Origin of the sequence: Microcoleus sp. (assembly GCF_041354475.1) — a bacterium.
Lineage (GTDB): Bacteria > Cyanobacteriota > Cyanobacteriia > Cyanobacteriales > Microcoleaceae > Microcoleus.
The window spans coordinates 1-41123 of sequence record NZ_JBGJZU010000056.1 but is presented as its reverse complement, the minus strand read 5'-3'; the positions used below and the strand labels follow the sequence as shown (position 1 = coordinate 41123).

Sequence of the window (41123 nt, the reverse complement as noted above, 5' to 3'; positions counted from 1 at the left end):
GATCAACCGACTCAAGCAATTTCGTCGGATCGCAACCCGATATGAGAAGCTGGCTGCAAATTATACAGCCATGATTACGATCGCCTGTATCTGGTTATGGTTGTAGTTTGAAAACACGCCCTAGGGCATTAGTCCTGATGCCACCACCTGCAACCCAAAAATTACAAATAACAAATAACATATAACTAATCAACAGTGATTAACTGTGAACAGTACCATCGGGTAATATAGTTCCCGATAATCGGGCTCCGGTAAGTTTTACCATTACTCGATCGCCATAACCGATTTTAGCTCCTGTTAAATCTGCACCACTCAAGTCAGCGCCACTCAAATCGGCTCCGATTAAGTTAGTTTCTCTCAAGTTGGCATTGATTAAACAAGCTCCTAATAGGTTAGCTCTGAACAAATTGGCTTTATGCAAATTTGCGCCTGTGAGGTTAACGTTATGTAGAAAAGCATCGCTTAAGTCGGCTTGACTCAAGTTAGCATTGCTCAAGTTTCTGCCGGCAAAATCCTTTTCTTTTAAGGAAGCTCCTTTGAAGTTGGAACCGCTCAAATCGGGACTTTGTGGGGTAGCGGGGCGGTAAGATGAAGATGAGGATGAGGATGAGGATGATTGGTAACGGGGCGTAGTTGAATAGGGCCCAGAAGGATTTGCAGAAGAGTTTCCAGCATATTTTCCACGATAAGCCTCTGAAGCATAACGGGTTTCTTTTGAGCTTGCCGGTGGTGGCTGAGTATTTTGGTATGGAGAGTTTTGGTATGGAGAGTTTCGGTACTGAGAGCTTTGGTACTGAGAGCTTTGGTACTGAGAGCTTTGGTACTGAGAGCTTTGGTGCTGGGTGCTTCTGTGCTGGGTGTTTTGGTGGTGCTGGGTGTTTTGGTGGTGCTGGGTGTTTTGGTGCTGGGTGTTTTTGTGTTGACTATGTTGATTCTGATCCCTGGGTTGAATCGATCGCAATTTTTCGCGAGCTTGATTAATTTCCTTAATCTTTGCTTCAGCTTTTTCTAGCAATCTGGGGCGATCTTTGGGAATGCGATCGGGGTGCCAAATGAACGCTAAATCCTTGTAGGCTTGGGTAATTTCTTCAGGAGTTGCTCCCGGCAATATTTCCAGCACTCTATAGTATTGGTCGAGGTCGTTCATGTTACCACCTTTCGCTTTCAGAAATTAGTAATTAAAAACTAAGATCGGAGTAAAGGCTGCTCTCAAAGCTGGCTTCCCCGATCGTACATTGGATGAACATTAACTCAGTTATGCCACTGCTGGCAAAAAATCCCGGATTCGCTGCAAATATGTTGTGGCATCTTCCAGCATCGGAAAGTGAGATGTATTTGGGATTATAACAAATTCTACTTTGTCGCTGAGGGAAGCGGCTTGTTTGCCCATGATTGCCGGAATAATTTGATCGAATTCTCCAGCTACCAGCAGTGTGGGAACACTTAGGCGCGCAAATTCTTGGGGCATTTCCTCCGCAGCTTTTTTGCTGACTGCTGTCACCATTGTACCTATAGCCGCTTCCTCATCTGCCATTAAGAAATCCTTTAGAAATGCCAAACTGACCTCTGTCGGCAGGGAGCGGTGCAAAAACCGTGCCATAAATAGGCGATCGACAAACGGAATAGAAGCCAACCAAGGTGGCCGGAATTTAACCACATAGCCACCAAATTTGTGAAAAGTTGTAAAGGCTTTTTCGTCGTATTCAAAAATTCCACTGCAAGTCAGAATCGCTTTTTCTACTTTTTCGGGATAAAGGTTAAGGAATAAAGTAGCAATTGATGCACCTGTGGAATGAGCATTAATGTACACGCGACTTAAATTCAAAGCTGCTAGTAATTTGGCCAAGTCATGGGCATAGGTTTCGAGTTCGTAGCTAGACTCAGGAGGATTTTTTGGCAGTGGAGAACGTCCAAAACCTCTCATATCATAAAGCAGACAATCAAACTCACCAGCAATAGCGCGCGCGGTACTTTCCCAGTAGCGAGCCGAGCCTGCCCATCCGTGCAAAAATACCATCACAGGTTTGCCGCTGGGTTCGGCGCTTCCGTCTGCTGTTATCCACTCGTAATAGTGTTCTACACCGCCAATTGAAATAAAAGCCATGATCTCGATGTTAGATGTTAGATATTAGATTTTAACTCATAACTGGTTCCCAGGCTCTGCCTGGGAAACAATATCTAGAGGCTCTGCGTGGTTGCCGAAAATCTGAAAAAACTGCCTCGTTTCCGAACAAAAATTGGAGGCAGAGCCGACCGATCGGCGTTTCCAGGCAGAGCATGGAAACGAGTAAAACTGCCTGGTTTCCGAACAAAAATGGAGGCAGAGCCGACCGATCTGCGTTTCCAGGCAGAGCCTGGAAACGAGTAAAACGAGTGGAAAGAAATCATAAGTCTTAAGCAGCGGATGCAGCTAGCCAAAATAAGCCATCTACTAAAAGCGTGCTCAAAACTGCTCCACTGAATGCCCGCCAGTGCAAAGTGCGATCGCGCAAACTCACCAAACCCACACTTAAAAGCACAGCAATTAAAACCAGAGCCCAACCTATGCCCCAAGGAGTTTCAATTTGTCCGATCGCACTTTGAAAAATCGGCATCGCCAATTCCGGTTCCGCGTGCATGACTTGCCGCCAGTAAGGCATCAAACCGGTTAAGTAAAAATATAAATCAGTAATAGCAGTGCCAAATAGCGAACCTAAATAAAAATATGCTCCCACTTTTCCCCAAGATTTGCCCAAGCACCAAATCGCAAACGGCAAGCCAATTGCTTCTATAGGTAGATGTAAAATTGGTTCCCACCTAAACCAGCCCCAATAGATCGAGCCTGCCAGCCAACATCCGGCAAATCCCAACAATAAGTCTCCCCAAAGTTGGGTTTTTGGGCGAAAAATGAAAATCAAACTAAGCACGAACCACGGGATGGTTGAGAGCAAACTGATGGTTGGATACAAACGCACTAATGGTGCTTGGACAAAAACTGGAATTGATACTAAAAAAGCTGAGGCACCAAATATCAACCACTGCTGGAGGCTGTTTTTTCTGTCTGAAGAAGATACAGAATTTTCGAGGGCGGTGAGATTGAAAATAGGCGCGATCGCTGAGGATAATAAATTAAAGTTAAACAACTGATTGGACTCCGTAACGTTTCAATAAGTGAACTACAAATGTTGCTGCGGTGGCGGGTTTAAAAGTTTCGCTACCCTCGGCTGTGTGAATGATTTGCCAGCCTAGGGCGGTTTGGGGTTGGTGCCACAAATCTAAATGGGCGATGGGTGGATCGGCATAAAAACTATCTCCACCGCCACCGAGAATAGCCGAACTCCACTGTGTAAAGCGATCGTGGCTGATGCGGTGGATGGGAAAAGTGCCCCCCAGGGGTACTCCCCAACCGTCTACAGCAATGAAGGCTGCGACTTTGCCGCCGATTTGTTGCCACATCCACGCCCCCCCGATCGCCCCAACTACCCCAGCCGAAAAGCTGACAAATACTAGACTTTCTCCAGCTAACTCCTCCCTGCACAAAAAGTGGAATATGTCAATAGCCGAGAAAGGTGGATGTTTATGAGCCGGAAAAATCTTGACAGGGTAGAATGTTTGGGTATTTTGCCTGGGTTGTGCATCTCCCCAAACCTCTGAAATTCCCGCCAGGAAAGCATCAGTCAGTTTTGGGTCGTGAATTCCGGGGCAAATTACCAGTCTCATCTTGCTTCAAGAAAATTAATTATGAGCTTAACATAACTTTACTTTATTGTATAGCTTAATTAATTATATGCCATGCAGGGGGATAGGATGTTAAACTGATAACAGAGTTTTGTTTGAAGGGTATCCCCCCAAAATAAACGCGGGGAACGCTCCGAGACACCGAAAGCAGAGGCAAAGTCAGGAAGTCTTAAGAAAACATAAAACTTAACGCTTTCTGTCCCCGACCCTGGGAAGCTGTAAAATAGGTTTCTTTGTGGGTGAATCGCTGCTAAGCCCAATATTTTTTATAGAAGCCGGGTTTTTTTCCGTGATTTTTATTCATCCTTCCTGCGACTCTGAAAATCATCTAAATTGAGGAATACAAAGTGGTTGCTTCTCCCGAAAAAATTGAGTTCAAAACATCTGGTGCACCTGAAAACAGCGATCGCGTAGCTGTCTTGCTGATGGGTTACGGCGAAGTCGAAAGCTACGATGATTTTGCCAACTACAACGAGCAAGCTTTAAACTTACTTACGGCAAAGTTTGCACCGGTACCGACTTGGATCTATCCACCGCTGGCGAAGATTTTAGCGATTTTCGACTTGCACGAGTGGAGTCATCAACACGGTCAATTCGTGTCGCCGCACAATGCAATTTTTGAACAGCAGCGCGCTGGGATCGAAAAGAATTTGCAGGAAAAATGGGGCGACAAAGTAAAAGTGTTCAAAGCTTTTAACTTTTGCGCGCCCTTTTTGCCGGAACAAGTAATTCCGCAAATTAAGGCTGAAGGATTTGATAAAATTCTGATTTATCCGCTGTTGGTTGTTGATTCTGTTTTCACTAGCGGGATTGCGGTGGAACAGGTAAACAATGCTTTAGCACAAACCTTTGATGGTAAAGAACATTGGGTAACAGGACAGCGGTACATTCCTTCTTTTTACGATGAACCGGCTTATATTCAGCTAATGGCGGATTTGGTTGAAGAAGAAATTAAAAACGATTTAGCAGTAGCGCATTTGCCTTCTCAGATTGGGATCGTGCTCATGAATCACGGTTGTCCACACAAGGCGAAGGGCTTTACTTCGGGTATTGTGGAAAGTCAAGCTTTGTACGATCGCGTGCGGGAACGTTTGATGTATCGCTATCCTTTGATTTCGGTGGGTTGGCTGAATCACGACACACCCCTGATTGAATGGACTCAGCCCGATGCGACTTTAGCTGCGAAGAATTTGATCGATCTGGGTGCAACTGCGATCGTGTTTATGCCGATCGGATTTGCGACAGAAAATCACGAAACTTTGTTAGATGTAGATCATGTGATTGAGGGTTTGCAGAAGCAACGTCAGGGAGTTACTTATCGGAAATTGCCTTGCGTGAATGACCATCCTGAGTTCCTGAAAATGGCGGCGGAGTGGGCTAATCCGCAGATTGAAGCGTTGTTGAGTGAAAGTGCGATCGCGGTGAATCCGAATTTGGTTGTTCGGGATCACGTACATTCTCATGGGGATCATGGGCATAATCATGGGGATCATGGGCATTCTCACGGCGATCATGGGCACAATCATGGTGGGCACGGGCACAATCATTAATTAGGATCTGAGAAACCGGGTTTTTTGCGAAAATACTGCGTTGAAGACGACAGATTAAGTAAAAAACCCGGTTTTTTTTGTGGGAGTGCGTGAGTCGAGATTGATTTAGGTGAAAAGGGCGATCGGCCTTTGGTTGTTTGGAGAAGGGGCGATCGGCTTTTTGATCGGCAGGTGTGAATTCTTAGGAATCACGCAACATCCCGCAGAGATATTGCGCTAAAATAAAAACTAAAGTTTTTCCAAAATTTGAAAAATTGAGAAACTCTCAAACTCAACTACCGCCCCATCTGCAATTCTCTTAGAAAACGGAAGTTGTATTAATGACATCCCACACCTTAAACCTACCCATTCAACTACAGCAAGAAGCTGAAAAATTGGCGGCACTCCAAGGCATTTCCCTCGATGGGTTTATTCTCTGGGCTGTAGCTGAAAAAGTCGCTACCCTCAACCAGCGGAATGACGATCGCGCTTTTCCTGAAATCACCTATGTGCGAGGCGCTAGCGGCGAACTCATACCCGTTTTGCGAGGTACTCGGTTGCGGGTGCAAACAGTAATCATCGCAGCTCAAAAATGGGGTTTTTCGCCAAACCAAATTGCCGATGAATATGACATTAGTGAAGCTCAAATAAACGAAGTTCTCGCTTTTTATGCAGCCCACTCTCAGGAAATAGACGCATCTATTGCCACCGAGCAAATTATCGAAGCTGCCAATGTCTAAACCGCTATTGCATCTGGATGCTGATACTTCTATTAAAGCTTTGCAAGCTGCCCTTTTATCTCGCAGTCACGATGTCACTCGAACACCGACTGAGTGGATGCCTTTAGATGCTAGCGATGATGTTCAATTACTAGAAGCAACAGCGCGAGGGCGGTGTATTTTCACGTTTAATATCCGCGATTTTCAGGTTTTATCTCAGCGCTACCCAGAACATGGTGGCATCATTTTGGCGGCTCAAAACAGTTGGACATTATCTAGTCTAATTGCTTCGCTCGATCGACTGCTGTCAGAAACACAAGCTGCTGACTGGAAAGGGCAAGTCCGCTGGCTTAATCAGTGGCGTACCTAATTTTATCTTGATATTGAGGCAAAAAGTCGATCGCGGTCAAGGAAGATTGGGAACTTTGCTCATACCACCAATTCTCTCACAATTGCACCTTCGGAAATGCTCAATTCATCTGCCATCGGCTCTAAGTAAAGTTCGATCGCTTCTTGGATATTTGCCAATGCTTCGTCAATCGTTTCCCCTTCACTGATGCAGCCTGACAGTGAGGGAACATAGACGGTATATCCACCTTCGTCACTGGGTTCTAATACGACTTTGATGTTCATAATTTCGGTGTCATGAGCGCTGACTTTTCTATTATAGATGATTTCGGACGATCGCACTATCATAGCAAATAGCTGTAGGGTGCGTCGCCATCAGATATCTTCAAATGCGATCGAACATCTCACAGCGACGCACCTACAAAATGTACCACCATCAGATATCTTCAAAATAGGTAAGTCAGCGGAAAGACTGATGCTTGCTGACAACCTCTCAAATCTTGATGAGTTGCTTGAAGCTATTAGAGAAAAAATATGACTGCAAAAACAATTACTGATACTGCACTAGAGCGAATTTTAGCAATTAAATGGGAGCCTGACGATAGTCGCGTCAACTCTCACATTGCTCTTTTGCGAGAATACTTGAGGCGTGCCGCACTGTGGGCAAAAGCTTTAGATTGTACAGATGAATGGCCGTTTTTTGATGTGGCTGCTCATATCTGCCCTTTAGAATCTGCCGATGATACTAAGGTTAAAGTGCTTAAGACTCATTTCACAGAGACACCGTTTTATGTGGCGGGTATAATTGAGAAAACCTGCGAGTGGTTCCTGCATTGGGATCGGGTGAAAAATTTACCAAAAGTTAGTGAATTTACTTTACCTGAACCCTACGAACCTCTAATCATAATGTATGAACGCGGTGGCATATTCTCTATGGAACATGGATTTTTTGATTTTGCTGTTGGGAGTTTTCCTAGAGGTAAATGGCAGCAATATGACGAAAAAATTGCAGCAGAGTGGGCAAATCCGCAGATTGAAGCGTTGTTGAGTGAAAGTGCTGTGGCGGTGAATCCGAATTTGGTTGTCCGCGATCATGGGCATTATCATGGGGATCACGGGGATTCTCATGGGAATGGGCACAGTCATTAATTAGGATTTGAGAAACCGGGTTTTTGCGATAATACTGCGTTGAAGACGACAGATTAAGTAAAAACCCGGTTTCTTTGGTCGGAGTGCGTGAGTCGAGATTGATTTAGGTGAAAAGGTCGATCGTCCTTTGGTATTTTTAGGGAAAGGGCGATCGGCTTTTTTACAAGCAAGTGTGAATTCTGCTACCGGATCTCTTTAAGCTGGTTGTAATTTTGGGGTACTGGTGCATTCAAACTCGGCTTTTCAAAACGAACAGCTTGACCGAGTATCAAGATGATGATAGTCAAGACAACAAAGAAAGACTGCGAACCTTGGAAGGGAGTGACTAATTCATCAATTTTGTAGAAATTGCCGCAGTCGCACAAGCGGATGTTCGAGTCTTCAGGGTGGGAATGCCAATTGCAGGGCAATTTTTTGAGGCTGGAATTGTCTTTGTAAGGGCAGGTAGTCATCGGATTTTTCCTCGTCAAGTAAAGAGTGTTGGTGTATGATGATTGGCAAAATTTAGCTGTGGGGAGGCGATCGCATTTGAGCGTGAAAAATGCGATCCCATCCCAATCGTTTAAGATTCAGTTCGCTTGGGGAAATGAATATTAAGCGTAATAGTTGGCTCGATGGCAGAGCCAGGACAACAGAGGCTATGAGCCCTATACCGCGTCAATAGAGAAAATTTCCCTTTGGTGATTTTCTCTTCTCGAACGATTTTCGGCTTAGCGCCCCTTATTTTGTACTGGCTGTCAATTACTGTTTCGCCGGCAATGAACAGGTTGATGTTGTACCAAGAATCGTGATCGTGAATGCCGGTGTCAGTTGCGGGTGGTAGGTGGATCAAAAGCATCTCAAACAAGCAGCAGGAAAACAGCCGAATGTAGCTATAGCCTCGCCAATGAGTTTGGATTATTTCTGGACAAAGTTTTTGAAGTTTTGACCACTTTTGGCTGGAAGTGTTGGCTTGCAAGAGAATGAGGAGAATTGCCCAAAGCAGGATGAGGCCGTTAGCCTGTCGGGGTTTTTCCGACGGGCGATCGTCATGTACAGAGAATTGGTCCATGATATCTTGGAGGTATGTTTATTTTGACTAGCGGCGGCTCCTCTGTGGAACGCCGTTTTTTGTGAGCGCTTATCTATTCATTTGCAGATATATCTGCAAATGAATATCTAAATAGTAACCACGTTGCACAGAAGTGTCAAGTGGCTTCAATAAAAAAAGCAAAATGTAAATTAATGCTAATAAAATGCTCGATTCTGCATAAAAATCCAATCAGGTGCAGATTATTATAATAATATGCAGTATCATAGGTTATATGGATATGCAAAACCTTGACAAGTCTAAATTTGAGCAAACTTTCGCGGAACTGCCAGCCAAGCGCATGAAGGTGTTGCGGATGCTATTGGCTGGTCAGACGGATTCGGCGATCGCCCAGTCCTTGAATATTGAGCCCGGAACCGTCAGAACCCAAATTGCACAGATATGCAAAGCTTTCGGGTTAAACGACTCTTCAGGTGAACGTCGCTCTAGGCGGGCTGACTTGATGACCGTTTTTGCCAAATACAAGCCTGAGCTAGTGGGCGAAAAGTCCAAACCCTTTGATTCAGAACCAGAAGCAGAGGAAACAGCAACCAAAGTGATATCAAATTCAGATTCGGATCGCACTGGTGAAAACATTCATTTTCGGACACCCAACTCTCCAAAACCTGAAGACACTCAAGTCAGATTTTTTACGCTAGTGTTAAGCGGTACTGTTAACGAAGTTGACAGGGCACGAGCGGAAGCTATTATTGCTCATTTAAAAAATGTTGTGGGAGATGTCGAGATGACACTAGAGGAAATCAAACCAGGTAGTGTATTGCTAGTTCTCAGCAGTTCCACCGAAGACATTGAGGTGGTTGAATGGATGTTCAAAACTGGGCAACTCCCAGAGTTATTAGGGTTTCCTGTTCTGGATGTGCGTTTAGAAAGTGTCTCAGAAGTTGGGTACGATCGCAACTCTTCAACGCCTCAAAACACTCAGTCTAGATTTACGCTAAAGTTAAGCGGCACTGTTAAGGAAGTTGACAGGGCAGGAGCGGAAGCAATTATTGCTCATTTAAAAAATATTGTGGGAGATATCGAGGCGACATCAGAAGTTGCGATCGCACCCAACTGTATCAACTTAAGCCAATGGTTCCAAAATGTTATTCAACCTGGTTGGCAGACACTTGAAGAATTCTTAAAAACACAGCAATCGGGTTTAGATTTCTGTTTTAGGCCTGCTGATGTCGTTGAATCTACTAGAGTTGCCAAGCTGATTGACTTTGGGGTGCAACTAGCCAAACATCGAGTAGCACTGGTTATTAGCATTACTCCAGAAAGTAATGAAAAAGTGGGAATTAGGTTACAAATTCATCCCGTAGACAGGCAAACTTATCTACCACAAAATATTCAACTGATTGTCCTAGATGAATTCCAAGAAACTTTTATGACAGTACAATCTAGACAAGCTGATAATTGGATTCAGTTAGAGTTCAGTGGCGAAGCGGGTGAGCGCTTTAGTATCAAAGTTGCACTTCACAATACCAGCTTCACCGAAAATTTTGTAATTTGAACCAGTATAAGATATCGAAAAAAACAGCAATGAGTAAGTTAGTTATCTTAAAAATCGGCGCTGGTGAATTGGAACAAGGTTTTCCAGTCACGCTACAGATTGCAGAAGATGGTTATTTTCCATTGACTGAAATCAGAGGTATGTTGCCACCAGCTCCAGAAATTTACCAACACTATAGCAGTTGGCATTTAGCCTACAACACACTAAGATTAGGTATGCGAAGGCTGGAAGTAAGATTTCAACAAGTTACCAACTTTTCGACAGTTGATATTATAGAAAAAGCCCAGATATTAAGCCATAGCCTAAATGCGTGGCTTAACTCAGATCTGTTTCGTCCGATTAAAGAAGAACTACTTGTAAACTTAGCTCCATCTGATGAATTCCGGTTCATCATCCAAACTGGAGATACTCGACTGCGACAACTGCCTTGGTATCTCTGGAATTTTTTTGAAATTTATAATAAAGCTGAAGTTGCTTTCAGTGCAAATCAATATAAACGAGTCGAAAGAGCAACCAAAGCTATCTCTCGAAATAAAGTTAGAATTTTAGCTATTCTTGGTAATAGTACAGGCATTAATATCGAGCAAGAACGAGAACTATTAGAGAAGTTACCAAATTATTGCGAAATCACATTTCTTGTAGAGCCGCAGCGAAGCGAGTTAAACAGATATCTTTGGGATGAAAAGGGATGGGATATCCTATTTTTTGCTGGTCATAGTTCGAGCCATAACAATTTTGAACAAGGTCGAATTTGTATCAATCAGATGGATAGCGTAACTATTGAAGAATTAAAATTTGCTTTAATAAAAGCCATCAAACAGGGGCTTAAATTAGCAATTTTTAACTCCTGTGATGGATTAGGATTGGCTTGCGAATTAGAGGAATTGAACATTCCACAAGTTATAGTCATGCGAGAGTCAGTTCCCGATCTAGTTGCACAAGAATTTTTAAAAGGTTTTCTTGTGGCGTTTTCAAGCGGAAAGTCTTTGTATGTTTCGGTGCGGGAAGCACGGGAAAGGTTGCAAGGTTTAGAGGATCAATTTCCTTGTGCAAGTTGGTTGCCTGTGATTAGCCAGAATCCTGCTGAAGTTCCCGTGACTTGGCAAGAGCTTCAACGCAGCACTAAGGCGATATCCCCAGAAATAAGCACCTTGGCAAAAAATGAGTTACTACTGGCGGGTGCTGTAAGTTTTTTAAATGAATTTCTGCTTGCAGGTACTGTAAGTATTTTACTTGCAGGATCATGTTATTTGTTAAAAATTGACCTCATGTTGTCCGCGATATTGAGTCCCGTAGCTTCACACGTCATTACCGAAGGAGTGAAGCAATCCCAGAAGGTGAAGCTCACTAGGTTGCATAAATCAGAAGGTGAATTTCATGAGGTTTCATAAATGACATGAAAGGCATTTCCCTCGATCGCTTTATTCTCTGGGCTGTAGCCGAAAAAGTTGCTACTCTCAAGCAGCGGAATGACGATGCTGTATTCCCTGAAATCACCTATGTGCGCGGCGCTAGCGGCGAACTCGTACCCGTTTTGCGCGGCACTCGCTTGCGGGTGCAAACAGTAGTCATCGCAGCCCAGAAATGGGGTTTTCCGCCAAACCAAATTGCCGCTGAATATGACTTAAGTGAAGCTCAAGTTAACGAAGTTCTCGCTTTTTATGCAGCCCACTCTCAGGAAATAGATGTATCTATTGCGGCCGAGCAAATTATCGAACCCGTAACTCGTCGGCGATATTCCCTTGAGGAGTTGGTTGAGGCGATCGCGCCAGAGAATCTTTATAATGAGATGGATAGTACAGTTGCTGTGGGTAACGAAGTTTGGTGACACAATCAAATCCTGGTGACGGTGCGAAGATTGGGAAAAAAACCCGGTTTCTTTGATAGTGCGCGGGCGACCAGAATTTGACAATTGACTATCCAGTTGTTACATTACCAACTTTTTCCTTAACTTGCGCTACTTTTGAATGGCTATCTCGCTGCAAAAACTCATCAAGTAACTCATAAAAACGATAAAACGCTCGTTCTTCATTGTTAATATAAAACTCGATTATTCTTGCCCATGAACCTGATGTTGATACTTCATATCGCTTTTGCAACCAGGGTTGAAAGTCGCCATAAAATTCCATTTCCTTTTCTGTGGGTTCAACTCCCAACTCTTCTCTAGCCGTTCTATAACCGACTATAAACATAAAAAGATCGGTTACTGAAGCTCGTCCGATATACATTCCTGGTTTTTTATGAATTTTATTCAACATATCAAAAAGTCCGCTCATCTCAATACTCTCCTTTTTTTTAATTAAAAACATTTTTAGAAACCGTCTAATTCTTCAACGATAAACTCTCCTCTACGACAGGAAAAATCATTCACCCAATCTTCTCTAGACAGTCCATCAGTTGACAAATTATCAAAAACTAGCCCACGTACTTCAACTCCGTAGTGAGTTCCATTCGTTGTAATAGACTCATTTGTACCACCCCACCTTTCTAAGCGTGTACTTAAGATAAATTCTTCTTTATACTTAGTTTTGAGCTTGAGTAACTTACCCGCAATTCCATTTTCTGCCATCCATTTTAACACGGCTTTAGCACACTGGTCACATTGAAGGATATCGTACTGGCTGACGATCGCACCAATCTCTCGGTAAATCTCCTCATCTGAAAAATCGCTCACTTTCCCTCACAGCCTCTAAAATCTTCCATCAAAATCGATCGCATTCTCAGATTGCAAAGGACGCTCAATTTCATTTTTGATCGAGCATCACTTCATCATCCTCATCCAACTCGAAATTCTCTGGAACTAATCCATCGAAGCTATTGCGAGTAGGAAGATCAGGCATATCTCCCAGCATAGCAACTGCTTCAGCAAGTAGATTCAGATTCTCTGGATCGGGGTGTTTTTGTGCTGCACGCACAGCCAAGATGACGATACGCAATCCTCCCCTTAGCCGATCGACATCACGGGCTAGTCCATACATTGCTTGAAAGTCATTTTCCTCAATAATCCGATACTGTCCTGTTTTTGTCTGGAGGGTAGCAATGACACCATTGGCGATCGAACTGAGTGCTTCTGCGCCCTGCAAACGAAACTTCTCAAACGATGTCCAATTTGCACCGCTTCGCAACCTAAATTTTTTATTTGTAATTTGCATAGTTTCACCTCTTTACTATATGCTAACATAAACCCAACGAAAAAACAACGGCTATTAAATCCTAGCTTAAAATAATAGGACAGTCCTGGACACACTCCGACTAAAGAAACCGGGTTTTTTCCTGTTTTTGCGACGGTGAGCAAATATTCTCGCAAAAACCCGGTTTCTGACTACCGGTGCGTAAGTCCCACTTTAGTTAATCAGCGATCTTTTAGCGACACCACTCATACTGCTTGCTCTAAATCCATCGTTTATTTTACTCCGTTATTTATGCTTTCGTTAATATCTACGCAAACAATGCGGCCACAGAAACACTAAAATCTGGTAACAAAACACTGGTTAAATTATCTTCCTTAAACAAAGTCATCGCTAATTTTAAAATCCCATTTTCCCGCAGGTAAACCTCAACTTTTTGCTGTACTCTGTCAAAAATCCAATATTCCCGCACACCCTGAACCGAATATAATTTTAACTTAGATTGCCGATCGCGCCTTTCATTTTCCTCACCCGGAGACATTACCTCAACCACCAACTCCGGCGCACCAGCCAAATGTCCAGACTCATCTAATATTTGTGCTAAACGCTCATAGCTTACCCAAACCACATCAGGGATAACATTGTCACCATCAGTGAAGATCAAACCAGCAGTGGTTGCAGCCTTACCTAAACCCGTCTCTATCGACCAATTATTTAAGGTTCTGCAAACATTGTCAACAATATTTTGATGTTCCCAGTGGGGGGCTCTTGTCACGACTAATTCTCCTTCGATTATCTCATAACGGTTGCCATTATCGGGTAATAATTCTAAATCAGCAGTTGTCCAGCGAACTCTTTCTGTAGTTGACATAGCTTTGACTCCGCTCTGTTCTATTTTGATTATATCTGATATCTTCCAGAAGTTCCTTGGGCGGGGGCGGGTTTATTATATTGTTGGTTTATAACATAAATTGTTGGTAAAACCCGCCCCTACAATGGCCTGTAGATACTGTCTCGATCTGTCAAGGCAGTATCTACAGCTTTTTAAATATTCGGCCGCTGAATGATGGTTTCAACTACTCTGCGCTTGGCTTTTGGATCGATGCCTATTAGTCGCACGTATTCGCCACCGTGCTCCGCCAAACAAGTTTCCAAAGATGCAATCACTTGCTGTTCATCTGCGCTTTGAATGGTGGCGCAACTTTGCCATGAACCTGTTTTAAATCGGCGATTGTCTGCATATTCTATCCCGATTTTGCAGCCTCTTGTTAATAATTGTTGCACTTGTGCCAATACCTCGGAACTGAGCCGCGAAACCTTACTGTTACTAACTTCAGCAACTGGTGCAGCATAGGCTTTATAATATTTAGATGATGGATCGTTTAATTGACTTTGAGTCGGAACTTCGGCGGGTTGTTTTTCCGGTGTTTTCAAATTGAACAACCGCGATTGATTGTATTCATCGACTAAGCGCATTTCCTGAATCCGCTTTTGTTGTCCTACCATCAAACTGCCCATTTCTATTAAATGAGCGAGGCTGAAATTTGGGTTTTGAAAGCCGGGTGGTTCTTCCACACTGTTTACTAAACGCTTGGAAACTTGCTCGATTCCTATTTTGTGAATGAACTCACGAATCTGTTCGTCATAAATGCGCGATCGCAATGCACTGAAAAAGTCGATCGCCTGTTCGGAAAATTTATCCACCAAAGCCACAATATCGGCTTTCGACAAATTGTCAGACTCAAAAATGCCGCCCACAACCCCAATTTTATCATCCCGGCTCGGTTCCCAATAAAACTTCTCCATCCGGCCGTCGCGAATCAGTGGGGCGTACAGCGTGGCAAAGTCGTTTCCAGTCACAATAATCGGCACTCTATGCAAGGGAGTATCGTCATAACTTCCCGGTAACTGCACGTTATGTGGATTGTCAGCAATATTCATCAGAGTGGCATTGACCATCTGAGTATTAACAGTATACTGAGTAGTAGAATCGAATCTGCCAGCACCAGCATCCAAATCATTAATAAACACAGCGCACATTTCCCCGCGCACCCGAATTTGTTCCGCAGCTTCCCGATAGCGCAAGCGAATTAAACGCGAAGGATCTCCGGCATCGGGACTTTCTAATTCGCCTCCAGATATCATCACGGGTTCAAAACCCATGCGCCGGAAAACCAGTTCGCATTGAAATGTTTTGCCTTCTCCTTTGCGGCCGTGAATTCCCAATATTAGGGGAACTCTGACACCTGGTAAATTTAAAAAGTTTTTAGTGACGTGCACTGCAACTTTGTCGAGAAAACTAGGAGAAATATAATAACTCATCAGTAGATTTGTGGAAGATTAATTGCTTTTGCTGTTATGATTTTATGACAAAACTAACAGCCTACATCGTTAAACTGGATTTTTACCGTACAATCGAGACCTGCACATAATTTTTTAAGGAGCAATTCGTGAGTCCACAAACCTTACTAAAAGAACCCTTAGTCCAATCCGAAGCTAGTCCGTTTAGTTCCGAGAGCTTTGATAAATATGTAATGACAACCTACGGGCGCTTTCAAATCGCCCTAGAACGGGGCGAAGGTTGCCGTGTTTGGGATACCCAAGGCCGCGAATATCTGGATTTTGTCGCTGGCATTGCGACTTGTACTCTGGGACACGCTCATCCGGCACTAATTGAGGCTGTAACCAAGCAAATTCAAACGCTACACCACGTTTCTAACCTTTATTATATTCCAGTACAAGGTGAGCTGGCACATTGGCTGGTAGACCATTCTTGTGCCGATCGCGTTTTCTTTTGCAACTCTGGCGCAGAAGCTAATGAAGCAGCGATTAAACTCGCCCGCAAGTATGCTCACGAAAAATTAAATATCTCTAATCCGACTATCATCACCGCCCATGCTAGTTTCCACGGGCGGACGCTGGCGACAATTACTGCAACGGGACAGCCGAAATACCAAAAGGGTTTTAGTCCGTTGATGCCGGGATTTCATTACGTGCCCTACAATGACATTGCTGCCCTGGAACAGGCGATCGCAGAACTGGACAAAGATGAACGCCAAGTCGCTGCCATTATGATGGAAGCGCTGCAAGGAGAAGGTGGAGTTCGCCCCGGTGATGTCGCCTACTTCCAACGAATTCGGGAAATTTGCGACGAAAAAGGTATTTTGCTGATTCTCGATGAAGTGCAAGTCGGGATGGGACGCAGTGGTAAATATTGGGGCTACGAAAATCTTGGTATTGAGCCGGATATCTTTACTTCTGCTAAGGGCTTGGGTGGCGGTATCCCGATCGGCGCTATGCTGTGCAAATCGAGCTGCGATGTATTTGAACCGGGAAGTCATGCTAGCACTTTCGGCGGCAATCCCTTTGCTTGTGCTGTGGCTTTGTGTGTCTGTCAAACTTTAGAACGGGAAAACCTTCTAGAAAATGTACAGCAACGCGGTGAACAGTTGAAAGCAGGACTGAACCAGATGGCGGCCACTTATCCCCATTTAATTGCTGAAGTGCGCGGCTGGGGCTTGATTGTGGGGCTAGAATTGCAAGCTGATATCCCCCTCACATCCGCTGATATCGTGAAATCGGCGATCGCCGCTGGTGTGCTGTTAGTTCCCGCAGGACCGAAAGTGCTGAGGTTTGTGCCACCACTGATTGTCACAGAGGCTGAAGTAGCCCAAGCTTTGGCAGCCGTGGAAAAAGCCCTTGCTTCCCAATCGGTTTAGTAAATCGACTGTTGTTTATGAAAGTCGGGATGGGATATTCCGACGACTATAAACATACATCGAGGGAAGATAAGGCTGCTGGTGGCGCATCTCAATGAAGTGTCAAGAATTCTCGCCCTTGAGTCGAAGGGGAGTATATCAAAATCGCAACACCATTGAGTTGATTCGGAATTTGATAGTTTTGAGGGGCTTCTTCCCAGTCTTGCTAAGCTGGGGGAAGCCTTTGTTTATATTTCCCGATTTCCTGATTTAATTGGCTGCACGGGGGAGTAATCCTATCGTTAATAGTTCGGCGGAATTCACGATGGACGAACAGCGTCGCAAAACTGATCTTAATATGCTCCGAGCGCTGCTGGAAAATCCTGGGGACTCAGGAACAGATTTGATTTTGAAGATTGACTCAAAGTCGATCGACTCTGAGTCTGTGGAAACGCTTTACTTAGAAGTGCCGCCACTGACACCAGAAGGTTTAGTCAAAGCGGCAAAATTTTTTCAGAGGGTGATTGCACCCTTAGAGCAAGCGCGGGAAAATGCTCAATTACCAGCCACCCCCCAAGCCTATCTCACTTTTTTAGCAGAAGTATTGCAGACAGTCAGCCGCAGCCCTGACTTGCACCAAGTCTACCCCCTGCTGAGAAATAATTTAGACAAACTTGACCAGAACTTCGCCCAACTACTGCGCCAGTGGGCAAGTTCGGTACTGCCGGTGGCTACTTCTGTTGAGACAAGACGCCTAGGCGCCCTGATTGGCAATTTGAGCAAGGCCATCGGGCGGTTTCCCCTGGGTAATAAGGCAAATAATTTGGAAATCGAAATAGCAGGTTATGAAACAGTAGCTAAGGTGTTTACTCGCTCTTATTTTCCCCAAGATTGGGCGGTGCTGCAAAATAATCTGGGTAATGCTTACAGCGATCGCCTCAAGGGCGATCGGGCCCAAAATCTGGAACAAGCCATCGCTTGTTTTAAAAATGCTCTACAAGTTCGGACTCCCGAAAAGTACCCCGAACAGTGGGCGATGCTGCAAAACAATCTGGGTAATGCTTACACCGATCGTCTCCGGGGAGATCCCGCAGATAATCAGGAGAAGGCGATCGATTGCTATCAAAATGCCTTGCTAGTCCGCACCCGCGAGATTTTCGGCGGAGAGTGGGCCAGCACTCAAAATAATCTCGGCCGCGCTTACAGTCGCCGACTCCGAGGAGACAGGGCCCAAAATTTGGAACTGGCGATCGCTTGCTACTACAATGCCTTGCAAGTCTACAACCGCAAGTTGTCTCCCCGCCACTGGGCCACAACTCAAAATAATTTGGCCAATGCTTATTGCGCTCGCCTGCGGGGAAATCGAGCCGAAAACCTGGAATACGCTATCAACTGTTATCAAAGAGCTCTGGAAATACGCACTAGGGAAGGTTTTCCCGTTCAGTGGGCGACAACTCAAAGTAATTTGGGCAGGGTTTTGATCGATCGCATCAAAGGTGACAGAATCGAAAATTTGGAAATGGCGATCGCCTGCTATCTTGATGCTTTACAAGTTCATAGTAGGCAAAAATTTCCCGAACGATGGGCGACACTACAAACTTACCTCGGCAAAGCCTACAGCCTACGAGTCAAAGGTGAAAAAGCTGACAATATCGAATTAGTAATTAGTTGCTATCAAAATGCTTTGCTCTTTTGCAATCGCCAAAAGTTTCCTGAACGTTGGGCGATGTTGTGCGCTTACCTTGGCCGCGCTTTGAGCGAACATCTCAAAGGGGAAAGAAACCGCAACCTCAAAAGTGCGATCGCCTGCTATCAAAATGCTTTGAAAGTATACACTCGCAAAAACTCTCCCGATCGTTGGGCGATGCTGCAAAACCATTTGGGTCAAGCTTTTTGTGAATTGACGGATACTGAAAGCTCGTCTCACCTTCAAACGGCGATCGCCTGTTATCACAATGCAGGCCAAGTCTACACTCGCGAAACTTATCCCCACCGCTGGGCTCAAACTTTGTTTTATTTGGGTCAGGCTCACCGACTTAACGGTCAATTGCTCCGAGCTTACAGTGTTTTTGCTGCTGCTGTCGATACTGTGGAATTCTTGCGCTGCGAAGCTACGGTTGATTTGTTTGATGCCGGCGATCGATCGATGTCCCAGAAGCTAAAATTTACTCGCACCTGGACTCGACTCTACAAAGTCCTGGTACAAGTTTGCCTGGAACTGGGCGCAACTAAACCGGGCTATTATGCCAAAGCGCTGGAATACACAGAACGCCACAAAGCTCTGAATTTGGTAGAACTGCTGGTGAAATGCCAACTAACTCCTAAAGGCGACATCCCCCCAATCATTCGAGAGGAGTTGGAGTGCTTGCGACGGGAAATTATGGCCCAACAGCAGCACCAAGAACAGGGAGTTACTGATGGTGTGAGTGTCCTGATTTCCCCTGGGGATGATAGCCAAGGTTTGAACAGTGGTTCGCTGTTGGGGAACTCGGATTGTACGCACCTCAATCAACTCTGGCAGCAGTTGGACGGGTTGATAGCTAGGGAAGTGGAGCCAAAAGACCCTTTCTTGAGTTTAGTTCGTAAAGTTCAACCGATCGGGTTTCACGAAATTCGGGAATTGTTACCGGATGACAATTGTGCTGCGGTGGTGTGGGCTAGTTTGGGGGAGGTATTGGTCGCTTTTGTGGTTCTGAGTGATGCCACATCTCCCGCTGTACACGTATGTTCGACCAAAAATGCTTTGGATCTCGAAAATTGGATATCAGAGTACCATAGCGCTTATTCTGACCAAAAAGGTCGCTGGATCAATCAGCTCCAGGCTAGACTCAACCGCTTGGCCACGTTGCTGGAAATAGACCAAGTAGTTTCCCTGGTACCGGAAAATTGCGATCGGCTAATTTTTGTACCACACCGATTTTTACACGGTTTGCCCCTCCACGCTTTGCCCCTGGGGATGGGAGAGTTATTTTTTGAGGGCGTGACAAATTCTCGGTTTCCCGGAGGCGATCGTACCGGTTCGGATTTGGATACCCTCATCGGTTCAGACTTTTCTCAAGGTTCGGCTTTTAACAACCTACAACCACCTGGTACTTATTTGATCGATCGATTTGCCGGAGGAATTCGTTATGCTCCTACCTGTCAGCTATGGCGGTTGACACAAATTACGCGCAGCGGTGCTATTGGTAGATATCGACCCCGATTGCAGCAACTGGTAGCAGTTCCCAATTTTAATAAAGATGGTCTCTACAGCAATATTGAAGTCGCCCATATTTGCCAATATTTTTCCAGTGCGGAAGTTTTGCGTCCTAAGCAGATCAACAAACAAGCTGTTAAGAGTGCTGTTGCTGCTAATCTGCATGGGGATGTAGCAGTAACAACAGGACAGTTATCCTCGAAAAAAGTCGCTCATTTTGCTTGTTTAGCCTTGCAGAATTTGGCTTCACCTCTGAAATCATGTTTGTCTTTTCAAGATGATTGTTTGACTTTAGAGGAAATCTTTAATTGGGATTTTCGGCAATACTTTTTAGTCACTTTATCGGCTTGCGAAAATGACAAAAGTGTAGTCAGCCATGATGGTGACTGTGTGGGATTTGCGGCGGCATTGCTCTATGCTGGCACATCTACTGTTGTCAGCAGTCTGTGGAAGGTAAATGATGTTTCGACGCTGCTGCTGATGAGCAAATTTTATGAAAATCTGGCCAATTTTCCGAGGTTACAAACGGGAGATGTGGCTAACGCCCTCAATCATGCTCAAAGGTGGCTGCGAGATTTGAATGGCGAGGATTTGGATCTGCTGCTGGCTGATTTTCAACCTCAAATTTCCCAAATGTTCGACAGACTTCCTCAAAGTTCTCGCCTTAGTGCTGAAGCTTCTTTGCAACAAATTCGTAATCGCAAGCCTCATCCTTTTGCTAATCCTTATTACTGGGCTGCATTTACGGCTGCTGGGGTTTAGTTATTGGTTATTGGTTATTGGTTATTGGTTATTGGTTATATCAATTCCTCTATTCATCAGAATTATTCATTTCTCTCTGTGTTCTCTGTGTTCTCTGTGGTTAAATCATTCCGATGCAACCATAAACGATATTATTCGGTATTGATTATTAGTTGGTTCCTATTACTAATATCAAATTTACTTGCCCCAGGCGCTATTCCGATAAAAAATCAATTAAAAACCCGACACCGACAAATTACTTAAAATTGTCAGTATCGGGTACAAATTAAACAATTTACCAGCAAAAGTTTAGGACTTTTTGCCAAAAACTTGTTCTTTTATGGCTTGAATTTCTTGACCTAATTGTTGACGGTTGGAAGAACGCAACAAATACCGATAGACAAACCATACGGTATATCCAATACCTATTAGCTCAAAAGTCGGTGCTAACAGAGGAATGTCATTAAGTTCATTTACTACGCCCAAAAGCACTTTCAAAGAAACAATCGACACTAAAATTAAACCGACGACTGTTAGCGGACTTTTGTACTGCTCGTAAAAAGCGCCGATATAAGCAGGAAGCTCGGACAAAATTGAGATAACTTGTTCTTTTATCTGCTGAGCTTGATTTGGGTTTTCTTCGGTGACAGTAACTTTTGTAGTACCGATCGAACTTTCTGTCTCATTACCCGTTGGAATTTCGGTGATGATCACAGTTGTTTCTGGTTCGTTTGATGAAGTCATTTCTTCACTCGCAATAGTTTTTGGTTGATTAGCGGCAGGTATTTCAACTGCTGCTGCGACTGTTGCAACAGGCGATATTTCGACTGCTGCAACAGACGATTCGACTGTTTCCACTGTTGGTGCTTCGACTACTGTAACTTCTACTGCTGGTTCAACAGTCGGAGGTTCGACTGCTGTAACTTCCACTGCTGGTTCAACCACCGGGGTTTCGACGGTTTCTTGCACCGCAGTTGCGACTCCTGAAACCTCTGGTGCTGATGATGGTTCAACCACCGGAGTTTCGACTGCTGTAACTTCCACTGCTGGTTCTATAACCGGGGTTTCGATAGTTTCAATAGTCGGTGTTGCGACTGTTGAAATCTCCACTGCTTGGTGTTCCAGGGTGGGAGTTTCAGGAGGAGTTTCGGCTTTTGAGGTTTCTGGGGTAGGAGTTTGGGTCACTGCACCAACAACGGGTAAATTCAAGTTATTAATAGCTGTTTGTAAGCGGTCTCGATCCGTTCCTCGCTGGTGAAGGATTACCCAAGATTCTATCAGGTCGGGGCCGTGCATTGCGCCGGTCAAAGCCGCTCGGAGCGATCGCATAATTAGCCCTTTGTTAAGATTTTTCTCTTTACTGAGCTTTTTAGTGATTTTCTGAGCTTCGGCTGATGTCAGGGTTGCATGACTTTCCACAACTTCTAGAACAGCTTGCAAAGCTTCTGCGACTTTTGGCTGCTGCAATTGTGCGATCGCCTCTTCTTCATATTCCACCGCTGTGGAGAAGAACACCTTGCACATATCAACAGCATCAGTGAGGCGCACCAGACTCTGACTGATTAAAGTAGCTATTTGTTCGAGCCAAGGGCGATCGGCTTCTATGTCAAATTCATAACCAGCTTTCTGCCAATAAGGTATCAGTAAATCAGTCAATTGTGGCACCGGCATTTTGTGCAGGTATTGACTATTAAGCCAATTGAGTTTATCCCAATCAAATTTTGCACCAGCTTTGTTAACGCGATCGCAACTAAATACAGCCGCAGCTTCTGACAATGTAAATATTTCTTGGGTAGAATCCGGCGCAGTCCAACCAAGCAAAGTCATGTAATTGACCAAAGCTTCGGGGAGATAACCCATATCTTTAAAATCAGAAATCGAGGTAACGCCATCGCGCTTAGAAAGTTTTTGCCCTTGGGTGTTTAAAATCAGTGGCGTGTGGGCAAATTCTGGGATTGTCGCGCCCAAAGCTTCGTAGAGCAATATTTGTTTGGGAGTATTACCGATGTGATCTTCGCCGCGGATGACGTGGGTAATGCCCATATCGATGTCATCAACGACTACGGCGAGGTTGTAGAGGGGTTGGCCGATGTCAGTGGCGGTGGAAGCCCTAGCAATTACCATATCGCCGCCGAGGTCGCTACCTTTCCAGCTAACAGTATCGCGTACTGTGTCGTTCCAGGAAATTGTGCGATCGTCCTCAATGATAAAGCGAATCACAGCTTGTCGCCCTTCAGCTTCAAAAGCTTCGCGCTGTTCGGGAGTCAGATTGCGGTGGCGGTTATCATAGCGAGGAGCTTGTTTATTGGCTTTTTGTGCTTCCCGCATTTCGTCAAGTTCGGCTGACGTGGTGTAGCAGCGGTAGGCGAGTCCTTTGTCTAGGAGAGTTTGGACGGTTTGGCGGTATGCTTCCAAACGCTGGGACTGGAAAATTGGGCCTTCATCCCACTTCATCCCCAACCAAGTTAGTCCTTCGAGGATATTGTCGGTGTATTCGCTCTTGGAACGTTCTAAGTCTGTGTCTTCTACCCGCAGGATGAATTGGCCGCCTTGATTGCGAGCAAATAGCCAGTTGAATACGGCGGTTCTGGCTGTACCGATGTGGAGGTTTCCGGTGGGGCTGGGGGCTAGACGGACTCTGACGTTCATGTAGATTTTTGCTTTTAGATTGGGTGCGATTTACTGGCGCTTGACTTTGCTGTTGCTCAGAATACAAATTTTAGTATATGTGGCATCTTGTTGATAGTAGCATTGGGGGCGATCGATCCTAAATAGTCCTAGAGACAGAAACCCGGTTTTTTACCTCTTTGCTTCTCTTCCTCTGCGTCAAGAGCGTCCTCTGTGGTTCAATCCTCAAAAACCATTTTTTCGGTAAAATACTAATGCGCGTCTGTTTCTGCTCCCAGCGATCGCCTTTTACCCATGCCTACTGCCCAAACTGAATTCCCCGAATCTGTCGAAATTAAACCTGTACCATCCTGGCAAATAAAGCTTCTATACGACGGTGAATGCCCTCTGTGCGTGCGAGAAGTCAATTTTTTGCAGAAACGGGATGGCGGCCGAGGTTTGGTGGCATTTGTGGATATCACGGAGGATGACTACAACCCGCAAGCCCACGGCGGCATCGACTACGAAACGGCGATGGGGCGGATTCACGCGGTGTTACCCGACGGTACAACCATTAAAAATGTAGAAGTATTTCGCCGGATCTATGAGATTTTAGGGATGGGCTGGATTTATGCTGTGACTAAGTTGCCGATGGTTGGGGCGATCGCCAATTGGCTGTACGGAATTTGGGCCCATTGGCGGCTACCTTTGACAGGAAGGCCGAATTTAGCGACTGTGATGGGCGATCGGGCTAAACGCCTTGAGTGCGATAATCCGAGTCGTTGTCGGGTGAATGACGAGGTTTAGAAGAGAGGGAATTGGAAAAGGCGATCGGCGCGAGTGTCAACTGAAAAAACAGCCAGCTAATCTCAAGATCAACCAATCAATCAAGCAAGGTAAAAAATATGGAAGATGCAAGGATATAAAGTATTTATTGGCTTCGGATTGCTTTGGGTACTGATGGGAATTACGGCTGTGATTGTCCTCTTCAAGTCCGACGGTCAAAAGATTCGGTTTGGCAAATGGGGACTGCTAGTTGCTATTCCGATAATTGTGCCGATCGTCCTGGTTTTGACCTATCAGATAGTCAGACCATTTATTATCCAACACCTTTGAGCGCTACTGGGAGTCGATATTTAAATTTAATTATAGGCAAAGAGTTTGCGGAACTTGTGAGGAGAGTTCTAGAAAATGGCAATGAATATTAGGAGTCGTTTATGGGGGTGGAGTCGGTGCCACAAATTATCGCTGGACTAGGCGGAAACTAGAGACCACCCAAAAATTTGCTAACAAGCACTGTCCATGTAGGCAGATCGCGTATGTCCGTCAATGCTAAATCCCTCAACACATCTTTAGCTTGTTCATGGTAGCTCCTAAATTTTGAACGTAGAAGCTCTTCTTGCTCAAGCTTAGCATCACTAGAAAGGATATAATTAACGGTTGCCAATATTGCAAGAGTGAGAATAACTGCAACCCCAGCCGCCGCCACATCAAAAATACCTGTAGGTGGAAAAAAGGATTTAACAAACAAAAAGAGGCTGGAACTCACTGTTTCATCTAAAAATGTTGGCAAAATAGCAAGCGCAGCTTGAGGAGACAAAAGTTTGCCAGTGTATAAGTAATGTAAAGACCCTATGGCAACTGCCTGTGTTGCGGTAATAAATACTGCGCTGCCCGGAATAAATGCTTCACCTGCCACTGCTATCAAAGCTACCGCAATTATTTTGACTGCATAAGACTGCTTTTCAGCCATGTGTCTTGCTAGCAGCAGGTCTTTTCCCTTTTTTTCGAGAAATTCCTCAATCTTACTGCGTAGCGGAAAAACTCCTCTAATATCCATCTTGGGATTACGGCTTTTAGGATCGTAACCCTTCGTACAAGTTGGATAAATCTTGTCTACCTTTAAATCGTTTTTCCACTGATTGACTACATCATCTACAACCGTTGGATCGAGATCATCCCACTCATCAATTTTGTTAAGAACGACAAAAAATGAATCACAATGCTGCCTCAAGTCATCTAGGCTTTTCTTTTGTGAAGCATCTGATGAACCAGTTACTACAAATATGCCAACATCAATATGCCTCAAAAAATTCTTGGTGACTTCACTATTCTCTGCACGCACATCGTCAAGACCTGGTGAGTCAATTAAATAAACCTTTTCATCAAGTTTTAAAATTGTTAAATCTTTAGTAACGCCCGAAACTGCTCCTACCTTGGCAATTTCTAAAGCTTTTCTTCTGCTCAGTTTCAACAAAGCATTAATGAGTGAACTTTTGCCCGCACTTACCTTGCCGATAATCGCAATGTTGAGGGATTGGGATAAATCAGGTGCTTGTTCAACAAATTTCACTTGTACCCGGTCAAAAAAGCTCTTTTCGTCTAACCCGTCGAAGGCTGAGTCATCCATGTTCCTTACTCCTCTAATATCGTTTACGCAAATGATTGCTATAAATGGGTTTAGTAAACATTCTCCTAATCAACCCGTTATGTAGCTAAAATTTAGGTAATCCATATACCAACAACTAAAATATAACATCAAGTTTCCGCAAATCTTTCTTAATCGTGGACTCCCGGGTGGCCCGAAACCGGGTTTTTTTGCGAGAATAATTCGTTACAGCCCGCCTCAACGGCCAAAAACCCCGTTGCTTTAGTTTTGATGCGTCCAAGGCTGTTTCTGTAAGAGGAACAAATCATTTTTTCCCAACCCGATCGTGATTATAGCAGAGCCATCAGGCCGGTTGCGGTTGTCAACAAAAATTTAATAAGCTGTGGAGCATTTAAACCACTAACTAGACCTGTAGGGTGCGTCAGCTAGAACACTGACTATACATGGGAAACGCCTTAAAACTGACGCACCCTACAATACCTGTACGGAATTTGGGCCGAATGGCGGCTACCTTTGACGGGAAGGCCCCCTTTAGCTACTGTGATGGGCGATCGGGCTAAACGCATTGAGTGCGATCGATTGAATTAACCTCAATCATCAGGCTGAACATCGATCCACAATCGCGAATATTCTTCTTGTACAGAGCGATCGAGTTCCTGTGCTAATTCCGCAGGCAAACTTAGAGCTTTGATCAATTCTTGTACATCGGCCAAATCTTTCAATCGACCGCGACCGCTCAAACCCGATGACAATTTGAGTTCAATTAGTGTAGCCAACCGAACGACCTTAATGCCGTCTTTTTCAACAGCTACGGCGGCCGGGTTAGGGAAACTAACTGATTTAGGTTTCCCATCTCCTGGGAACTCTCCGGTTGTGATAATCTCAACAGACACTCCTGTCTTCACATCCTTGAACATTTTGGTAGCACCAGCAAAGGCAGGCACGAATCCGCGACCGAGCAAAATCGATCGAAAGGAATCCAATCCTTCTGGTGTCAGCAGCAAATCTACATCTTGAGTAGTTCTGATATAGCCATGAATCACAAGGGCCATACCACCAATTACTGCATAGTCAATCCCTGCTTTCGACAAACTTTGAGTAATGTTTTGGAGTGCTTCATACACCTTGCCTTGCTGCATAAAGAAAAGTTCAACTTCCTGTAAAACAATTATTGTATCTAACATCTAGCAGATTCCTTAATTAAATTTAGTTAAATTAATTTAACTACTCTTGCTGATTTTCGGGTGATCGCAACTGCTCGCTCACCCATTGACGCAAAGCTCGAATTATGGCATTATCATCTTGAGTTTCTGCCATCTGCAAAAGTTGATTGAGCATTGCTACAGAAAGAATCGGAAATGTCGGACTGCGATCGCAGCTAATATATTCCCGGTTTTGCAATTGATAAATTTGTACAGTTTGCGATCGATACCGCCAAACTTCAGGAATTCCTAGCTGTGTATAAACTACAAATCGATTAGAAGAGGGACTGGTAATATCAACTTCAATCACCAAGTCTGGGGGAGGATCTGTTGAGATGTCAAGTCTTTTCCCTAGAATGCGATCGACATTTTGAATATAAAAACATGAATCTGGTTCTGCACCTTGTTTTAAATCTTCACGGTTGAGAGTCGTCGAACCAAATCCCTTAATCTTCAAGTCCAACTCCTCTGTTAAAGCTGTAACAATCCGTTTCAGCAAACAGTTAATAGTTTCATGCAAGTCTGATGGCATGATAATTTCTAAGACTCCTTGAGAATATGAAAATCGCGAGGATCTCTTGTCTCCTGCTTCTGCTAATAAGCTTTTGTAAGTCTGCCAACTGATATTAGATAATACTACCAGTTGTGTAGTTTTTTCCGCTGAGGGGTTAATGGTCGTAACGGTCATATTTTCCCGCTCCTTAATCCATAAAATAGACGTTCAAAAGCTGAAAACTTATATTTTAAACTTTCGATTTACGAGAGAACGGGACAGACGGGGCTCGAACCCGCAACTTCCGCCGTGACAGGGCGGTGCTCTAACCAATTGAACTACTGTCCCTCGTTTTTGCCTTTCTTTCAGGCACAATTTCTATTATGCTTATAACCGTACCGTTTGTCAAGAGGTTTTTTGAACTTTTATTTTGAAGCCCAAAATCTGAGTCTCCTGCAACGGACTGAAGTTGTTGTCACTCACCAAAACCAGACCAATGCTACCATCGCCTAATACCGGGCCCAATGTCAAGCCCTCAATATTGTCTAGGGGGACTTTCAGGGTGTCCAAGTCCAGCAGCAGCCGTTTTTGAGCCGGAGAAACCTCACTGAGACGGCTTTTGAGGCTTTCGAGTCCTTCGATGCGATCGCTCTTTTCCAGAGAAATCTCAAAAAGCTTAATAGTAGTTCCAGTTTCCAGAGAGAAAGCACGCTCTAAACTCAGCAAGCGATTTTCGTCGATCGCCAGTAAATCCACTAAACCGTTGGTAGTTAATTTTCCCGCAGGATTAGCGCCCGCTGGTAGCGGTTCGGTGATGTAAAGGAATTCTCGCTCCACATTCCCACTCACCGCATCGTACCGCAAAATCCGGCACGGACTGCCACTTTCTAACGAAGCCACCCCACCATCTTGAACCAAAGCATTTTCCGTGGCTGTAAATAGATATTTGCGATCGCTTGTCAAAGTCAAACTTTCAAATGCTAGATTGTTGCGGATACCTTTAGTCCCTTTGTCATCTGGCAAAAACAGCTCAGGAATTGGCAGAGTTTTCAGCAGTTTACCATCGAGGGAGAATTCTTTGATAAAAGGACTGATGTGGCGATCGACATCTCCCTCAGAAGAAACAAACACACTGTTACCAGTAAAAGCAATCCCTTCAGGATCTAAACTTAACTCTGGAAAACTCTTACCGTTTTCATCAAGTAAAGTTGTAACACCAGTAAAAGCAACTTGCTCTTTTTCCAGCTTACCAGATTGCAAGTTTATTTTGAGAGAATAGAAACGTGCCGGAGCCAGGGTGCTGCGGTCATCAGAAATGGCATAATAAACTTGTTTATCAGCATCATAAGTAATTCCCGAAAGTCCACCAATTTCCGTCCCCCCAAACAGAGAACCCGTCGGAAATATCACCCTACCGATAAAATCTATTTGAGTTACAGCAAAAGATTGAGCTGACAGATTGAGCAAAATAACAGCAGCCGCTGCTACCAAAAAACAGACAATAAATATAGTTACTTTTGCTAGGTTTCGCATTCTCCGAATAAATACATTATTACCTATCTTCTTCCCTTTCTTCCTTCGCGCCCTTCGCGTCTTCGCGGTTCGTTAAATCATAAATTCAAGGTTCATGATTTAGCAAAAAATTGGTCAACCAATCCTTAACCACATAAGTAGCACGACAATCATCCTCATTGTAGCGGACGATCGCCTCCAAGAGAGAGCGATCGCCAGTTTGCAACCATTCCTCGTACCAACAGACACACTGAGCACCATTAGCCTTAGCATCTCGCCACTCAAAACCCAGCCAACGGGCGATGGGTTTAAGCGCATAACTTTCCACCGGCATAATCGCCTTTTGGGTTACATATTTATGGATATCCACAAAGCGTTTCAGCACAGGTTTCCATAGATAAACTGGCGTGTTGTAAAGTTTAGCTAATCGCTTAAAAGTCTTAATTTCGTAGTCGCAGAAGTGAAAAATTGGCGCTATGGGATAACTCCACATTAATTCTAAAAATTGTTCCCAGGCTAATCTTTCTTCTGCCGCACTTTCCGCCAAAAACGGGTAGTATTTTTCGGTTTTATTGTACCTATCAAGGACTAAAACTCCGTGGAGGTAATCTAGATTTAATTCTGGTTCTGCTTCAATATCGAAATAGAGTTCTATCGGTGCGATCGGCAAAAACACCGATTGGGAATAAGGAATTGGTTTTTTGCGGAGAATCGGCGCAGGTACAGAAAGTTTAGCCTGTTTATTTTGCCTAGATGATTTATCGACTTCGAGCAAAGAAACCGGGTTTTTTACCGAATTTGCGGGCTGCAACGAATTATTTTGGTAAAAAAAACCAGTTTCTAGACTTCCACTATTTTTGAGTTGCTCAATGGCGAGGTTATTCAAAATATTGTCTGCAATATCGGGTACTATTTCAGATTGGCTATCTGCGGCATAATTCTCACTTCCTTCTTCCCCCCAAGGGGAGGCTTCTTTTGCCCCCCAAGGGGAGGCTTCTTTTGCCCCCCAAGGGGAGGCTTCTTTTGCCCCCCAAGGGGAGGCTTCTTTTGCCCCCCAAGGGGAGGCTTCTTTTGCCCCCCAAGGGGAGGCTTCTTTTGCCCCCCAAGGGGGGGCTTCTTTTGCCCCCCAAGGGGGGGCTTCTTTTGCCCCCCAAGGGGGGGCTTCTTTTGCCCCCCAAGGGGGGGCTTCTTTTGCCCCCCAAGGGGGGGCTTCTTCTTCCCCCCTGGGGGGGGCTTCTTCTTCCCCCCTTGGGGGGGGTAGGGGGGGGTTCTTCTTCCCCTCTTGGGTGGAATAGGGGGAGGTTATTCTTATTTCCTTGAGGGGTGTAGGGGGCGGTTCATCTCGCACAAATGGCTGATTCAAAAAAGTCGATCGCGCTTGCTGCACCACATCGACAGCTACTCCCGCGACAAACTCAGGATAACTCGCCAATAAATCGGAATTAGCATTAGCCAAAGATTCTAAATCTGTCAATCCGAGAACTTTTAGGGTAGCATATCGCTTAGCCGTAACTCCCGGCAATAGCGACAGGTGTTTAATAGATGTGGCTTCCTCATGACAAGTGCTATACCAAGTGCAAAGAGTGCACTTTTGGCGGGAAATAAAAACTTCTGGTTTCGCCTTACTTTCTAACATTTTAATGCACTCATCCAACATCTCAAACATCTGAGGCATTCGCTGGTGGAGATTCACCGCCCAAAGTCCTTTTGTTCGCAGCATTAACCACGCCTTTTCTGGCATAGTTCCCTGGACAGAAGCTAACACTTGTGCGTGAAAAGCGGCAATAATTTGATAGTCTAGTTTTGGTCGCTTGCTGAGCCAAATATCTGCCGTCGCATAACTCCAATCGCCAAATTTGGAAGTACCCGGCTGTTTGATTAATAAATGCGGGCGGCTGACGAGGTTGATTTCGGAAGAGTGCAGGATTGAGGAGGAAAGATGAACTGGAGTTTCGGGAATTTCGCCGATGTCTGGCAAATATTGACGCTCAATTTCTAAGAGAGAATCTGTTTCACCGTTGGTTTTGCCTAGTTCACCTTGGTACAGGACCCCTCGATAAATGCGATCGACTCCTTGCTGCATTAAACTTAAAGTAGCCGCCGCCCCAGCCGCCCAATCCCCTCTAGGATAAGATGGTTGTTGGTAACTCTCAGATTCTAAAGTTTCCTGCTGGTATGTGGCGCTGTCACGCATCAATTTTAGCAGAAAATCGCTTGGTGGATCTTGTTGTTTCCAGTCTCCGCAAGTGTCTAAAAATGCTCGGAGATTGCATCGCTGATAGGAAAGTAGCAGTTTGTCAGTTATTAACATTTATTAGTGTTAGCAGAAGGAAGAGGGAAGAGGGAAGAAGCTTTTTTGAGAGAGATTTTTGACGATCGACATTTATGTAATATTAACGCTATCAATTAATTCCGCAGCAAAAATGACAAAAAACAAACACCGACAACAGTTTCCAGCTTTGGCCAATAAAGCTTATTTTAACTACGGCGGACAAGGACCGTTGCCTGAGCCTGCTTTAGAGGCGATTTATGGGGCATACAAACGGGTGCAGGTTGGGGGGCCGTTTTCGGGGGAAATCGGTGCTTGGGTGGTTCAGGAGGCGATGCTGACGCGGCGGGCGATCGCCTCGGAGTTAGGTGTCCCTCCTGAAACGATCGCCCTGACTGAAGATGTCACCGTCGGCTGCAATATTGCTCTATGGGGCATTGATTGGCATCCGGGCGACCATTTATTGCTCTCTGACTGCGAACATCCGGGCATTGTAGCTAGTGTAATGGAATTGCAGCGCCGTTTCAACATAGAGGTTTCGGTTTGTCCCTTGGCGGCTACTTTGAATGAGGGGGATGCGGTGGCGGTAATTGCTAATTATTTGCAGCCGAATACTCGTTTGTTGGTAATCAGTCATATTTTGTGGAATACTGGCCAAGTTTTGCCTCTGACTGAGATTGTGAAAGTGTGTCATCAAGGTTATGAACCCCCCCTAGCCCCCCCTTGTCAAGGGGGGGAACAAGTATTGAATGAACCCCCCCTAACCCCCCCTTGGCAAGGGGGGGGACAAGTATTGAATGAACCCCCCCTAACCCCCCCTTGGCAAGGGGGGGGACAAGAAGATTTGTCTGTGGAGAATCACAAAGTTAGAGTGTTAGTTGATGCGGCTCAATCTGTGGGGGTTTTACCTTTGAATTTGATTGATTCGGGGGTTGATTTTTATGCTTTTACTGGTCATAAATGGTGGTGCGGCCCGGAAGGTTTGGGAGGACTTTATGTGAGTGCGGATGCTTTGGCAGATTTGCATCCGGTGTTTATCGGTTGGCGGGGAATTGTCACGGATGCTAATGCTAAGCCTATTGGCTTAAAACCGGGGGCTCAACGTTACGAAATTGCGACTTCGGCTTATCCTTTATATGCGGGATTGCGAAGTGCGATCGCCCTGCAAGACGAATGGGGTACAGTTGAAGAAAGGTATGCAGAAATCTGCCGTTTGAGTAAGTATCTCTGGGAGGGTTTATCAGAGTTGAGTCATGTAGAATGTTTGCGAACATCTGCACCAGAAGCGGGTTTAGTTTCGTTTCGATTAACTAATGGGATGCCGCACAAAAAGCTTGTTGATTTGTTGGAAAAACAGGGAATTATGGTGCGGACAATTCTGAATCCCGATTGCGTGCGGGCTTGCGTTCACTATTTTACCACTGAGGCGGAGATTGATAAGTTGGTTGGGGAAATAGCCATTCAATTAGGATAGTCGGAGCGGGTTGATTAAGATTATTTATTAGCCTCAAATAATATCTGTAAAACCAGCCCCCCCCAACGACAAATCAATGATAAAAATCGACCAACCTCAAAAACCCGCCCCCCCAACGACAAATCGCTGTAGGGGCGGGTTTATCTAGATTGTTTGTCCGACTCAAATATTATCTGTAAAACCCGCCCCTACAGGTAATATCTATTCGATGGTGCGACATCGCTCTCTGCGTTCTCTGCGCCCTCTGTGGTTAAAAAAAATCCGGTTATATAGACATAGAGATAACATACTGTTTCAACACAGGATTCAAACTAAACAAAATTATCTTTTCCTCTTCTACAACATCCAATAAAAACCGACTTCCAAGCGATCGCACTGCATTAACTATTTCAGACGGCGAAAACGGTATTTGGTTAAAAAAATGAGACACAGCAACAGGTTCAGCTTGATTAGCCAGGTGAACCATCACCGCCAACTCTGCCGCAGTCAAACGCCCAAAAGGTTGAGATAATTGAAATTGCAACCCTTCATCTAAAATCGGCATTTCGCACTGCAAAAACTCCGAAACTCTCCCCCCAAATAACTCTCGAATCAGCGTTGCAGTCAACTCCAACCATAGGGGATTGCCTTGATAAATGTCAATCAAAGTTGACCATGTTTCCTCATCGGCTAACTTGTGCGATTTCAGAATCTCTTTAGCAGCTTCTCCCAAACTTCCCAATTCAAAACATCGCACGGGACGATCCTCTTTTGATAATCTGGCAATTTCTCTGGGTTTTTCCCAACTATTCAATATCAAACAACTTTGATGACAAACTTCGGCAATTAGTTTAAAAAATAACTGATAATCTTCATATCCAGTTTTATATTGTCCTGCGAGTTGTCGGCTGCTAAAAAGCATTTGCACGTCATCGAGGACAATCAGACATCGGTATTTTCGCAGGTAATCGAGGATTTGGGAAATTTTGGTTTCGATGTTTTGGGGAGTTTCTGATGTTTGGGAGAAGATTTGCAGCAGGTTGGTGAGGGTTGCGTCTAGGGTTGGGGAAAAGCGGAGGCTGCGATAGATGACGTAATCGAATTGGGTTTTGATGCGATCGATCAGGCCCAGGGAGAGGGTTGTTTTGCCGATGCCGCTGATTCCGAGGAGTGCGATTAAGCGTGTGCGATCGCGCGTTATCCAGTTTTCGAGGGTGGAGAGTTCGGAAGTGCGATCGAAAAAGGTGAATATTTCGGGTGCGTCGCCTAAGTCTATGTGGAGTTGTTTGGGAGTTTGTTGGGGGTTTTGGGGTTCTGTTGGACTTCTCGCCCTTTCTTGACAAATATTGAGGTTGTTAATCGCTACATAATCTCTACCTACTCTACCGATGGCTGATGAAAAGTTATCAAATTTCGCTTTTTCTAATATTGCTCTAAAATTTCTTTTAGTAATATCTTCTCCCAATCCCTCTGAAAATATTTGCCATAATTCCGAACCGATATCTCTGGTATGGCCTTCACTGGAATGAGTCGCTTCAGCAATTTCTGGGTATGTCCGACCTTGGAATGTCCCTTCCAGGATAGCTTTTTGCAGATAGTCTATATGTTCTCCCGTCTTCGCGAAGATTAGTTCGTCCGCGAGTTTTAAGACTTCTGCGATTTCCATAGGTCAGTCGTGTGGTGCGATTTGTCGTATTATATCCGATCTTTCCGACATTTCCGACAAGGTTCCGACATTTCCGACATGATTCCGACATTTGCGATCGGGTGGTCTGGGAAAAGTCCCGATGTTGCCAACTGACTGCGCTTAGGTTTGGTTATAAAATATACCTTAATGACCGCAGTTGCTCTACGCCACGTAATCCTTAACTTTCCTAATAAATTAAAAAAGTATCATGACTGACACAATAGGCATAAATTTCATTCAAGCTCTTGAAAGAATGTTGGCGAATACTAAAAAGAAACCATTGGTATTTTTTGTAGTGGGTCGTACAGGATGGGGGAAATCTAGCACTGTCAACTCATTGGTGGGCAAAGAAGTATCTAAAGTTAATCGCTATAAGGCGGAAACAGCAGATGTTGTTGGATTTGATTTTGAGATAAATGGGGTTAAAGCTACTGTCTTTGACACTCCGGGTCTGTGTGATGGAAGTGGAAATGATGAAGCATACATAGACCTAATCCGTTCCAAAGTTCGTACTCCTGACTCTATGTTGTATGTTAGCAGACTAGATGAAACAAGATCGGAAAACGATCTACGAGCAATCAAAATTATTTCATACGCTTTGGGACCTATAGTTTGGCAATATGCTGTTATTGTTTTTACTTTTGCAAATAACATTGAACCCTGGGAATACCAAGAGCAATTGCGAATAAAAAAACAAATCATTCTACAAACCATAGCAGACGTAATAGGTGATGGTAATATGCCCGGTCAGATTCCAGTAGTTGCAATAGACAATAAACGCAAAACTACACCTGACGGTAAAGAATGGCTGGGAAATCTTTTTACAGCTATAGTAGATCGAGTATCTAAAGAAGGGACTGTTGCTCTCCTAGCTATGTTAACCGAACATATAACAAATCGAGTTAATCTTAATAAAAATCAAAAACAAATTATTAGAAGAAAATTTGTAGATGCAGTTCTTCAGTCTGGAGGAGCTGCTGCGGGAATTGGAATTACTGTTGCCGGACTTTTAAACGCTCCACTAACCATAGGTTTTTCAGTAGGTGGAATAGCAGGAACGCTCATAGCAGCATGGCTATGTAAGTATGATGCTGATTAAATTAGGATAAGATAGTTAAAAACCGATCGCCCTTATCTTCCCCAAAGTACGATCGCCCTTATCTTCCCCAAAGTACGATCGCCCTTCTTTTCCCATCCAAAAATACTCCCTCAACTTCTCAAATTCTCCAACACTAAAACCGTTAACCCCGGCAAAGAAGGCAACCGCGCATCATTTGTCAAGAAAAATGAAGCACCCTCACGGATAGCTGTAGCCATTTGAATAGAATCGGGCGATCGCAAATTGTAAGTTGCTCTCAGTTGTGCCGCTGTTTCAGCAATATCTGGAGTTAATTCAACAACAGTTAAACTTTCTTGATTCATCAATATTTCACGATATTCTTGAGCCAAGATTGTGTTTCCCTGTCGCAGGGGATGAACTAGCACTTCTACCAGCGTTACTGTTGATGTCACTATCCTAAAATCACCGCGATTAAACGATCTAAAGAAAAGCAGCATCATCTCTAGATATTTTGGATTTTGCTCCATAAAGTAAATCAAAGGCGCGGTGTCTAATCCGACGACTTTTCCCTGTAACTGAGCTATCCATTCCATGAATTTCGTTCCCGATCCACATATTCTTGAGCATCAATCCCATGCCAAATTTCCTTACCCAACCCTTCTAATTCTAAAATACTGCGCTTGGGCTTAGGAATCACTCGTTGACGAATATGTGCAAACAATTCAGAGATGAGTCGCATTTGCTCATCTGGTGCAAGTTTTAAAACCTGAGTCAGTACCGTGCTGTAAGTAGACATAGACTCTGCATTAAGATTTTTGGGCTGATTGTCATTATAGCAATTTAGGAGCGATGGAAATGCCTGAAGCGCAGCTATCGCGCAGGGAATCGCCCTTATCTTCCCAAAGTGCGATCGCCCATCTTTCTTAAGCCTCAAACGGGTTAATCAGTGTGAGTTCAGCAATCCACCGAAAATCCCCTATATTTCTTGTCACTAAAGTTTTGCCATACACCAAAGCTGTTGCCACAATAATAGCATCCCCTAGTGTCATTCTCCTCATCTGTCGTAACAGCACTGCGCGATCGAGTACAGCGTTAGAAATCGGTAGAACCTCCACCACTCCAAAAAATTCCTCAAAGTACAATCTATTTTCTTCAGTCAGTCTATGATAACCCAGCACTTCAACGTAACTTATTGCCGATACAACTATGTCATGTTCGCGAATAAACTGCCTAATCTGCCCGTGTTCTGGTTGAGAAGCGTAGATAATAATATTACTGTCAAGCAGCATTATTCATCCCTACCTGGAAGTGGACGATCTTGACGTAACTCTCGCTGCCATTCCACCGGATCGCTAATCTCAGCAAAGACATTACTTGCTGCAATCTTTTCCAATATTTCAACTATTCTCTGACGGCGGAACTCCGCACTTAAGGTCGATCGCTCTTCTTGTAAAGTAACGTAAACTCTGACAGGGCGATCGCCCTGTTTTGGAACCTCATTAGCCCATTCTAAAAGGTTTCCCTTCAATATAGCCTCAAATATTTGCTGCATAGCTAATATCCACTATTCTCTATTTTTATTATTATAGCTCTTGATGACTGCCTCGCCCCTTTTCTTCCCAAAGTGCGATCGCCCTTATCTTCCCAAAGCGCGATCGCCCCTTTTTTACCTAATCAAATGGATTCAATATAGTTAACCCATTAACGCGCTTAAAATCCTTAGCATTCCGAGTCACCAAAACACATCCCTCAACTAAAGCACAGGCTGCAATTACACCATCACCTAATTTTAAGCGATAATCTCGGCGAATTTGGGCTGCACTATCTAAAACTGATTCTGTCAATGATACGCACTTAAGAAGCCTCAAAAATTCTCGCATCTCATTCGCTTGTTCTTCTGTCAATGCCGGGTAACAAAGTAACTCCACCCAACTAATTGGACAATAAAATGCCTCTGCATCTCCAGCTTCAATCTCATCAAATATAGACTGAACTTCTGGCCCATCATTGAAGTAGTAAATCAGGATGTTGGTATCGAGAAGATATTTATTAATCATCCCATTCTGCTCTAAGTTGCAACTGGAATTCCAAAGCATCCACACGTTTAGGCAAAAAACCTCGCCATCTCTTTAGATTTTTCCTCGGCAATCTTTCACTGCTACCCTGAGTTTGGGTTGTTAGGCGATCACGCATCAATGCTGACAATACCTCTAAAAGCTGCTGTTGCTCGTCAGGAGTGAGACTTTGAGCCTGACTCAGTACCTCGCTATAAGTAGACATAGGTTTTATGTTGAGATTTTTTGGCTAATTGTCATTATAGCAATTTAGGAGCTAGGGAAGTACGATCGCCCTTATCTTCCTAAAGTGCGATCGCCCCTACTTTCTTATTTAGTTAAGCCGTTGGATTATCTCCCCGATCGGGCTGATTGAGGAGGATGTCCAGAATGCGACGATTCTCAGTTTGGAGTCCGCGAATCTCTTCTTGTTGTTGGACAATAATTGTTTGTTGCTGTGCCATATTTGCTTGCTGTTGATCCATCCTTTGAAATAACTGCTGCCGTTCTTCCCTTGCTTCGGCTGCCACATTAGCTAAAGCTTGAATGACGCGGGCGTTACTTTCTACCATGCTAGCCAGACGATCTAGCTTATCATCATCCCAACGCTCTGTACTCATGGATTTTTTCCTTTACTCTACTTTTTAGGATAACTTCAATTTTAGTTATTTAGCTTCTGCTGTCAACTCAACCGAATAACTCATTACGATTTTAGACCAATTTTTTGATAGACTTCCCCAGGTTCGATGCTATTTTCTCCTGCTTGTTTCCGCTTCATTGACGCTAACAATTTCAGCTTGACTTCTTCCTTAACTTCTAAACCTGCATCAGGATCGCCAAAATATTCTTCTAAGCACTGTTCAACGGTATGCCGAATCAAGTCCCGCAGTTGCTCAACTGTCATATCAAGGATGAGACGGATCTGCCTTCAGCAACTCATAACATTGATCTGCTGTAGCTTGTACATTTGATGACAAAGCATTGTAACAATCCCAAAACTTTCGAGTAGTATAGTGCATTAAATTGCTCGATAATTACCACTCTCAAAATCTGCGATCGCCTCTGCTGCTAAAGCATCCAGTTTACCCTCAGCAATATCTCGATCTAACTGAACATCCCATCGTTGGTAATCCAAATTTAGAAACCACTCTAACAACTCTCCAATCTTGTTGGGCGGAAGTTGGAGAATCGCATTTTCTATCTGTTCAATAGTCAACATAGGCTATCTTAACTTACACTTTTACTTAGTTGATTATTGTAACACTACTTTGAGCCTCATCATCAGTATTTTCGTTTGAGTTGCTCAACGGTCGTTACCTTACTTGCTGCTACATCAGTTCGGGCTTTATTAAATGCTTGTAGAAAACCGGGAATTTTCAATAATTCGTTCGTAGCTTCATTGCTTTCACGTTCTGCTGCTTTCAGGAGAATATAGTCAGTCAATTTTTTTCTCCAAATAGCTTAAATTTGATTTCTTGGGAGGATATCCCCCGATCGCGACCAGCTTGGTAATCTTGCCAACCAGCCTCGCTCTCTGCTATTTCTTCTGCTGAAATTACTTCATCATCTTCGGCAACTTCTTCCCGTAACTGAATCATCTTTTTCAAGTCTTCTAATAACCGCAGTTGGTCTGCAATCGTGAGGCTTTTAACTTGATTCAATACATTGCTATAAGTAAACATAGACTTGGTTGTAAGAGTTTTTGCTTGTTCTCTATTATATCTAAATTTAAAGTTCTGGAAAAGCGATCGCCCTGATTTTCCCTGCATTGCGATCGCCCTTATCTTCCCAAAGTGCGATCGCCCTTTCCTTTCCAACACCCAACTAATTAACTCACTATATAAGCGGTTTTCTGAACCGATATCCATCAGGTTCTACAACCACAAATGCCCCTTTCAGTTCTACTTCAGAGTAATTTTCTATAACTTTCGCAAGTTCTTTGTGAACTTCATTCACCATTTTAGGTAAGACTCGAAGGTAAATCACACCTGTTCCGATCGCCCTCACAAAAACAAGATTTCCGTAATCTCTGTCTCGCGTAACCAGGATGCGATTCTCTGCTTGGGCTACTCTCAGTATTTCTTCATCAATTGCTTGCGCTAAACCCATTTCAGCGACAACAATTACATCATGTCCTGTGTCAATCAAAAACTTTATAGTAACAGCATACACATCTTGGTCTATCAGAAACTTCATAATTTAAGCTAATGCCAAATACACATCTTCCGCCGCCACCAGTGCGATCGCATAACGCAAGCACGCCCGAATATCATCCATTTCCAAATCGGGATAGTAATCTTGGATAATCTCTGCAAAAGAAAGCCCTTCATTTAGTAATTCGAGAACGCTCTGTACAGTAATGCGCGTACCCACTATGCAAGGCTTACCGAAGTGAATTTGAGGGTTGACGGAGATTCTGTCCATTTTGACCACGCAGCTCTATGTCTCTTCTATTTTAAGTCATCAGTTAGGCGATCGCAACTTGTCTTTTTTCAGCAGTGAGCCGATCGCCCTTATCTTCCCAAAGTACCTGAAGCACAGCGGGTGCATCTGTGTTTTGCAAATATACTCGTAGGGGCGAAGCATGACCGCTGTAAATCTCTGTCTATCGCTAATAAATTGTCTGCGGTCATGCTTCGCCTATGCAAAATCGGGATGCTCCCAGCACAGCTATCCTAAAGTGCGATCGACCTAAATCTAACTCCCCGAAAATAAAAACTCAGTAGCAACATTCCACTGACTACCATCATGAACTAATAAAATCAACTCCGAAGCAGTAAACTCAAACAAGATCGATCGCCCTTTGAACTCCAACCAAGCAGCATCAAAATTTGGCTTAGTTAAATCGCTAAACGCCACAGTCATATGCGGTACAAAAGAGCGAGTCTGAGAAACGCGATCGACAATTCCCAAATTTTCCCCAACATAACTCATCAAATCTGTTTGAAGTTCCAGCAATGCCGGCGACTTGACAACATCAACATAAATGACGCGGGGCGCAAAAGCAGCAAAACCGGAGAGAGTAATCGGAATTGGTAAGCGCCCAGCAGCAAACCCCTTCAAACATTCCTCCAATTTGGGAACATCCGCCACAGCCCATTCAAAAGGAGGTTGCAGCGTGATGTGCGGTGGCGACTGCAAAGCGTGGCGGCTGTTGTAGTTTTCCGCAAAATACTCTTTAATCTGAGTAATCTGCTGTTGAATCTCCAGAGGTGGCACCAAAGCAATGAAAAATCGCTGTTTTAATGGATTCATAGGATAGTATCGCAGTCAAGAAAGGATGCTAGAACATGGAACATAGAGCATTGGCGTGATGGCCCACTTGCCCGCTGACTCATTCCCAATCATAAGATCGAAAATAAAAAATCCCAAATAAAAAAATGCCTTGGTTTGTCAAAATTGAGCAAGGAATTGTCGAAAAGCCTGTATTTGACAAGTACGTGCCAGCTCACAGAGCTTATGTGGTACATTTACGCGATACATTTCAAATATCTTGGACAAGTCAGACACATGAAAATACCTCGATAGCATCGCCCGCAAGGGTGAAGGGCGTACCCGCCAAAGCTTTTAGCATAATGCCAAAAGCA

At 44.2% G+C, this 41123-nt stretch carries 47 protein-coding genes, 1 tRNA gene and 3 pseudogenes; 16 read left to right on the top strand and 35 right to left on the bottom strand.

Going from position 1 to position 41123, the window contains the following annotated elements; genetic code table 11:
* Positions 1 to 106 (top strand): annotated as a pseudogene (locus ACBR23_RS19640) (IS5/IS1182 family transposase); the annotation flags it as partial.
* 93 nt (positions 107 to 199) lie between these two features.
* Here ACBR23_RS19640 and ACBR23_RS19635 read toward each other — a convergent pair.
* From ACBR23_RS19635 to ACBR23_RS19620, 4 genes are all read right to left on the bottom strand, one after another.
* Positions 200 to 1147 carry a pentapeptide repeat-containing protein gene (locus ACBR23_RS19635; RefSeq protein ID WP_371116369.1) on the bottom strand — a complete coding sequence of 316 codons (948 nt, stop codon included), beginning with the start codon at positions 1145 to 1147 and terminating at the stop codon, positions 200 to 202.
* Positions 1148 to 1255: 108 nt separating this feature from the next.
* Positions 1256 to 2104, bottom strand: a complete 849-nt coding sequence (locus ACBR23_RS19630; protein ID WP_371116368.1) for an alpha/beta fold hydrolase — start codon at positions 2102 to 2104, stop codon at positions 1256 to 1258.
* A 289-nt stretch (positions 2105 to 2393) separates the two neighbouring features.
* A complete protein-coding gene (locus tag ACBR23_RS19625) occupies positions 2394 to 3122 on the bottom strand; it encodes a DUF3120 domain-containing protein (protein ID WP_340551159.1) in 729 nt (242 codons plus the stop codon).
* Entirely contained in the window at positions 3115 to 3699 is a 585-nt protein-coding gene (locus tag ACBR23_RS19620) for a hypothetical protein (RefSeq protein WP_371120477.1), read from the bottom strand. The genes ACBR23_RS19625 and ACBR23_RS19620 overlap by 8 nt, the downstream gene beginning before the upstream one ends.
* Positions 3700 to 4064: 365 nt before the next feature.
* Here ACBR23_RS19620 and ACBR23_RS19615 point away from each other — a divergent pair, with 365 nt between their 5' ends.
* From ACBR23_RS19615 to ACBR23_RS19605, 3 genes are all read left to right on the top strand, one after another.
* Positions 4065 to 5267, top strand: a complete 1203-nt coding sequence (locus ACBR23_RS19615) for a ferrochelatase (RefSeq protein ID WP_371120476.1) — start codon at positions 4065 to 4067, stop codon at positions 5265 to 5267.
* 320 nt (positions 5268 to 5587) lie between these two features.
* Positions 5588 to 5986: a DUF433 domain-containing protein gene (locus ACBR23_RS19610; protein WP_341738695.1), complete on the top strand. Its 399-nt coding sequence runs from the start codon at positions 5588 to 5590 to the stop codon at positions 5984 to 5986.
* Positions 5979 to 6335 carry a DUF5615 family PIN-like protein gene (locus ACBR23_RS19605; protein ID WP_341738696.1) on the top strand — a complete coding sequence of 119 codons (357 nt, stop codon included), beginning with the start codon at positions 5979 to 5981 and terminating at the stop codon, positions 6333 to 6335. The genes ACBR23_RS19610 and ACBR23_RS19605 overlap by 8 nt, the downstream gene beginning before the upstream one ends.
* Positions 6336 to 6394: 59 nt before the next feature.
* On the opposite strand, the gene ACBR23_RS19600 is transcribed toward ACBR23_RS19605, so the two are convergent.
* Entirely contained in the window at positions 6395 to 6598 is a 204-nt protein-coding gene (locus tag ACBR23_RS19600; protein ID WP_293212897.1) for a type II toxin-antitoxin system HicB family antitoxin, read from the bottom strand.
* 37 nt (positions 6599 to 6635) lie between these two features.
* Here ACBR23_RS19600 and ACBR23_RS19595 point away from each other — a divergent pair, with 37 nt between their 5' ends.
* Both ACBR23_RS19595 and ACBR23_RS19590 read left to right on the top strand, forming a co-directional pair.
* Positions 6636 to 6851 (top strand): hypothetical protein, encoded by a 216-nt coding sequence (locus ACBR23_RS19595; RefSeq protein ID WP_371120475.1) that lies wholly within the window; start codon positions 6636 to 6638, stop codon positions 6849 to 6851.
* A complete protein-coding gene (locus tag ACBR23_RS19590; RefSeq protein ID WP_371120474.1) occupies positions 6848 to 7462 on the top strand; it encodes a hypothetical protein in 615 nt (204 codons plus the stop codon). Before ACBR23_RS19595 ends, ACBR23_RS19590 begins: the two co-directional genes overlap by 4 nt.
* 182 nt (positions 7463 to 7644) lie before the next feature.
* Here the strand turns inward: ACBR23_RS19590 and ACBR23_RS19585 are convergent, their stop codons facing one another.
* A complete protein-coding gene (locus ACBR23_RS19585) occupies positions 7645 to 7914 on the bottom strand; it encodes a hypothetical protein (RefSeq protein ID WP_371120473.1) in 270 nt (89 codons plus the stop codon).
* A 110-nt stretch (positions 7915 to 8024) separates the two neighbouring features.
* On the bottom strand, positions 8025 to 8513 hold the full coding sequence (locus tag ACBR23_RS19580) for a hypothetical protein (protein ID WP_371120472.1): 489 nt from the start codon (positions 8511 to 8513) through the stop codon (positions 8025 to 8027).
* Between the two features lie 259 nt (positions 8514 to 8772).
* On the opposite strand from ACBR23_RS19580, the gene ACBR23_RS19575 reads away from it, so the two are divergent.
* Genes ACBR23_RS19575 through ACBR23_RS19565 form a run of 3 tightly spaced genes read left to right on the top strand, consistent with a single transcriptional unit; the run spans position 8773 to position 11875 of the window.
* Entirely contained in the window at positions 8773 to 10047 is a 1275-nt protein-coding gene (locus ACBR23_RS19575; protein ID WP_371120471.1) for a DUF1822 family protein, read from the top strand.
* Positions 10048 to 10076: 29 nt separating this feature from the next.
* Entirely contained in the window at positions 10077 to 11438 is a 1362-nt protein-coding gene (locus ACBR23_RS19570; protein WP_371120470.1) for a CHAT domain-containing protein, read from the top strand.
* Positions 11439 to 11443: 5 nt separating this feature from the next.
* Positions 11444 to 11875: a DUF433 domain-containing protein gene (locus tag ACBR23_RS19565; protein WP_371120469.1), complete on the top strand. Its 432-nt coding sequence runs from the start codon at positions 11444 to 11446 to the stop codon at positions 11873 to 11875.
* An 88-nt stretch (positions 11876 to 11963) separates the two neighbouring features.
* Here the strand turns inward: ACBR23_RS19565 and ACBR23_RS19560 are convergent, their stop codons facing one another.
* From ACBR23_RS19560 to ACBR23_RS19540, 5 genes are all read right to left on the bottom strand, one after another.
* Positions 11964 to 12356: a hypothetical protein gene (locus ACBR23_RS19560; RefSeq protein WP_371116357.1), complete on the bottom strand. Its 393-nt coding sequence runs from the start codon at positions 12354 to 12356 to the stop codon at positions 11964 to 11966.
* A 2-nt stretch (positions 12357 to 12358) separates the two neighbouring features.
* Positions 12359 to 12721 carry a papain fold toxin domain-containing protein gene (locus ACBR23_RS19555; RefSeq protein WP_371116356.1) on the bottom strand — a complete coding sequence of 121 codons (363 nt, stop codon included), beginning with the start codon at positions 12719 to 12721 and terminating at the stop codon, positions 12359 to 12361.
* Between the two features lie 70 nt (positions 12722 to 12791).
* Entirely contained in the window at positions 12792 to 13199 is a 408-nt protein-coding gene (locus ACBR23_RS19550) for a hypothetical protein (protein WP_371120468.1), read from the bottom strand.
* 286 nt (positions 13200 to 13485) lie between these two features.
* A complete protein-coding gene (locus tag ACBR23_RS19545; protein WP_371120467.1) occupies positions 13486 to 14046 on the bottom strand; it encodes a Uma2 family endonuclease in 561 nt (186 codons plus the stop codon).
* Between the two features lie 173 nt (positions 14047 to 14219).
* Positions 14220 to 15497 carry a ribulose bisphosphate carboxylase small subunit gene (locus ACBR23_RS19540; protein ID WP_371120466.1) on the bottom strand — a complete coding sequence of 426 codons (1278 nt, stop codon included), beginning with the start codon at positions 15495 to 15497 and terminating at the stop codon, positions 14220 to 14222.
* 128 nt (positions 15498 to 15625) lie between these two features.
* On the opposite strand from ACBR23_RS19540, the gene ACBR23_RS19535 reads away from it, so the two are divergent.
* Together ACBR23_RS19535 and ACBR23_RS19530 are read left to right on the top strand one after the other, a co-directional pair.
* On the top strand, positions 15626 to 16894 hold the full coding sequence (locus ACBR23_RS19535; protein WP_341738710.1) for an aspartate aminotransferase family protein: 1269 nt from the start codon (positions 15626 to 15628) through the stop codon (positions 16892 to 16894).
* Between the two features lie 304 nt (positions 16895 to 17198).
* On the top strand, positions 17199 to 20831 hold the full coding sequence (locus tag ACBR23_RS19530) for a CHAT domain-containing protein (RefSeq protein WP_371120465.1): 3633 nt from the start codon (positions 17199 to 17201) through the stop codon (positions 20829 to 20831).
* A gap of 288 nt (positions 20832 to 21119) precedes the next feature.
* Here ACBR23_RS19530 and ACBR23_RS19525 read toward each other — a convergent pair whose 3' ends face one another.
* The gene (locus tag ACBR23_RS19525; protein ID WP_341738750.1) at positions 21120 to 21554 is read right to left on the bottom strand and encodes a CAAD domain-containing protein; all 435 of its coding nucleotides are present in this window, start codon (positions 21552 to 21554) and stop codon (positions 21120 to 21122) included.
* A gap of 468 nt (positions 21555 to 22022) precedes the next feature.
* A pseudogene (gene gltX / locus ACBR23_RS19520) lies at positions 22023 to 23459 on the bottom strand (glutamate--tRNA ligase); the annotation flags it as partial.
* A 273-nt stretch (positions 23460 to 23732) separates the two neighbouring features.
* On the opposite strand from gltX, the gene ACBR23_RS19515 reads away from it, so the two are divergent.
* Both ACBR23_RS19515 and ACBR23_RS19510 read left to right on the top strand, forming a co-directional pair.
* The gene (locus tag ACBR23_RS19515) at positions 23733 to 24224 is read left to right on the top strand and encodes a thiol-disulfide oxidoreductase DCC family protein (RefSeq protein ID WP_371120464.1); all 492 of its coding nucleotides are present in this window, start codon (positions 23733 to 23735) and stop codon (positions 24222 to 24224) included.
* 105 nt (positions 24225 to 24329) lie between these two features.
* Positions 24330 to 24533 carry a hypothetical protein gene (locus ACBR23_RS19510; protein ID WP_371120463.1) on the top strand — a complete coding sequence of 68 codons (204 nt, stop codon included), beginning with the start codon at positions 24330 to 24332 and terminating at the stop codon, positions 24531 to 24533.
* A gap of 148 nt (positions 24534 to 24681) precedes the next feature.
* Here ACBR23_RS19510 and ACBR23_RS19505 read toward each other — a convergent pair whose 3' ends face one another.
* The 6 genes from ACBR23_RS19505 to ACBR23_RS19480 form a co-directional block, all read right to left on the bottom strand.
* On the bottom strand, positions 24682 to 25827 hold the full coding sequence (locus tag ACBR23_RS19505) for a GTPase (protein WP_371120462.1): 1146 nt from the start codon (positions 25825 to 25827) through the stop codon (positions 24682 to 24684).
* 569 nt (positions 25828 to 26396) lie between these two features.
* Positions 26397 to 26990 carry a nucleotidyltransferase family protein gene (locus ACBR23_RS19500; protein ID WP_371116349.1) on the bottom strand — a complete coding sequence of 198 codons (594 nt, stop codon included), beginning with the start codon at positions 26988 to 26990 and terminating at the stop codon, positions 26397 to 26399.
* 40 nt (positions 26991 to 27030) lie between these two features.
* Complete coding sequence (locus ACBR23_RS19495) at positions 27031 to 27696, bottom strand: Uma2 family endonuclease (RefSeq protein ID WP_371120461.1); 666 nt, start codon at positions 27694 to 27696, stop codon at positions 27031 to 27033.
* Positions 27697 to 27775: 79 nt separating this feature from the next.
* Positions 27776 to 27849: transfer RNA gene (locus tag ACBR23_RS19490), tRNA-Asp, on the bottom strand.
* A gap of 57 nt (positions 27850 to 27906) precedes the next feature.
* Positions 27907 to 29034 carry an esterase-like activity of phytase family protein gene (locus tag ACBR23_RS19485; protein ID WP_371120460.1) on the bottom strand — a complete coding sequence of 376 codons (1128 nt, stop codon included), beginning with the start codon at positions 29032 to 29034 and terminating at the stop codon, positions 27907 to 27909.
* Positions 29035 to 29119: 85 nt separating this feature from the next.
* Entirely contained in the window at positions 29120 to 31324 is a 2205-nt protein-coding gene (locus tag ACBR23_RS19480; protein WP_371120984.1) for a TM0106 family RecB-like putative nuclease, read from the bottom strand.
* Between the two features lie 112 nt (positions 31325 to 31436).
* Here ACBR23_RS19480 and ACBR23_RS19475 point away from each other — a divergent pair, with 112 nt between their 5' ends.
* Complete coding sequence (locus tag ACBR23_RS19475; protein ID WP_371120985.1) at positions 31437 to 32756, top strand: aminotransferase class V-fold PLP-dependent enzyme; 1320 nt, start codon at positions 31437 to 31439, stop codon at positions 32754 to 32756.
* A 265-nt stretch (positions 32757 to 33021) separates the two neighbouring features.
* Here the strand turns inward: ACBR23_RS19475 and ACBR23_RS19470 are convergent, their stop codons facing one another.
* Positions 33022 to 34401, bottom strand: coding sequence for an ATP-binding protein (locus tag ACBR23_RS19470; RefSeq protein WP_371120986.1), 1380 nt, complete (start codon positions 34399 to 34401; stop codon positions 33022 to 33024).
* 229 nt (positions 34402 to 34630) lie between these two features.
* Here ACBR23_RS19470 and ACBR23_RS19465 point away from each other — a divergent pair, with 229 nt between their 5' ends.
* Positions 34631 to 35521 carry a GTPase gene (locus ACBR23_RS19465; protein WP_341739654.1) on the top strand — a complete coding sequence of 297 codons (891 nt, stop codon included), beginning with the start codon at positions 34631 to 34633 and terminating at the stop codon, positions 35519 to 35521.
* A gap of 110 nt (positions 35522 to 35631) precedes the next feature.
* Here ACBR23_RS19465 and ACBR23_RS19460 read toward each other — a convergent pair whose 3' ends face one another.
* The 14 genes from ACBR23_RS19460 to ACBR23_RS19395 all read right to left on the bottom strand — a co-directional run bounded on the left by ACBR23_RS19460 (position 35632) and on the right by ACBR23_RS19395 (position 40791).
* Entirely contained in the window at positions 35632 to 36075 is a 444-nt protein-coding gene (locus ACBR23_RS19460; RefSeq protein ID WP_371120987.1) for a type II toxin-antitoxin system VapC family toxin, read from the bottom strand.
* Positions 36063 to 36278, bottom strand: coding sequence for a hypothetical protein (locus tag ACBR23_RS19455; RefSeq protein WP_371120988.1), 216 nt, complete (start codon positions 36276 to 36278; stop codon positions 36063 to 36065). The genes ACBR23_RS19460 and ACBR23_RS19455 overlap by 13 nt, the downstream gene beginning before the upstream one ends.
* Before the next feature lie 127 nt (positions 36279 to 36405).
* Positions 36406 to 36771, bottom strand: coding sequence for a type II toxin-antitoxin system VapC family toxin (locus ACBR23_RS19450; protein WP_371120989.1), 366 nt, complete (start codon positions 36769 to 36771; stop codon positions 36406 to 36408).
* Complete coding sequence (locus tag ACBR23_RS19445) at positions 36771 to 37034, bottom strand: hypothetical protein (RefSeq protein ID WP_106331681.1); 264 nt, start codon at positions 37032 to 37034, stop codon at positions 36771 to 36773. The genes ACBR23_RS19450 and ACBR23_RS19445 overlap by 1 nt, the downstream gene beginning before the upstream one ends.
* A gap of 118 nt (positions 37035 to 37152) precedes the next feature.
* Positions 37153 to 37539: a type II toxin-antitoxin system VapC family toxin gene (locus ACBR23_RS19440; RefSeq protein WP_341739648.1), complete on the bottom strand. Its 387-nt coding sequence runs from the start codon at positions 37537 to 37539 to the stop codon at positions 37153 to 37155.
* A complete protein-coding gene (locus ACBR23_RS19435; RefSeq protein ID WP_371118062.1) occupies positions 37532 to 37762 on the bottom strand; it encodes a hypothetical protein in 231 nt (76 codons plus the stop codon). The genes ACBR23_RS19440 and ACBR23_RS19435 overlap by 8 nt, the downstream gene beginning before the upstream one ends.
* Positions 37763 to 37874: 112 nt before the next feature.
* Positions 37875 to 38156, bottom strand: a complete 282-nt coding sequence (locus ACBR23_RS19430) for a hypothetical protein (RefSeq protein WP_341739646.1) — start codon at positions 38154 to 38156, stop codon at positions 37875 to 37877.
* An 83-nt stretch (positions 38157 to 38239) separates the two neighbouring features.
* Entirely contained in the window at positions 38240 to 38440 is a 201-nt protein-coding gene (locus ACBR23_RS19425) for a hypothetical protein (RefSeq protein ID WP_371118063.1), read from the bottom strand.
* A 114-nt stretch (positions 38441 to 38554) separates the two neighbouring features.
* The gene (locus ACBR23_RS19420; protein ID WP_340521594.1) at positions 38555 to 38755 is read right to left on the bottom strand and encodes a hypothetical protein; all 201 of its coding nucleotides are present in this window, start codon (positions 38753 to 38755) and stop codon (positions 38555 to 38557) included.
* A 62-nt stretch (positions 38756 to 38817) separates the two neighbouring features.
* Positions 38818 to 38979 (bottom strand): hypothetical protein, encoded by a 162-nt coding sequence (locus tag ACBR23_RS19415; protein WP_341739644.1) that lies wholly within the window; start codon positions 38977 to 38979, stop codon positions 38818 to 38820.
* The gene (locus ACBR23_RS19410) at positions 38976 to 39404 is read right to left on the bottom strand and encodes an addiction module protein (protein ID WP_341739643.1); all 429 of its coding nucleotides are present in this window, start codon (positions 39402 to 39404) and stop codon (positions 38976 to 38978) included. The genes ACBR23_RS19415 and ACBR23_RS19410 overlap by 4 nt, the downstream gene beginning before the upstream one ends.
* Positions 39373 to 39732, bottom strand: coding sequence for a DUF5615 family PIN-like protein (locus ACBR23_RS19405; RefSeq protein WP_371118064.1), 360 nt, complete (start codon positions 39730 to 39732; stop codon positions 39373 to 39375). The genes ACBR23_RS19410 and ACBR23_RS19405 overlap by 32 nt, the downstream gene beginning before the upstream one ends.
* A gap of 3 nt (positions 39733 to 39735) precedes the next feature.
* On the bottom strand, positions 39736 to 39960 hold the full coding sequence (locus tag ACBR23_RS19400) for a DUF433 domain-containing protein (protein WP_371118065.1): 225 nt from the start codon (positions 39958 to 39960) through the stop codon (positions 39736 to 39738).
* Positions 39961 to 40233: 273 nt separating this feature from the next.
* Complete coding sequence (locus ACBR23_RS19395; protein WP_371118066.1) at positions 40234 to 40791, bottom strand: 2'-5' RNA ligase family protein; 558 nt, start codon at positions 40789 to 40791, stop codon at positions 40234 to 40236.
* Between the two features lie 125 nt (positions 40792 to 40916).
* On the opposite strand from ACBR23_RS19395, the pseudogene ACBR23_RS19390 reads away from it, so the two are divergent.
* A pseudogene (locus ACBR23_RS19390) lies at positions 40917 to 41123 on the top strand (hypothetical protein); the annotation flags it as partial.

Excerpts from the sequence above, each read along its gene's own strand:
- ACBR23_RS19635 (WP_371116369.1), bottom strand. The coding sequence starts at position 1,147 with ATGAACGACCTCGACCAATACTATAGAGTGCTGGAAATATTGCCGGGA.
- ACBR23_RS19630 (WP_371116368.1), bottom strand. The coding sequence starts at position 2,104 with ATGGCTTTTATTTCAATTGGCGGTGTAGAACACTATTACGAGTGGATA.
- ACBR23_RS19620 (WP_371120477.1), bottom strand. The coding sequence starts at position 3,699 with ATGAGACTGGTAATTTGCCCCGGAATTCACGACCCAAAACTGACTGAT.
- ACBR23_RS19610 (WP_341738695.1), top strand. The coding sequence starts at position 5,588 with ATGACATCCCACACCTTAAACCTACCCATTCAACTACAGCAAGAAGCT.
- ACBR23_RS19605 (WP_341738696.1), top strand. The coding sequence starts at position 5,979 with ATGTCTAAACCGCTATTGCATCTGGATGCTGATACTTCTATTAAAGCT.
- ACBR23_RS19600 (WP_293212897.1), bottom strand. The coding sequence starts at position 6,598 with ATGAACATCAAAGTCGTATTAGAACCCAGTGACGAAGGTGGATATACC.
- ACBR23_RS19595 (WP_371120475.1), top strand. The coding sequence starts at position 6,636 with ATGATTTCGGACGATCGCACTATCATAGCAAATAGCTGTAGGGTGCGT.
- ACBR23_RS19590 (WP_371120474.1), top strand. The coding sequence starts at position 6,848 with ATGACTGCAAAAACAATTACTGATACTGCACTAGAGCGAATTTTAGCA.
- ACBR23_RS19585 (WP_371120473.1), bottom strand. The coding sequence starts at position 7,914 with ATGACTACCTGCCCTTACAAAGACAATTCCAGCCTCAAAAAATTGCCC.
- ACBR23_RS19580 (WP_371120472.1), bottom strand. The coding sequence starts at position 8,513 with ATGGACCAATTCTCTGTACATGACGATCGCCCGTCGGAAAAACCCCGA.
- ACBR23_RS19575 (WP_371120471.1), top strand. The coding sequence starts at position 8,773 with ATGCAAAACCTTGACAAGTCTAAATTTGAGCAAACTTTCGCGGAACTG.
- ACBR23_RS19570 (WP_371120470.1), top strand. The coding sequence starts at position 10,077 with ATGAGTAAGTTAGTTATCTTAAAAATCGGCGCTGGTGAATTGGAACAA.
- ACBR23_RS19565 (WP_371120469.1), top strand. The coding sequence starts at position 11,444 with ATGAAAGGCATTTCCCTCGATCGCTTTATTCTCTGGGCTGTAGCCGAA.
- ACBR23_RS19560 (WP_371116357.1), bottom strand. The coding sequence starts at position 12,356 with ATGTTTTTAATTAAAAAAAAGGAGAGTATTGAGATGAGCGGACTTTTT.
- ACBR23_RS19550 (WP_371120468.1), bottom strand. The coding sequence starts at position 13,199 with ATGCAAATTACAAATAAAAAATTTAGGTTGCGAAGCGGTGCAAATTGG.
- ACBR23_RS19545 (WP_371120467.1), bottom strand. The coding sequence starts at position 14,046 with ATGTCAACTACAGAAAGAGTTCGCTGGACAACTGCTGATTTAGAATTA.
- ACBR23_RS19540 (WP_371120466.1), bottom strand. The coding sequence starts at position 15,497 with ATGAGTTATTATATTTCTCCTAGTTTTCTCGACAAAGTTGCAGTGCAC.
- ACBR23_RS19530 (WP_371120465.1), top strand. The coding sequence starts at position 17,199 with ATGGACGAACAGCGTCGCAAAACTGATCTTAATATGCTCCGAGCGCTG.
- ACBR23_RS19525 (WP_341738750.1), bottom strand. The coding sequence starts at position 21,554 with ATGACTTCATCAAACGAACCAGAAACAACTGTGATCATCACCGAAATT.
- ACBR23_RS19515 (WP_371120464.1), top strand. The coding sequence starts at position 23,733 with ATGCCTACTGCCCAAACTGAATTCCCCGAATCTGTCGAAATTAAACCT.
- ACBR23_RS19510 (WP_371120463.1), top strand. The coding sequence starts at position 24,330 with ATGCAAGGATATAAAGTATTTATTGGCTTCGGATTGCTTTGGGTACTG.
- ACBR23_RS19505 (WP_371120462.1), bottom strand. The coding sequence starts at position 25,827 with ATGGATGACTCAGCCTTCGACGGGTTAGACGAAAAGAGCTTTTTTGAC.
- ACBR23_RS19500 (WP_371116349.1), bottom strand. The coding sequence starts at position 26,990 with ATGTTAGATACAATAATTGTTTTACAGGAAGTTGAACTTTTCTTTATG.
- ACBR23_RS19495 (WP_371120461.1), bottom strand. The coding sequence starts at position 27,696 with ATGACCGTTACGACCATTAACCCCTCAGCGGAAAAAACTACACAACTG.
- ACBR23_RS19485 (WP_371120460.1), bottom strand. The coding sequence starts at position 29,034 with ATGCGAAACCTAGCAAAAGTAACTATATTTATTGTCTGTTTTTTGGTA.
- ACBR23_RS19480 (WP_371120984.1), bottom strand. The coding sequence starts at position 31,324 with ATGTTAATAACTGACAAACTGCTACTTTCCTATCAGCGATGCAATCTC.
- ACBR23_RS19475 (WP_371120985.1), top strand. The coding sequence starts at position 31,437 with ATGACAAAAAACAAACACCGACAACAGTTTCCAGCTTTGGCCAATAAA.
- ACBR23_RS19470 (WP_371120986.1), bottom strand. The coding sequence starts at position 34,401 with ATGGAAATCGCAGAAGTCTTAAAACTCGCGGACGAACTAATCTTCGCG.
- ACBR23_RS19465 (WP_341739654.1), top strand. The coding sequence starts at position 34,631 with ATGACTGACACAATAGGCATAAATTTCATTCAAGCTCTTGAAAGAATG.
- ACBR23_RS19460 (WP_371120987.1), bottom strand. The coding sequence starts at position 36,075 with ATGGAATGGATAGCTCAGTTACAGGGAAAAGTCGTCGGATTAGACACC.
- ACBR23_RS19455 (WP_371120988.1), bottom strand. The coding sequence starts at position 36,278 with ATGTCTACTTACAGCACGGTACTGACTCAGGTTTTAAAACTTGCACCA.
- ACBR23_RS19450 (WP_371120989.1), bottom strand. The coding sequence starts at position 36,771 with ATGCTGCTTGACAGTAATATTATTATCTACGCTTCTCAACCAGAACAC.
- ACBR23_RS19445 (WP_106331681.1), bottom strand. The coding sequence starts at position 37,034 with ATGCAGCAAATATTTGAGGCTATATTGAAGGGAAACCTTTTAGAATGG.
- ACBR23_RS19440 (WP_341739648.1), bottom strand. The coding sequence starts at position 37,539 with ATGATTAATAAATATCTTCTCGATACCAACATCCTGATTTACTACTTC.
- ACBR23_RS19435 (WP_371118062.1), bottom strand. The coding sequence starts at position 37,762 with ATGTCTACTTATAGCGAGGTACTGAGTCAGGCTCAAAGTCTCACTCCT.
- ACBR23_RS19430 (WP_341739646.1), bottom strand. The coding sequence starts at position 38,156 with ATGAGTACAGAGCGTTGGGATGATGATAAGCTAGATCGTCTGGCTAGC.
- ACBR23_RS19425 (WP_371118063.1), bottom strand. The coding sequence starts at position 38,440 with ATGACAGTTGAGCAACTGCGGGACTTGATTCGGCATACCGTTGAACAG.
- ACBR23_RS19420 (WP_340521594.1), bottom strand. The coding sequence starts at position 38,755 with ATGTTGACTATTGAACAGATAGAAAATGCGATTCTCCAACTTCCGCCC.
- ACBR23_RS19410 (WP_341739643.1), bottom strand. The coding sequence starts at position 39,404 with ATGGATATCGGTTCAGAAAACCGCTTATATAGTGAGTTAATTAGTTGG.
- ACBR23_RS19405 (WP_371118064.1), bottom strand. The coding sequence starts at position 39,732 with ATGAAGTTTCTGATAGACCAAGATGTGTATGCTGTTACTATAAAGTTT.
- ACBR23_RS19400 (WP_371118065.1), bottom strand. The coding sequence starts at position 39,960 with ATGGACAGAATCTCCGTCAACCCTCAAATTCACTTCGGTAAGCCTTGC.
- ACBR23_RS19395 (WP_371118066.1), bottom strand. The coding sequence starts at position 40,791 with ATGAATCCATTAAAACAGCGATTTTTCATTGCTTTGGTGCCACCTCTG.